54 protein-coding genes and 2 tRNA genes (2 of these 56 only partly in view) are annotated in these 55809 nt (G+C 70.1%); 32 read left to right on the top strand and 24 right to left on the bottom strand.

The genetic code is table 11. The features are described from left to right. From BUB75_RS10745 to BUB75_RS10735, 3 genes are all read left to right on the top strand, one after another. Nucleotides 1-1061, top strand: the 3' portion of a protein-coding gene (locus BUB75_RS10745) for an ABC transporter permease (protein WP_073255017.1). It extends 535 nt beyond the left edge of the window; 1061 of the gene's 1596 nt are visible here — the last part of the coding sequence; the start codon falls outside the window, past its left edge; its stop codon occupies nt 1059-1061. Continuing rightward, nucleotides 1058-2044 (top strand): ABC transporter ATP-binding protein, encoded by a 987-nt coding sequence (locus BUB75_RS10740; protein ID WP_073255014.1) that lies wholly within the window; start codon nt 1058-1060, stop codon nt 2042-2044. Before BUB75_RS10745 ends, BUB75_RS10740 begins: the two co-directional genes overlap by 4 nt. Nucleotides 2045-2126: 82 nt before the next feature. Continuing rightward, the gene (locus BUB75_RS10735) at nt 2127-2486 is read left to right on the top strand and encodes a hypothetical protein (protein WP_073255011.1); all 360 of its coding nucleotides are present in this window, start codon (nt 2127-2129) and stop codon (nt 2484-2486) included. Between the two features lie 92 nt (nt 2487-2578). Here the strand turns inward: BUB75_RS10735 and BUB75_RS10730 are convergent, their stop codons facing one another. Beyond that, nucleotides 2579-4381, bottom strand: a complete 1803-nt coding sequence (locus tag BUB75_RS10730; protein ID WP_084740714.1) for an enoyl-CoA hydratase-related protein — start codon at nt 4379-4381, stop codon at nt 2579-2581. A 90-nt stretch (nt 4382-4471) separates the two neighbouring features. Then, complete coding sequence (locus BUB75_RS48460; RefSeq protein WP_073255008.1) at nt 4472-4729, bottom strand: UBP-type zinc finger domain-containing protein; 258 nt, start codon at nt 4727-4729, stop codon at nt 4472-4474. A 100-nt stretch (nt 4730-4829) separates the two neighbouring features. Between BUB75_RS48460 and BUB75_RS10720 the strand changes: the two genes are divergently transcribed. Beyond that, the gene (locus BUB75_RS10720; RefSeq protein ID WP_073255005.1) at nt 4830-6614 is read left to right on the top strand and encodes a Na+/H+ antiporter; all 1785 of its coding nucleotides are present in this window, start codon (nt 4830-4832) and stop codon (nt 6612-6614) included. A 9-nt stretch (nt 6615-6623) separates the two neighbouring features. Here BUB75_RS10720 and BUB75_RS47010 read toward each other — a convergent pair whose 3' ends face one another. Next, nucleotides 6624-7853, bottom strand: a complete 1230-nt coding sequence (locus BUB75_RS47010; protein WP_218617420.1) for an EcsC family protein — start codon at nt 7851-7853, stop codon at nt 6624-6626. Nucleotides 7854-7973: 120 nt separating this feature from the next. On the opposite strand from BUB75_RS47010, the gene BUB75_RS10710 reads away from it, so the two are divergent. The 7 genes from BUB75_RS10710 to BUB75_RS10685 all read left to right on the top strand — a co-directional run bounded on the left by BUB75_RS10710 (nt 7974) and on the right by BUB75_RS10685 (nt 13555). Next, nucleotides 7974-8064, top strand: a tRNA-Ser gene (locus BUB75_RS10710). Nucleotides 8065-8695: 631 nt separating this feature from the next. Then, complete coding sequence (locus BUB75_RS10705; protein ID WP_143175130.1) at nt 8696-9025, top strand: hypothetical protein; 330 nt, start codon at nt 8696-8698, stop codon at nt 9023-9025. A 43-nt stretch (nt 9026-9068) separates the two neighbouring features. Continuing rightward, the gene (locus BUB75_RS45005; RefSeq protein WP_143175129.1) at nt 9069-10169 is read left to right on the top strand and encodes a hypothetical protein; all 1101 of its coding nucleotides are present in this window, start codon (nt 9069-9071) and stop codon (nt 10167-10169) included. Continuing rightward, on the top strand, nt 10166-10474 hold the full coding sequence (locus BUB75_RS45000; protein ID WP_143175128.1) for a hypothetical protein: 309 nt from the start codon (nt 10166-10168) through the stop codon (nt 10472-10474). Before BUB75_RS45005 ends, BUB75_RS45000 begins: the two co-directional genes overlap by 4 nt. Before the next feature lie 122 nt (nt 10475-10596). Then, on the top strand, nt 10597-11820 hold the full coding sequence (locus BUB75_RS10695) for a hypothetical protein (protein ID WP_143175127.1): 1224 nt from the start codon (nt 10597-10599) through the stop codon (nt 11818-11820). Between the two features lie 141 nt (nt 11821-11961). Next, nucleotides 11962-12438 carry an NUDIX domain-containing protein gene (locus tag BUB75_RS10690; protein ID WP_073254993.1) on the top strand — a complete coding sequence of 159 codons (477 nt, stop codon included), beginning with the start codon at nt 11962-11964 and terminating at the stop codon, nt 12436-12438. Nucleotides 12439-12493: 55 nt separating this feature from the next. Next, nucleotides 12494-13555 (top strand): PLP-dependent cysteine synthase family protein, encoded by a 1062-nt coding sequence (locus BUB75_RS10685; protein WP_073254990.1) that lies wholly within the window; start codon nt 12494-12496, stop codon nt 13553-13555. On the opposite strand, the gene BUB75_RS10680 is transcribed toward BUB75_RS10685, so the two are convergent. After that, the gene (locus BUB75_RS10680) at nt 13493-14707 is read right to left on the bottom strand and encodes an MFS transporter (protein WP_073254987.1); all 1215 of its coding nucleotides are present in this window, start codon (nt 14705-14707) and stop codon (nt 13493-13495) included. The genes BUB75_RS10685 and BUB75_RS10680 overlap by 63 nt on opposite strands. A gap of 39 nt (nt 14708-14746) precedes the next feature. On the opposite strand from BUB75_RS10680, the gene BUB75_RS10675 reads away from it, so the two are divergent. Beyond that, on the top strand, nt 14747-15379 hold the full coding sequence (locus tag BUB75_RS10675) for a CGNR zinc finger domain-containing protein (protein WP_084740707.1): 633 nt from the start codon (nt 14747-14749) through the stop codon (nt 15377-15379). 17 nt (nt 15380-15396) lie between these two features. Here BUB75_RS10675 and BUB75_RS10670 read toward each other — a convergent pair whose 3' ends face one another. Then, the gene (locus BUB75_RS10670; RefSeq protein WP_073254981.1) at nt 15397-16029 is read right to left on the bottom strand and encodes a LysE family translocator; all 633 of its coding nucleotides are present in this window, start codon (nt 16027-16029) and stop codon (nt 15397-15399) included. A gap of 125 nt (nt 16030-16154) precedes the next feature. Between BUB75_RS10670 and BUB75_RS10665 the strand changes: the two genes are divergently transcribed. Together BUB75_RS10665 and BUB75_RS10660 are read left to right on the top strand one after the other, a co-directional pair. Continuing rightward, nucleotides 16155-16227, top strand: a tRNA-Arg gene (locus BUB75_RS10665). Between the two features lie 218 nt (nt 16228-16445). Further along, nucleotides 16446-17723: an ATP-binding protein gene (locus tag BUB75_RS10660; RefSeq protein WP_073254979.1), complete on the top strand. Its 1278-nt coding sequence runs from the start codon at nt 16446-16448 to the stop codon at nt 17721-17723. 103 nt (nt 17724-17826) lie between these two features. Here the strand turns inward: BUB75_RS10660 and BUB75_RS10655 are convergent, their stop codons facing one another. Together BUB75_RS10655 and BUB75_RS10650 are read right to left on the bottom strand one after the other, a co-directional pair. After that, nucleotides 17827-18390 (bottom strand): hypothetical protein, encoded by a 564-nt coding sequence (locus BUB75_RS10655; RefSeq protein WP_143175126.1) that lies wholly within the window; start codon nt 18388-18390, stop codon nt 17827-17829. Nucleotides 18391-18500: 110 nt separating this feature from the next. Then, nucleotides 18501-18869, bottom strand: coding sequence for a MerR family transcriptional regulator (locus tag BUB75_RS10650; protein ID WP_073254973.1), 369 nt, complete (start codon nt 18867-18869; stop codon nt 18501-18503). A gap of 64 nt (nt 18870-18933) precedes the next feature. On the opposite strand from BUB75_RS10650, the gene BUB75_RS10645 reads away from it, so the two are divergent. Then, a complete protein-coding gene (locus BUB75_RS10645) occupies nt 18934-19257 on the top strand; it encodes a putative quinol monooxygenase (RefSeq protein ID WP_073254970.1) in 324 nt (107 codons plus the stop codon). Here BUB75_RS10645 and BUB75_RS10640 read toward each other — a convergent pair. Continuing rightward, a complete protein-coding gene (locus BUB75_RS10640; RefSeq protein ID WP_073254967.1) occupies nt 19208-20365 on the bottom strand; it encodes an ROK family transcriptional regulator in 1158 nt (385 codons plus the stop codon). The two genes, BUB75_RS10645 and BUB75_RS10640, sit on opposite strands and share 50 nt — an antisense overlap. A 55-nt stretch (nt 20366-20420) precedes the next feature. Between BUB75_RS10640 and BUB75_RS10635 the strand changes: the two genes are divergently transcribed. After that, nucleotides 20421-21005, top strand: a complete 585-nt coding sequence (locus tag BUB75_RS10635) for an HAD-IA family hydrolase (protein ID WP_073254963.1) — start codon at nt 20421-20423, stop codon at nt 21003-21005. Next, nucleotides 21002-22081 carry an epoxide hydrolase family protein gene (locus BUB75_RS10630; RefSeq protein ID WP_073254960.1) on the top strand — a complete coding sequence of 360 codons (1080 nt, stop codon included), beginning with the start codon at nt 21002-21004 and terminating at the stop codon, nt 22079-22081. Before BUB75_RS10635 ends, BUB75_RS10630 begins: the two co-directional genes overlap by 4 nt. A gap of 26 nt (nt 22082-22107) precedes the next feature. Here BUB75_RS10630 and BUB75_RS10625 read toward each other — a convergent pair whose 3' ends face one another. The 4 genes from BUB75_RS10625 to BUB75_RS10610 all read right to left on the bottom strand — a co-directional run bounded on the left by BUB75_RS10625 (nt 22108) and on the right by BUB75_RS10610 (nt 25246). Then, entirely contained in the window at nt 22108-22302 is a 195-nt protein-coding gene (locus BUB75_RS10625) for a hypothetical protein (protein WP_143175125.1), read from the bottom strand. Nucleotides 22303-22393: 91 nt separating this feature from the next. Then, entirely contained in the window at nt 22394-23074 is a 681-nt protein-coding gene (mug, locus tag BUB75_RS10620) for a G/U mismatch-specific DNA glycosylase (RefSeq protein ID WP_084740705.1), read from the bottom strand. Next, nucleotides 23071-23922 carry an NAD(P)-dependent oxidoreductase gene (locus BUB75_RS10615; protein WP_073254954.1) on the bottom strand — a complete coding sequence of 284 codons (852 nt, stop codon included), beginning with the start codon at nt 23920-23922 and terminating at the stop codon, nt 23071-23073. Before BUB75_RS10615 ends, mug begins: the two co-directional genes overlap by 4 nt. Before the next feature lie 67 nt (nt 23923-23989). After that, nucleotides 23990-25246, bottom strand: a complete 1257-nt coding sequence (locus BUB75_RS10610) for a serine hydrolase (RefSeq protein ID WP_245806238.1) — start codon at nt 25244-25246, stop codon at nt 23990-23992. Between the two features lie 226 nt (nt 25247-25472). Here BUB75_RS10610 and hrpA point away from each other — a divergent pair, with 226 nt between their 5' ends. The 3 genes from hrpA to trxA all read left to right on the top strand — a co-directional run bounded on the left by hrpA (nt 25473) and on the right by trxA (nt 30441). Continuing rightward, complete coding sequence (gene hrpA / locus BUB75_RS10605; RefSeq protein ID WP_073254948.1) at nt 25473-29612, top strand: ATP-dependent RNA helicase HrpA; 4140 nt, start codon at nt 25473-25475, stop codon at nt 29610-29612. A gap of 69 nt (nt 29613-29681) precedes the next feature. Next, nucleotides 29682-30080 (top strand): MerR family transcriptional regulator, encoded by a 399-nt coding sequence (locus BUB75_RS10600; protein ID WP_073254946.1) that lies wholly within the window; start codon nt 29682-29684, stop codon nt 30078-30080. Between the two features lie 25 nt (nt 30081-30105). Further along, nucleotides 30106-30441 (top strand): thioredoxin, encoded by a 336-nt coding sequence (gene trxA, locus BUB75_RS10595; RefSeq protein ID WP_073254944.1) that lies wholly within the window; start codon nt 30106-30108, stop codon nt 30439-30441. Nucleotides 30442-30506: 65 nt separating this feature from the next. Here the strand turns inward: trxA and BUB75_RS10590 are convergent, their stop codons facing one another. Together BUB75_RS10590 and BUB75_RS10585 are read right to left on the bottom strand one after the other, a co-directional pair. Next, entirely contained in the window at nt 30507-30710 is a 204-nt protein-coding gene (locus tag BUB75_RS10590; protein WP_073254941.1) for a DUF397 domain-containing protein, read from the bottom strand. Nucleotides 30711-30873: 163 nt separating this feature from the next. Continuing rightward, a complete protein-coding gene (locus BUB75_RS10585) occupies nt 30874-31740 on the bottom strand; it encodes a helix-turn-helix domain-containing protein (RefSeq protein ID WP_073254938.1) in 867 nt (288 codons plus the stop codon). A gap of 655 nt (nt 31741-32395) precedes the next feature. Between BUB75_RS10585 and BUB75_RS10580 the strand changes: the two genes are divergently transcribed. From BUB75_RS10580 to BUB75_RS48105, 3 genes are all read left to right on the top strand, one after another. Then, complete coding sequence (locus tag BUB75_RS10580; protein ID WP_073254935.1) at nt 32396-33064, top strand: hypothetical protein; 669 nt, start codon at nt 32396-32398, stop codon at nt 33062-33064. 867 nt (nt 33065-33931) lie between these two features. Then, complete coding sequence (locus BUB75_RS44995) at nt 33932-34642, top strand: bifunctional DNA primase/polymerase (protein ID WP_073254932.1); 711 nt, start codon at nt 33932-33934, stop codon at nt 34640-34642. After that, entirely contained in the window at nt 34639-36474 is a 1836-nt protein-coding gene (locus tag BUB75_RS48105) for a globin domain-containing protein (protein WP_073254929.1), read from the top strand. Before BUB75_RS44995 ends, BUB75_RS48105 begins: the two co-directional genes overlap by 4 nt. 163 nt (nt 36475-36637) lie before the next feature. Here the strand turns inward: BUB75_RS48105 and BUB75_RS10565 are convergent, their stop codons facing one another. From BUB75_RS10565 to BUB75_RS10550, 4 genes are all read right to left on the bottom strand, one after another. Continuing rightward, nucleotides 36638-37996 (bottom strand): DUF1501 domain-containing protein, encoded by a 1359-nt coding sequence (locus BUB75_RS10565; RefSeq protein ID WP_218617419.1) that lies wholly within the window; start codon nt 37994-37996, stop codon nt 36638-36640. 8 nt (nt 37997-38004) lie between these two features. Further along, on the bottom strand, nt 38005-39864 hold the full coding sequence (locus BUB75_RS10560; protein WP_178379818.1) for a DUF1800 domain-containing protein: 1860 nt from the start codon (nt 39862-39864) through the stop codon (nt 38005-38007). A 233-nt stretch (nt 39865-40097) separates the two neighbouring features. Continuing rightward, nucleotides 40098-41621: a multicopper oxidase family protein gene (locus BUB75_RS10555; RefSeq protein ID WP_073254921.1), complete on the bottom strand. Its 1524-nt coding sequence runs from the start codon at nt 41619-41621 to the stop codon at nt 40098-40100. Next, nucleotides 41618-42088, bottom strand: a complete 471-nt coding sequence (locus tag BUB75_RS10550) for a hypothetical protein (protein ID WP_073254918.1) — start codon at nt 42086-42088, stop codon at nt 41618-41620. Before BUB75_RS10550 ends, BUB75_RS10555 begins: the two co-directional genes overlap by 4 nt. 213 nt (nt 42089-42301) lie before the next feature. Here BUB75_RS10550 and BUB75_RS10545 point away from each other — a divergent pair, with 213 nt between their 5' ends. Together BUB75_RS10545 and BUB75_RS10540 are read left to right on the top strand one after the other, a co-directional pair. Continuing rightward, nucleotides 42302-42589, top strand: a complete 288-nt coding sequence (locus tag BUB75_RS10545; protein WP_073254915.1) for a PadR family transcriptional regulator — start codon at nt 42302-42304, stop codon at nt 42587-42589. Next, on the top strand, nt 42586-43287 hold the full coding sequence (locus tag BUB75_RS10540; RefSeq protein ID WP_073254912.1) for a permease prefix domain 1-containing protein: 702 nt from the start codon (nt 42586-42588) through the stop codon (nt 43285-43287). The genes BUB75_RS10545 and BUB75_RS10540 overlap by 4 nt, the downstream gene beginning before the upstream one ends. Here the strand turns inward: BUB75_RS10540 and BUB75_RS48100 are convergent. Both BUB75_RS48100 and BUB75_RS10530 read right to left on the bottom strand, forming a co-directional pair. Continuing rightward, entirely contained in the window at nt 43253-43750 is a 498-nt protein-coding gene (locus BUB75_RS48100) for an adenylyltransferase/cytidyltransferase family protein (protein ID WP_073254909.1), read from the bottom strand. The two genes, BUB75_RS10540 and BUB75_RS48100, sit on opposite strands and share 35 nt — an antisense overlap. A 305-nt stretch (nt 43751-44055) precedes the next feature. Further along, complete coding sequence (locus BUB75_RS10530; RefSeq protein WP_073254906.1) at nt 44056-44394, bottom strand: STAS domain-containing protein; 339 nt, start codon at nt 44392-44394, stop codon at nt 44056-44058. Nucleotides 44395-44605: 211 nt separating this feature from the next. Between BUB75_RS10530 and BUB75_RS10525 the strand changes: the two genes are divergently transcribed. Together BUB75_RS10525 and BUB75_RS10520 are read left to right on the top strand one after the other, a co-directional pair. Further along, nucleotides 44606-45955, top strand: a complete 1350-nt coding sequence (locus BUB75_RS10525; RefSeq protein WP_084740691.1) for a PP2C family protein-serine/threonine phosphatase — start codon at nt 44606-44608, stop codon at nt 45953-45955. Nucleotides 45956-45974: 19 nt separating this feature from the next. Then, nucleotides 45975-46976, top strand: coding sequence for a cobalamin B12-binding domain-containing protein (locus BUB75_RS10520; protein WP_178379817.1), 1002 nt, complete (start codon nt 45975-45977; stop codon nt 46974-46976). A 270-nt stretch (nt 46977-47246) separates the two neighbouring features. On the opposite strand, the gene BUB75_RS10515 is transcribed toward BUB75_RS10520, so the two are convergent. Further along, the gene (locus tag BUB75_RS10515; RefSeq protein ID WP_084740685.1) at nt 47247-47822 is read right to left on the bottom strand and encodes a GNAT family N-acetyltransferase; all 576 of its coding nucleotides are present in this window, start codon (nt 47820-47822) and stop codon (nt 47247-47249) included. Nucleotides 47823-47990: 168 nt separating this feature from the next. Continuing rightward, nucleotides 47991-49307, bottom strand: a complete 1317-nt coding sequence (locus tag BUB75_RS10510) for a helix-turn-helix domain-containing protein (RefSeq protein ID WP_073254900.1) — start codon at nt 49305-49307, stop codon at nt 47991-47993. Between the two features lie 836 nt (nt 49308-50143). On the opposite strand from BUB75_RS10510, the gene BUB75_RS10505 reads away from it, so the two are divergent. The 3 genes from BUB75_RS10505 (at nt 50144) to pdhA (ending at nt 52586) form a co-directional block, all read left to right on the top strand. Next, entirely contained in the window at nt 50144-50407 is a 264-nt protein-coding gene (locus BUB75_RS10505; RefSeq protein WP_073254897.1) for a hypothetical protein, read from the top strand. Nucleotides 50408-50637: 230 nt separating this feature from the next. Further along, complete coding sequence (gene mtnA / locus BUB75_RS10500; RefSeq protein ID WP_073255293.1) at nt 50638-51615, top strand: S-methyl-5-thioribose-1-phosphate isomerase; 978 nt, start codon at nt 50638-50640, stop codon at nt 51613-51615. Continuing rightward, a complete protein-coding gene (pdhA, locus tag BUB75_RS10495) occupies nt 51612-52586 on the top strand; it encodes a pyruvate dehydrogenase (acetyl-transferring) E1 component subunit alpha (protein WP_073254893.1) in 975 nt (324 codons plus the stop codon). The genes mtnA and pdhA overlap by 4 nt, the downstream gene beginning before the upstream one ends. A 32-nt stretch (nt 52587-52618) precedes the next feature. Here the strand turns inward: pdhA and BUB75_RS10490 are convergent, their stop codons facing one another. Continuing rightward, nucleotides 52619-53617, bottom strand: a complete 999-nt coding sequence (locus BUB75_RS10490) for a prephenate dehydrogenase (RefSeq protein ID WP_218617417.1) — start codon at nt 53615-53617, stop codon at nt 52619-52621. Nucleotides 53618-53981: 364 nt separating this feature from the next. Between BUB75_RS10490 and BUB75_RS10485 the strand changes: the two genes are divergently transcribed. After that, nucleotides 53982-55190 (top strand): hypothetical protein, encoded by a 1209-nt coding sequence (locus BUB75_RS10485; protein WP_143175119.1) that lies wholly within the window; start codon nt 53982-53984, stop codon nt 55188-55190. Here the strand turns inward: BUB75_RS10485 and BUB75_RS10480 are convergent. Next, nucleotides 55092-55679 (bottom strand): hypothetical protein, encoded by a 588-nt coding sequence (locus BUB75_RS10480; protein WP_073254883.1) that lies wholly within the window; start codon nt 55677-55679, stop codon nt 55092-55094. The two genes, BUB75_RS10485 and BUB75_RS10480, sit on opposite strands and share 99 nt — an antisense overlap. 60 nt (nt 55680-55739) lie before the next feature. On the opposite strand from BUB75_RS10480, the gene BUB75_RS10475 reads away from it, so the two are divergent. Beyond that, a protein-coding gene (locus tag BUB75_RS10475) for a hypothetical protein (protein WP_143175118.1) crosses the window boundary here: on the top strand, nt 55740-55809 show its 5' end (the start). The gene runs 368 nt beyond the window's last position; the window shows 70 of its 438 coding nt (coding positions 1-70); the start codon lies at nt 55740-55742; its stop codon lies off the right edge, out of view.

Below are 55809 nucleotides of genomic sequence, written 5' to 3'. Positions count from 1 at the left end.
CGATCGCCGCGGCGTCGTCGGTGGTGTTCCTGTTCACGTTCACGTCGTTCGGCATCGTGCAGATCCTCGGCGGCCCGGAGTACGCGACGCTCGAGGTCGAGATCTACCGCCGGACGGTCTACCAGCTCGACCTCTCCGGCGCGGCGGTGCTCTCGCTGGTGCAGTTCGCGGCGGTGGCCGTGCTGCTGCTCGTGGACGGGCTGCTCACCGGGCGGCAGCGGGCCGCGCGGCTGGCCGAACCGACGCCCAGGCGCCCGCGCGGCCCGGCCGAGTGGGCGTTCGTCGGCGTCAACCTCGTGGCGCTGGTCGGTCTCCTGATGACGCCGCTGGCCGTGCTGGTCGAGCGGTCGTTCGCGACCGCGGACGGCTACGGCCTCACGTACTGGCGGGCGCTGGCGCACTCGGACACGTCGAGCACGCTGCCGGTACCGGCCTGGGAGACCGTGCTGACCTCGCTGCGGTACGGGATCGCCGCGACCGCGATCGCGGTGCTGGTCGGCGTCTGTGCCGCGGTCGTGCTGGTGCGTCCGGGGCGGCTGAGCGGAGGGTTCGGGCTGCTGCTGATGCTGCCGCTCGGCACATCCGCGGTGACGGTCGGTTTCGGGTTCCTGATCGCGCTCGACGAGCCACCGCTCGACCTGCGGGACTCGGCTCTGCTGGTGCCGTGCGCGCAGGCGCTGGTGGCGGTGCCGTTCGTGGTCCGTGCGGTGTTGCCGGTACTGCGGGCGATCGACAACCGGCTCCGTGAGGCCGGTGCGGTGCTCGGCGCGACACCGCTGCGGGTCTGGTGGCGCGTCGACGCTCCGTTGGTCTGGCGTCCGCTGGCCGCCGCCGCGGGGTTCGCGTTTGCGATCTCGCTCGGCGAGTTCGGCGCGACCGTGTTCATCGCCCGCGCCGACAGCCCGACGATCCCGGTGGCGATCGCTCAGCTGCTGGGTCGGCCGGGAGCGGTCAACAGCGGTCAGGCGATGGCGTTGGCCACGATATTGATGGTCGTCTGCGCGACGACGCTGATCGTGCTCGACCGGCTGCGGCCGAGTAATGCCGGAGGAGAGCTGTGAGCCTGTCGGTCGCTGGCGTGTCGGTCCGTTTCGGCAACAAGAATGCACTTTTGGACGTTGATCTCGAGGTCGCCGACCATGAGGTCGTCGCCGTCCTCGGTCCGAGCGGGAGCGGGAAGAGCACGCTGCTGCGCGTCGTGGCCGGACTGCAGGAGCCGTCCTCCGGAACCGTCCGCCTGGACGACGTCAACGTCACGCGCGTCCCGCCGCACCGCCGTGGCGTCGGGCTGATGTTCCAGGACCACGTGCTGTTCCCGCACCGGGACGTGGCGGGCAACATCCGCTTCGGTAATTCGCGGGCCGACATCGGCTCGCTGCTGGGGCTCGTCGGCCTCCCGGACGCGGGTCGGCGGCGGGTCGACACGCTCTCCGGTGGTGAGCAGCAGCGGGTGGCGCTGGCCCGCGCGCTGGCGCCGTCGCCGAAACTACTGATGCTCGACGAGCCGCTGGGCCAGCTCGACCGGGAACTGCGCGAACGGCTGGTGGTGGAGCTCCGCCGTCTGTTCGTCCGCCTCGGCACCACCGTCCTGGCGGTCACCCACGACCAGCGCGAGGCGTTCGCGCTCGCCGACCGAGTCGTCGTGATGACCGAAGGGCGGATCGCCCAGATCGGGACGCCGCGCGAGATCTGGGAGCAACCCGCGTCCGAGTTCGTCGCCCGCTTCCTGGGGTTCACGAACATCGTGGACGTCGACGGTGGCGCGTCGACGCCGTGGGGTGCGGTCCCGCCGGCTTTCGCCGGCGAACGGATCCTGGTCCGGCCCGCCGGGGTACTGCTCACTCCCACTTCCGGGGACGCCATGGGCAAGGTCGAAGTGGCGACTTTCGCGGGGGAGCGAGTCGACATCCTGCTGGCGATACCGGGCGCACCACCGCTGAAAGCGCACTGCCCACCGGCCACCGCGCCGGAGCCCGGCGACGAGGTTTCGGTACGCCTCGACCCGGCGCAGATCGTCGTTCTTCCCCGCGAGTCGCCCGAGTGAGGCGTTCCGGGTACAGACGGCACTGACGGGTGCGCGTCAGTTCCGACGACATAATCCAGCAACGTTTGTACGGTCCCTGGCCATGGGACCTTTCGCTGAACAGAACGTGAACGACATCGACGACGCTCCATCCGATCACGCCGGCGGGCCGAGCACGGCCGACCTGCTGGAGTCGGGTGCGCCAGCGGAGGCGACGATCGTGGCCAGCGGCTCGCTCGGTATGCGCACCCCCTACGGCGTCAGCCTGTACGAGTTCGTGCTGAACGTCGCTCGCCCGGACGCCGACGCGTACGAGGTGCGCATCGGCAACCCGGTGCCGTCGGCTGCGGTACCGCTGATCTTCCCCGGGGCGCGCGTGGCCGTCCGGGTGCTTCCGAGTGACGCCAACGCCGTCGCAATCGACTGGGAAGCAACGCTGGCCGCCGTCCAGCGTCCCGCGTGACCCGCGCGTCGTAGCGCGAAAGGTTCCCCCTCCCTGCGCGAAGACCTACCGCCGTTTTCTCACGGCGGTAGGTCTTCGCGCAGGGGTGTGTCTCAGTGCCGGACGAAGCCCGGAGCGCGGTGCAGCGCCAGCCGGGCCGGTGTGCGGGTCGGTGGCTCCTTGCGGACGAACGCCCGCCGCGCGGCGTCGAAACCGTGCCGGTCGTCGAACATGTCCTGTGCCATCTCGCCCAGCTCGCGCGCCTCGTAGGCGTCCAGCGGCCGGACGCTGAGATCCCGGTCCAGGACGTTGGCCTTCCGCCGCAGCGTCCGCTCCCGCAGGGCCTCGTCGCGGTACCGCAGCGCCACCTCGTGCAGCCAGTTGCCGAACGGGCCCGGATCCCGCGGGCCGACCTCGTCGACCATCCCCAGACGCTCGGCCTCGGCCACGCCGACCGGCAGCTTCTCGCTGAGCAGCCGCTTGGCCGCATCCGGGCCGACCCGGCGGGGCAGCGTGTAGGTGTGCAACTCAGAGCCGGTGAGGCCCATCTCGTAAAACGGGTTGAGCACAACGCCGTCGCGGGCGACGACCAGGTCCGCACCGAGCGGCAGCATCACACCGCCGGCACCGGCGCTGCCGCTGTACGCGGCGATCGTCACCTGGCTGCGGCACATGATGAGCTCGCGGCAGACGTCGTTGATCGCGGTGATGTTCGCCCAGGCCTCGGCGGCCGGGTTGGCCGGCGACACAGTGGCTTCGATCCTGTTCAGATCGATGCCGTTGCAGAACGGTCCGGAGCCGCCGCGCAGCACGATCGCCAGCGTGTCCTGCCGGATCGCGTGGCGGAGCACGTGCAGGGCCTGGTTGCAGCCTTCGGTGGAGAGCGCGCCGTTGTAGCAGTCGAGGATGACGTACCCGACCTCGCCGCGGCGTACGTAGTGGATTCGGCCGGGTCCGCAGTGCTCGACGGTTGCTGCCGCCGGGGTCGGCGCGGTCAGCCCTTCCGGCAGGTGGTCGCCGAGTACCAGGGCGGCGGGCAGTTTGACGCCGTTGGTGGCGCGCTCGGCGTCGTCCGGAATGCTCTTTAGGTGGCCCAGCCACACGCTGCCGGTTCCGGCAGCGACCAGCACGGCTCCGTCGCGGCACGCGACGACCGTGCCGGGCGGGTCCGACTGACGCGGGCCGATGTGCGCGTCGAAAGCCCAGACCCCTACCCCGGCGATCTCCGTGCGGACGCCCGGCGCACCGTCCGCGGCGCGGATCTTCCGGACGATGGCCTCGGCGGGGTCGTCCCAGGAGAACGCCCGGTCGGTCTGGCGCATCGTGGGGCGGACGTGCGTCTTCGCCAACCGTTCGAGAGGTGTGGGGCGGAAGTCGGGGTCGGAGATCTTGGCGAGGACCTCTTCGATGCAGCTCATCGCGGCGTCGGTGACCGGACCGTTGTAGAGGCTCGATTTTGTCGGTGGATCGATCGGGATCGAGAACGTGCGGGTGGCCCACACCGGGCCGGCATCCATCTCCTCGACGGCTTGGAGCGCGGTGACGCCCCATTCGCTCCGGCCTTCGGTGATCGCCCAGTCGAGGCTGGACGGGCCGCGGTCGCCCACGGGACCTGGGTGGATGATCACTGTCGTCCACTTCTGCCATACTTCCGTGGGGACGCGCTCCTTGAGGAACGGGCAGAGGATCAGCTCGGGGTCGGCGCGTCGGGCCGCGTCGGCTATCGATTCCGCGTCGCGGGCGAATTCCACGGCCACCGTGTGGCCCTGGTCCCGGAGCGCGCACCAGACGCGCTGGGTCAGCCCGTTGAACGACGAGACGAGCAGCAGGATCCGTAACGAACGCGGGCTTTGCTTGGGTTGTGTTTTGGGGCGGCTGTTGCTTCTTCTACGGAAAGTAAGCAGAAGACTACGCATGCGGGTTAGTGTGCCCTGTTGTCTGGTGCTGTGGGGGGCGCTGCCCTGACCTGCGACAACGCCCCCAACATGTCCGTTAACGGGGCTTTCTTACGGAGCCAGTGCCTCGTCCACGTAGCACCATTTCCAGCTCTCGCCCGGCTCGGCGGACTGCACCACGGGGTGCTTCTCCTCGTGGAAATGTGCGGTCGCGTGCTTACCACGGGATGAGTCGCAACACCCCACATGTCCACACTCCAGGCAGGTGCGGAGATGTACCCAGCGCCAGCCGATTTCTAGACATTCTTTGCAGCCATTACCCTGCGGCGGCGTTTCCTTCGCTTCGGCGAGATGTGTGCAGATTGCCAACGTGCCTCCTTGATCGCTCCACCCATTGTTCCCGGTGGTCGGAGCGGTGGCTGGCACGATGGGGGCGGCGACCGGCAGGTCGGTTCACGAGGGGGGTCAGGTGCATTTCGAGACCGCAGATCTGGTGGCGGTGTTCGGGCTGATCATCGGGGCGGCATTCGTTGCCGGTCTAGCCCGGAAACTGCGGATTTCGCCCCCGATTCTGCTCGTGCTCGTCGGGTTGGGCGTGTCGTATCTGCCGGGCATCCCGGACTACACGCTGAACCCCGAGCTCGTTCTGGCGCTGTTCCTCCCGCCGCTGCTCTACTCAGCGGCCTGGCGGAGTTCGGCTCGCGGCTTCCGGTTGAACAAACGGCCGATCCTGCTGATGTCGGTCGGCTACACGCTGTTCAGCACGGTGTTGGTCGCCGTGGCAGCGTGGGCGCTAATCCCGGACATGCCGCTGGCGGCCGCGTTCGCGCTCGGGGCGATCGTTGCGCCGCCGGACGCGGTGGCGGCCACCGCGGTCGGCCGCGAGCTCGGCATGCCCCGGCGCTACCTGCAGGTGCTGCAGGGCGAGAGCCTGGTGAACGACGCGACCGCGCTGACCGCGTACCGCGCGGCGGTGGCCGCTGCCGCCGGTGGCATCACGCTGCTGGAGGGCGGCGGGATGTTCCTGCTGGCCGCCGGCGGGGGCGTCGTCATCGGTGGGCTGCTCGGCTACCTGCTGCGACAGGTGCGCAGGCGGATCGAATCGCCGGTGCTGGAGAACGCGCTGAACTTGGTGGTGCCGTTCGCGGTCTACCTCGCGGCCGAGAGCGTCCACGCGTCCGGGGTGCTGGCGGTGGTGATCACCGGGCTCTACCTCGGCAACACCGCGACCGACACGACGCCGCAGGCCCGCCTCCAGGCCGACGCGAACTGGGAGGTGATCGACTTCGTCCTGGAGTCGATCGTGTTCGCGTTGATCGGTCTGCAGCTGCCCGCCGTGATCGCCGAGTTGGAGGGGCAGGACACCGGGTCGGTCATCTGGTGGTCGGCGGCGATCCTGGGCGTGACGATCGTGGGCCGGTTCCTCTGGGTGTTCCCGTCGTCGTATCTGGTTCGCTGGATATCACCCGCTGTGCGGGCGCGAACACCATCGCCCTACTGGCCGACACCCACGGTCAACTCGTGGGCCGGGATGCGCGGTGTCGTCTCGCTCGCGGCGGCGTTCGCGCTGGCGCACGACTTCCCGCAGCGAGGCTTGATTCTCTGGCTGACGTTCGTGGTCGTGTTCGGCACGCTGGTGATCCAGGGATTGACGCTGCCCGCGTTGATCCGGCGGCTGGGTGTCAGCGGTGGCGACGACATGAACGACCGGCTGGCCGAGGCGAACGCGCAGCACCAGGCCGCGCGGGCGGCGACCGGGCGGCTGGAGGAGCTGGTGGTGCGGGCGCCGCACCCGCCGCCTTCGGAGGTCGTGGGGCTCCTGAAGCACTACTCGGAGTACCGGGCGAACAGTGCGTGGGAACGACTCGGCGGCGGGCTGTCGCACGGCGGAAAGGAGACGCCTGGTGCGGCGTTCCGTCGGCTGCGGCAGGAGATGCTGCAGGCCCAGCGGTCGACGTTCACCCGGCTGCGGAACCTCGGGGAGCTGGATGACGAGGTGATGCGGGAGATGGTGCGGGAGCTCGACCTCGAGGAGACGATGCTCGGACGGCACGAGGACCCGGCGCCGCACGCGCCGTCGCGTCCTGCTGCGTCCGCGGAACCGTCGCCGTCCGGGTCGGGTGCGTCGTCCGGGTCGGGTGCGTCCTCCGGGTCGGCACCGTCCGGTTCGGGGCCGTCCGGGTCGGCACCGTCCGTCGAGGGGGCATCGCCCGCCGCCTCCGACCGGCAGTCGGAGGCGGACTCCAAGCCGTGAGCTGGAGGGCTACTGCGCCGGCGGCGGCGCCGGCGGCAGGGCCCTCGGCGGGTGATGCGTCGTGTAGTACTTGAGCGCGTCGTCGGCGAGCTTCTTCGTCGCGCTGGAGTTGGCCATCGCCCCCAGCGGCACACCCGCGAACGGCACGAACTTCATCGCCATCTTCTTGACCGCGGCCAGCCCCGCCATGCGCGCCAGCTGCCAAGCCAGCTCGCTGTAGGCACGGCCCGCCCCGGAGCCGAAGTTACGGATGCGGTCCGGAAGGTGCTTGGTGAGCGCCGTCGGGTCCTGCTGCCGACGCGCGACGTCGATCGCCGTGCGGGCGGCGTCCACCGCGGGCTGCAACCCGCGGATGACGAGCAACTCGGCCGCCCGGTCCGGGTGCGTCGGGTCGTAACCGAGCGCTGCGGCGATGTGCAGCACCATCCGAGCCTGGTTCCAGGCCAGAACGCCCACATCCACGACCGCGCCGATCGCACCGGCAGCGCCTGCGGCTGCGCCGGAGTACTTGCTCAGCCGGACGAACCGGGTCTTGATGACGGGGACCCAGACCCGGTCGGCGACGTACGGGTGCGCGGCACGGGTCCGAGCCATCCACAGCGCGGCCTCGGGGCCGAACCGCTCAACCGCGGCGAGCGCGAGAAACTCGGGCGCGTGGGTAGGGTCTGCTTTCATCCGGGCGAGCAGACTCGCCGGGATGGCGTTCGGGATCTCGCCGGTGCCGGCGGTGGCTTGGGCAGCGTCCGGGCTCATACCCGCGGGCGGCACCATCATGATGACGTCGGTGCCGGGGTCCTGCGGCGCGTTGGACCCCCAGACGGGAGCAGCCGCCTCCCACGCCGGGGCGCTCGGAATCTCGGAGCCGCTCGAGTCCTGATCGTGCGACCCGTTCGGGCTACCGTGGGCGCGCTCGCCGTCCGGCGCGTTCCGCGTGTCCGCGGCCCGCTGACCGTCAGCAGCGGGTCGGCCGTCCTGGGCGCCTCGATCGTTCTGGCCGTTCTGGCCGTCCGTCGTAGGTGATGCGCCCTCGGCCGAGCTCCGATCGGTCGTCGCGACCGAACCCCAGGCAGGCGCCGAGGGCGCCTGAGCTTCGTTCCCCGGGGCGGCCGGTGACGGGGCCTGGGGTGGCGCGGGAGGCGTGCGGTCGACGGGGGTGACCACGGTCGGCACCTCGTCGGCAGGCAAGACTCGAGTGGGGTTCGGGGTAGCGGACTCAGGGCGGCGCGTGGTGTCGTCCATAGCACCTCCGAGCGTACGTACCCCCGTCGAGCCCGCCGCCGCGCGGACCCGCCTACTGCTTTGCTCCCGGCGAACCGGTCCCTGTATCCTCGGACGCCAGGTGGCCTGGCACAGGCCCCGGGAGGCTTCGCCTAGTCCGGTCTATGGCGCCGCACTGCTAATGCGGTTTGGGGTTTACCCCCCATCGAGGGTTCAAATCCCTCAGCCTCCGCTCCCACCAGCTCGTATGCACTTCGGCGCATACGAGCTGTCGTGCGTCTGGGACTCAGAGTTATTCCCGCAGCACGTGGCCCATTAGCTTGGCGGCGTCGTGTGTGTACCGCTCGGTCACGGTGTTGCGGGAGTGCCCGCGGTCGGCGCTCTGGCGTTGGCTTCCTCCTGTCCCGACGCAAGCATCGACGGAGAGGGCCACGCCGGGGAAGCGCGCCGAGCGCAGGCGGCGAAGGTCAGCACATGGGCCGCGGTCAAGCGCGCGCGACGGCTCACCGGACCTGCTGTTCTTCGTCCACAAACGCCAGCGACATGCCCATCTACGAGACCGCGCCCCTTACCCGCGCGGCCTGGCGAAGAGGTGGAGTCGGAGTTCATCGGCCTCGTGCCACCTCTTGCGTAACTCCGAACGCATGAGCCCGGGGAGTGCCGCGAACGGTGACAGCAAATAGGTGGGCTCATCACCGAAATCCCTATTAGTGACGCTCTACGTGGTATGGCGACGGCGTTCTTGCGCCCCAGGTATGGCTGAACCATGTGACCCTGTCCGTACGTGACTCATCTGAACGTCGGCGATGACGCGCTGTACCGAAGTGTTCCGGACAGATGTGAGCGCACAGGGGGAGAGTTCCATGGAGCGTCGGCCGTTGCGGGACGTGATGCAGGAGCACCTGAGCCCGATCACCGAAAGCTCGTCGATCACGGCTCTCCGCCGTAGCATCTCGTCCCTGTCTATCGGCTTGGGGATCCTCGGCGTCGTAGCCGCGATCTCGATCGTCACAGGGGTGACGTCGTGGGCGTACGCACCAGGCGTGCTCCTGCTCATTATCGGCGGTGTGCTCGGCGGGATCTCTTTCTACACGGTGTTCGACATCTACAAGTCTCGCCAATTCGGCCTGTGGGCGGCGATAGCAACTGCGTCCGGTGCTGTGGCATACGGACTGGCGGTCGCATTTTCCTGAGCGAGGTTGATCGCTTGGTGTAGCGAGTATTTGCGGGGGTCCCGTGTCCTTCTCCGTTCACCCGGCCGCGCTCAATGCGTACGCTGATCAGTTGCGGCGCGCCAGAGACGATGCCGGACTGACGAAAAGCTATCTCGATCGCTATCGGGTCCAGGGCAAGGCTGACGATGGCCTGTATCTCAAGCTTCTCGGTAATTCGCACGAGCAGGCAATGGGCGCCGCGCTGACGACGATCGGTACCCTGGTCGAGGTTCTCAATGGAAGCCAGTACAACATGGCGGCGGCGTCGTCCTATTATCGTGCGGCCGACGCGCATTCGGCGGCAAGGATAGACGCCACTCTGCCGGGGGTTCGGCCTACGCGCCCTACGTCGATCGAACGCGACTGGCGCAATGATCCCTGCGCGCCGAGCTTTCGTGAGAACCGTGAGCCGGCAGACCGTTTGGTCCCTGTCGAAGCGCCGGACTACGATCATCCATTCTCATTTCTCGACTACCTGAGCGTCTCAGAGTGGACGCTCAAAGCATTTGAAGTCGCGATAGGTCTGAATCCATTGGATTATCTTACCGAGAAACTTGCCGGCGACTGGGAGGCGTTTGGGAAGGCCGGCAAGGCGCTGGGAAACAGTGCGAACGCTGTTCATGACGTGGCGCACAACGTCCAAGGCGGCGACATCGCGCTCCGGTCGTTCTGGACAGGTAATGCAGCGAGCGCGGCAGATCGCTACTTCACGATGCTCGCTACCAAGTCCGACGACATCGTGGACCCGCTTCGGGAAGCCTCCAAAGAATATGACAGTCTGGCGGTTGGGATCTGGAATGCCTCTCAGTACCTGTCCGGCACGGTCAAGAACATGGTCGATAACGCGATCATCGCGGGCATAGCGTTCGCGGCCGGCACCATCACGATCGAATCCGGTATCGGACCGATCATCGGATACAGCGGGGGCGCGTTCGCGCTTGCGATGATCATTATCGAGTGGAATGCGGCGCTGGAAGTCGTGACCGACATCTACAACCGCGTTCAACTCTGCATCGGAGTCATCCAGAGCGCGGGCGCGAAGCTCTACAATGCGCGGTTCCCGGACATCGGCACCGACGCCTACCACCATCCGCTTGCCGATCGTCCCGCGGAGGTTCGGTGACCATGCACGAGAGCGTCTACGAGATAGCAGGAGACGATCGACGACTGATACAGCTCTGCCGTGATGCGCTGAACAGGCTTGCTGAGGGGGCGAACGAGGCGCTCCGAGAGATGGCCACAGAAGTTCTCCGAGGAGATCTTGATCTTCGCGCAGCGGTCAACTCGGACTACTACGGGGCAGAACTCGGCCGTGCGGTCGAGAGTTTCCGCAAGTATTACCACGGCCTATCACCGGCCGACAGGAGCGAATTGATGGAAGAGGGGCGAAGCCTCGCGGCCCGTTTGATTACTTCAGACGCAACATAAGCTCGCATGTCATGGGGTAGCAAGGCACACACCGCCTGGCTGGATCGGTACGGATTGGTACCGCCTGTGCCGAGGTCCTACGCTGATCGGCACCCAGCAGTCCACACCGGACGAGGTGCGATGTGCGTCGGCGACTGGCTTGTGTCCTGATCGGCACCACAGTGCTGGCTCTGAGCGGGCCGGTTCCCGCGGCCTCGGCCGCGCGGCCGGCCGCTGAGCTGCCGTCGTGTTCCCCCACCGGCCTCGACGTCGGACGCAGCCCGACCGAGCCCAGCTGGATCCGTGACCTCAACGACCGAGGCGAGCTGGTCGGCACGGTGAACCGGTGGATCCCGACCAGCCACCGAGAGCAGCCGTTCGTCTGGCGGAAAGGCGTGCTCACGCTGCTGGACAAGGGCGGGTGGACCTACGGCGAGGCGGTCGCGATCAACAACCGCGGCCAGGTGCTCGGCACCGGCCGGACGGAGCCATTGCGGGTCGACAACGTCATCCTGTGGGACGCGCAGGGCAACCCGACCAAGCTCAACGCGACCGAGGACGGCGACTCGCGGGCCTACGACCTCAACGACCGGGGCGACGCGCTGGTGCGGCTGGAGAACTCGCTGGGCATCTGGCGCGCCGGCCGGTTCACGCCGATCCCGGAGCCGGAGGGGCGCCGCTTCACCGAGCCCGCGACGCTGAACGAGCGTGGCTGGGCGGTCGGCCGGTCGGACCTGGACGAGGGACACGGGCGGATCGACACCTGGGTGTGGGACGGCACGCGCCGCTGGGACATCACCTCGCCGTTGGGCGGCTCGCACGACTCGACGGTCGCGACCGCGCTGAACGTCCGCGGCCAGGTGGTCGGATACAGCGTGACCGTGGAGGGGAACCCGGGGGTCAGCTGGCTCTGGCAGCGCGGACGCCTGACGAAGCTCACCGCGCCGGGCGGGGACTTCAGCCCGGTCGACCTCGACGACCACGGCCGGATCCTCGGCACGGTCACGTCCGGCACCTCCCGGCACGTCGTGATCCGCGAGCCGTCCGGACGGTTCCGGAACCTCGGGACGTTCGGCGCGAACGGCCCCGACAGCGAAGTCACGCCGATCGCACTCAACAATCGGGGCCAGGTCCTCGTCTACGCCGGGCCGATCGGACAGCAGAAGGTCTGGCTCTGGCAGGCCGGCCGCGCGATCGAGCTACCTTCGCCGTCCGGGCACCAGCGGCTCTCGATTCCGCCGGGGACCAGCTACGTGTTGGCGATCCCGGACCCGCTGAACGAACGCGGCGAGGCCTACACGCAGGGCACCTTGACCAACTACCAGACCCACGGAGTGTTCTGGCCGCGTTGCGCGAACCCTAGGTAGCCCACGAGCACGTCCTGCCACGTGGGCGCCTCGCGGCTCCGGCGTCGCCCGACGGGCAGCGCCGTTGCGGCGTTTCTGGGAAGCTTCACGCCGTTCGATCCGGGCCGAACAACACCGAACGGGAGCGGAGAGGCGGCCCACGTGGGCGCTCGGATTGACTACTACGACGACCCGGACGCGCCCGCCGCGACCACGCTCGTGCCCTCGGCGAACGTCGTCGTGGCCAACAGCGTCGGCGAGGTTCTGCTGATTCGTCGGACCGACAACGGCAACTGGGCCCTGCCGGGCGGCGCGATGGATCTGAGCGAGTCGCTGCCGGCGTGCGGTGTGCGCGAGACGCGCGAAGAGACTGGCATCGATTGTGAGATCACGGGGCTGGTGGGCATTTATACCGACCCGAAGCACGTGATCCTCTACCGCAGCAACGGAGAGGTGCGGCAGGAGTTCTCCGTCGTCTACACGGCAAGTTACCTGGGCGGCGAGGCCACCGTGAGCACGGAATCCCGCGACGTGCGGTGGATCGCCCCTGGCGCTCTCGGCTCGTTGCCGATGGACCGATCCATGCGCCTGCGCCTCGACCACTACCTCCAGCGGCGCCCGACGCCGTACCTCGGCTAGCGGCAAGAGCCTGGCCTGACCGTCGCCGCGTCGCCGGCCTGCTTGGATGACTCGCATGGGCGCGACCGAACCTCCCGGACGCTGGGCAGGCGCGGCGATCGCGCGGCTGACTGCCGAAGCCGCGGAGATCCCGCCCACCCCGCTGCGCAGCTTTCCCCTCCCCGCCGACTGGGGCGTCACGCTCTGGCTGAAGGACGAATCGGCGCTCCCGACCGCGAGCCTCAAGCATCGCGCGGCCCGCGCGATCTTCCGGCATGCGATCGCGTCCGGGCGTATCACCGAGGGGACGACCGTCGTCGAGGCGACCGGGGGCAACGCCGCGGTGAGCCAGGCCTACTTCGCCCAGTTGCTCGGCCTGCCGTACGTCGCGGTGATGCCGGGCACGCCGAGCCCGGCCAAGGCCAGAGCCGTCGAAATGTACGGCGGGCGCTGCGAGTTCGTCACCCCGCCGCTGGCGATTTACGACGCAGCCCAGCGGTTGGCCGACGCGGTCGGCGGCCACTACCTTGACCAGTTTTCTGCCGCCGAACGCGCGCTCGACTGGCGCGGGGACGACGTAGCCGGCGAGATCTTCGCCGAAGTCCATCAGGAACCGGAGTGGATAGTCGTGGGGGCAGGCACCGGCGCCACGTCCGCGTCGATCGGGCGGTACATCCGGTACTACGGCTCGGAGACTCGCCTGGCCCTCGTCGACCCCGAGAACTCGGCGTACTTCCCGGGCTGGGCGTCCGGCGCGGCCGACTATGCCACCGGCATGCCGTCGCGAATCGAAGGTATCGGCCGTCCCCGCATGGAGCCCGGCTTCGTCCCGGAGCTGATCGACCTGGTCATGCCGGTCCCGGACGCGGCAAGTATCGCCGCAGCCCGCGCCGTTCGCACCGCGACCGGCCTGGCCGTCGGTGGCTCGACCGGTGCGAATCTCTGGGGAGCACTGCACTTGGTAGCGGGCATGCGTGACCGCGGCGAGGAGGGCACGGTCGTCTCGCTGATCTGTGACGCCGCCGACCGGCACCTGAGCACTGTCCACGACGACGTGTGGGTGTTCGGGATCGGGCTAGACCCCGGTCCGTACGCCGGTGCGATCCAGACCTTCCTCGACGGCGGTTCCTGGAGCTGACCCCCGACGTCGGGCCGTCGCCAGCAGCGGCTCCGCCAGCACCACGGCCAGCGCCACCAGGGACATCAACCCGCCGGCCAGCACCGTGCTCCGCACCCCGAACGCCGGCAGCAGTACCCCGCCGACCAGCGCCCCCGCCGTGATGCCGACGTTGAACGCCGTGGAGGTCGCCGCCGAAGCCATGTCGATGCCGCGCGGCGCGAGGTGCAGGATCCGCGCGCCTAGGACGGCGGCCAGACCGGCGAGTGCCGCGCCGGCGAGCGCGATCGACACGATGGCCACGCCTTGAGCGTCCCCAGAGTAGTAATGAAGGGTGAGGGCGACCACCTGCAGCACCACCACCCCCACCATCGTCGCCCACGCATTACGGTCGACCAGCAGTCCGACCAGCACCACCCCCACGACCCCCGCGATGCCGCGCACGAACAGCAGCGGCCCGATGGCGTCGGACGCGAAGCCGTTCACATCGGTGAGGTACGTGCTGATGTAGGTGAAGGCCGAAAACGCTCCGGTGGCCGCGAGGGTCAGCGCCACCATTAGCGCCCAGAAACGACCGGCGTCGGGCGACGTCGCGCGGGCGGCCGACGCGGCACCGGTGGGCGCCGACGGCACCAGGGCCGCCACGCTCGCCAGCAGCACCAGGCTCAGCACGCTCGCGGCCAGGAACGCTGCCTGCCAACCTGCCTGCTGGCCCAGCCAGGTCCCGACCGGCACTCCCAACACCGCGGCAAGCGAACTGCCGCCGGAGAGCACGGCCATCGCCCGCCCCTGCATCCGCGCCGGGAACAGGGGGGCGGCGATCGGCGTCACGATCGACCAGAACAGCGCCTGGCTCAACGCGGTGAGCAGCCGCGCCGCGAGCAGCACCCAGTAGACCCCGGCCAGCGCCGATGCGAGCGTGGTCACGACCAAGATGACCAGCAGGCCGATCAGGACCGCCTTCCGCGGCCAGCGCCGGGTCAGCGCGGTCAGCGGGATCGACGCCGCGACCACCACCAGCCCGTACCCGGTGACCAGCATCCCGACCGCGGATGGCGATACCCCCAGGTCGTCCGCGATGAGTGGTAGCAACCCGATCGGCAGGGTTTCCACCGTCACATACGTGAACGTCGAGAGGGACAACGCGATCAGCGCACCGAGTGCCTTGGCCATGCTTCCGGTGTAACACCTTTTGGTGGTAGCGTAAACCTCATGGCGCCGAGTGATCTGCGTATTGTTGGCGGTCACCTCGCGCTCGATTTGGTGAACACCGTCGAGCCACGGGTGCCCGGTGCTACCGACTTCCGCGAGCATCTGCACACGCCGGAGGACCTGCTGGACTGGGGTCTGCGCGCCGGGTTGCTCGACGCGGGTGAGGCGGAGTCGGTCCGTGCGGCCTGGGCGGCGTCGCCGGCCGCCGGCGATCAGGCACTGCGCGCTACGCACGAGGTGCGTGAGGCGACGTACGGCGCCCTCCTCTCCGTGCTCGGCCATTCGGCGGACGCCGCTCCGCAGCTGGAAATCCTCTCGCTGCGGTGGGCAGCGGCAACAGCGCGCTCGGCCCTGGTGCCGGGCGGGCGGGGTCAGCCGGTACGCGTCGTGGTCGGCACGACCCCCGCAGCGCTGGTGCCCGACCGGTTGGTCACCGAGGCGATCAACCTGCTCCGGACCGTCGACGTCCGGCACCTCCGGGCGTGTCCGCTGGAGCAGGGCGGGTGCGGCTGGCTGTTCCTGGACCACAGCCGCAACGGCTCGCGACGGTGGTGCGCGATGGAGGACTGTGGCGCGCAGGCGAAGGCCCGGCGTCTGACGGAACGTCGCCGAGCGGCTCGCGCTACCACCTAAGCCGACGACGAAGGTAGCTACTCCTTCGCGCCGGTGAGCGCGAGCGTGGCGCCGAGGCCGATCATCATGACGCCGCCGGTCGCACCCAGGCGGGCCACCCGGTCCTTGGAACGCGCGAACCACCGCCGGGCGGTGGCCGCCGCCATCGCCCACAGGCTGTCGTGCACGAGGCCGATCGTCGTCACGATCAGGCCGAGGATCGCGAGTTGCAGCGGCATGTTGCCCGAGGACGGATCGGCGAACTGCGGCAGCACTGCGACGAAGAACACGATCGACTTCGGGTTCGTGATCCCGACGACGAAGCCCTGCCAGATGAGCCGCCGCGCCGACTGCGACTCGGACGGCTCGGCGTTGGTCATCGCGTGCCGGTGCCGGATCGCCTGGATGCCGAGGTACACGAGGTAGGCGGCGCCGGCGAGCTTGAGCAGTTGGAAGAGCAGAATCGACTTCGCGACGACGGCGCCGACGCCCAGCGACACCGCGACGACCTGGGGCACCATCCCGAGTGTGTTTCCGGCCACGCTCATCAGCCCACCGCGGCGCCCGAGCGAGAGCGACCGGCCGATCACGAACAGCACGCTCGGCCCGGGGATGGCGATGATGATCAGCGCGGTGAGCGTGAAGGCCACCAGGTGCGACAGGGGCAGCATCCGCCCACGCTATGTCAGGCCGGGCGGTCGCCTCTAGCGCCTTTACCGGCAGATGTCGTGACCGCGACAGGGGCCCGTCCGCAGGCGGCGCCGACCCTGCGCTATGCTTTCAACCCGTACGGCCAGCGCTCGTAGCTCAACGGATAGAGCACTTGACTACGGATCAAGAGGTTGGGGGTTCGAGTCCCTCCGAGCGCGCGTCTGGTTGAGACAGGTCAGAGGCCCCGCAGCCCTACTCCGGCGCGGGGCCTCTGTCTTGCCCGAGTGACTAAGCCGCTGCGTCCTGCTCGGTCGGGAAGATTCGGTCCATCGCTGTGGTGCCCTGTTCCGTTGTTAGCGGCCCAAGTGCGGAAGAAGATGCGTGCGATTGCGGAAAATTTCTCCTGCGATCGCGGAAAATATGACACCCTGTAGCGGTGGGTGGTGCACTTACCGGTCTCGCGCAGCGGCGCCTTGCTGACGTCCTCGGCGCCAGGCTGTCGGAGGAGCCGGCGATTGTGCTCAATGGCCCGCGAACGGTCGGTAAGAGCACGCTGCTGAGTGCGCTCGCGGAACGCTACGGTCGAACTGTCATCGATTGCGATGACCCTGCCACCCGGACCGCAGTGCGGAACGATCCGGGTCGATTCGTTGCCGGACCTGGGCCGATTCTGATCGACGAGTATCAGCACGTGCCCGAAGTTCTCGATGCGATCAAGGCCGAGCTCAACCGGGAGTTGAGCCCGGGGCGGTTCGTTCTTGCCGGGTCCACTAGGTACACGACGTTGCCGCAGGCCGGTCAGGCCCTGACCGGTCGTATCGACATCCTGGATGTCCTCCCGCTGGCTCAGATGGAGATCGATGGATCGTCCGGCGATCCCGTGGTACATCGACTTCTGGACGATGCGGAGCTGCCGGCCATCGCCGAACCGTCAGCGACCAGCCGGGAGGAGTACGCCCGGCGGGTCACCGCTGGCGGCATGCCGGTCGCGCTGCGGCGCCCTCCGGGACGGTCGCGGTCGCGATGGTTTGCCAACTACGTCGACCTCGTCATCGATCGTGACGTAGTGGAACTGAGCCGCGTGCGCCAGCGGGAGATGCTTCCAAGGCTGCTGAGCGTGCTAGCCGCCCGGTCGGGGCAGGTGCTCAACATCGCCGCCGCAGCTCAAGCCATCGGCATGGAGAAGACCAGCGCGGAGAACTATCTCCGCTTGCTCGAAGCGGTCTTCCTCGTCCAGCGGCTGCCCGCCTGGGGAACCACACTCGGTTCTCGCATCGCGCGGATGCCCAAGCTCCACCTGGTCGACGCGGGCGTCATGGCATGGCTTCTGGGGCTCACGCCGGAGAAGCTCGCAAGGAACGATCCAGCGGCGCTGACCGAATACGGGCATCTGGTGGAGACGTTCGCCGTTGAGGAGATCCTCAAGCAGGTCAGTTGGTGGGACGGGCCGGTGTCGGTCGGACACTTTCGTACCAACGCCGGTGACGAGGTCGATCTGATCCTCGAACGGGACGATGGCGGAGTCGTCGCGTTCGAAGTCAAGGCCGGTACCCGCATCGACGGTGCGGATCTCGCCGGGATCCGCGCCCTTCGTACGCGGATCGGCCGCAATCTGGTCGCGGCAGTCGTCCTGTACACAGGGCAGCTGGCTTACACGTTCGAAGACGGAACGATGGTCCTGCCGCTTGACGTTTTGTGGACGAGAACGCGGTAGCCCATCTCGAACCAGCAGCCGCAGCTGCTGCGGATCAAGAGGCTGGGGGTTCGAGTCCCTCCGAGCGCGCGTCTGGTTGAGACAGGTCACAGGCCCCGCAGCTCTACTCCGGCGCGGGGCCTTTGTTCTGTCCGGAATCGTCCAGGATTTCGTCCAAGATCCACGCGGCTTCCCGGTCGCCGCCAGCAGCCTTGTTCTGCAGATGCGTTCGCAGCTCCCCGAGCGGGTCGAGCACGAACGGGTCGGCGTCCAGCCACGGCTGCTCGTATCGGGAGAGATCGGTAGGAACAGCGGGCAGCGCAGGCAGGGGGCCGAGTCGGCCCTTGTCCGCCGCGATCTGCAGGGCATTGCCCAGGTCCTCGGTCACGAATCGCCCCATGGCGGCCTGCTCCGCCCCGGCGAGCCGGTCGTAGTCGGCCCGGTACTCGACCGCGAAGTACTTGCGGGTGCGGATGAAGGACTTCCCGCTCGCGTCGTAAAAGTTGAGGCCCACCTCGAGACGCTCGCGGTGGGCCGGCGCCCACCAGGCTCGCCAGTCTGGCGCTGCGCCGATCAGCTCTTCGAGCGCCTGGAGTGCGCAGTAGTACGGGACGGGATGCGTCTGACCGAGCGACATGTCGATGGCCGCGTTGGTCGAAAGCCAGCTAGGGGTGTAGGCGGTATCCACGCGACCCAGTCTGGCCTGATGCCGTGCTGAACCAGCTAGCAGCCAGCTCTGCCCGAGTGCCACGGGACGCTAGCTCGGCGGCGAGTTCCTCGAACAGCGGGCGGATGTCGTCAGCCGAAAGGGGGGGCCACTTCGTGGCGCTCCGAGGCATCGAGGAGATCTGCCAGGGATGTTCTCGCCCGCTGCAGTTCGGCGATCCGAGAGTCGAATGACACCAGTTGCTCCCGCAGCAGGTCCAGCACGCAGGCGTCGACCTCCGGACCGTCCCCGACGAAGCACGGCGTCAGGTCGCGGATCACTCGGGTCGGGAGTCCGGCGGCCAACAACGTCCGGATGCGCGTGACGGCAGCCGGCGCGTCGTCGTCGTACTGGCGGTGCCCGCCGCCGGAACGGGAAGCGACCAGCAGGCCTTGCTCCTCGTAATACCGCAGCAGGCGGATGCTCACGCCGGTCGCCGCAGCGAGCTCACCGATCTTCATGTGACCCACCTCATGGCAGCGACTCTTGAAGCTCACATCCGTGTGAGATCTTACCGTCGACCACATGATCACCCTGTACGGATTCCTCCGCCCGAAGCCCGACCGCGCCGACGACGTGCGGCAGATCCTCACCGCGCTGGTCGAACCGACTCGCCAGGAGGACGGCAACCTCGAGTACCACGTGCACGAACAGTCGGACGGGCGGTTCTTCCTCTACGAAGTCTGGCGCTCCGAAGAGGACCTCGAGCTGCACAACACCTACCCGCCGCTCCGCGAGTTCCTGGAGCACGTCTCCGACTACCTCGTCGAGCCGCCGGAGGCGTACCTGGACACGATGATCAGCCCTTGGCCCGATCGGCCCAGTCGGCAAGCGCTTCCGGTCCGGTGACGCGGTCCCATCCCACCGCGGCTGCTCCGTGCAGCGCACCGTCGTCGCCGTGCACGGAGTCCGACACCGGCGGCGGCGCGCTCCGCCGGAACGCCATCAGACCGTCCAGGTAGGCGGTTTCGAAGGCGTCGGGCGCGGCCGCGCGCAGCGGTACGGCCAGGCCACCGAGCGTGACGACGTCCGGATCGTGTGCGTTGACCAACCCTGCCACGCCCCGGGCCAGCGCGGTGACGACGGTGGATACGGCCGCCGAAGCGGCGGACGAGGAAGACGCCGAGCGCAGGACGCGGTGAGCGTAGGAGCGCGCGTCGACCGGAGATGGATCCCCGAGGTGCCGCGCCAGCGCCCGGCCGTCGACCATCAAGTCCCAGCAGCCGGTGGCGCCGCACGGGCAGCGGAGCGACGGATCACCCAGCGGCAGGTGCCCGTACTCGCCGGCCGAGCCGTGGGCGCCGGTGAGCGGTGTCCCGTCGGCGGTCAGCGTGCCGCCGACGCCGACCTCGACGGTCAGGTGCAGCGCGGTGCGGGCCCCGGCGGCGGCTCCGGTGCGGGCCTCGGCCACGCCGGCGAGCGTCGCGTCGTTGCCGACGGTCAGCGGTAGCTCGGTGAGGCCGGAGACGTCGACCGAACCCCAGCCCAGGGTGCTCGCCTGGACGAGCCGTCCGTCCCGGACGGTGGCCGCCACCGCCAGCGATACCCCCACGAGCCGGTCGGTGTGCGCCCGCCGCATGCTCTGCCGCAGGTCGGCGAGCACCCGGTCGGGTTCCGCGCCGTCGTGGCGCCCGACGTGCATCGTCCCGAGTCGGCCGTCCACCTCGACCAGACACCACCGCCAGTCCTCGTGCCGGATCTCGGCGGCCAGCACCAGCGGGCCGGCGGCAGACGGCCGGAGCACGGTGGTCGGGCGCCCGCGTCCGGTCGTGGGAGACGGCACTTCGTCCAGCAGCCGGGACGCACGTAGCCGGACCAGGATCTCCGTGGTCGAACCGCTGCTCAGGCCCAGGGCGCGGCCGACCTCGGCGCGCGTCGCGCCGGGGTGGCGGCGGACGTAGTCGACGATTTCGGCGGCGCCGCGCCACCGCCCCGCACTCGCGCGACTGGTTGACACTCCGCCCCCTGAAGCAAATAAGCTCGCTGGGCGAGGATATTAGAGGAGGCCGGAGATGGACATCGCGGCGGTCTTGTTGGACATGGACGGAACGCTCGTTGATTCGACCGCAGCTGTCGAGCGCGCGTGGACGACGTGGGCGCTCGAGTACGGCGTCGATCCGGCCGATGCCCTGGCCATCGCCCACGGCGCACCGGCCGACCGGACCGTCCGCCGGCTCCTGCCGGGACTGGACGACGAGGCCGTCGCGGTTTCGGCGGGCCGCCAGCTGGCGTTGCAGTACGACGACCTGTCCGACGTCGTCGCGATGCCCGGCGCCGCCGAGCTCATCGCGGTACTCGCGCGGCGTGGGCTGCCCTGGGCGGTGGTGACGAGTGCGGACGTGCGGTTGGCGAAACTACGGCTGGACGCCGCAGGCATCGCACCACCGCTACTCGTCACGGTCGAGGACGTCCGGGTCGGTAAGCCGGACCCCGAGTGCTACCTCCTCGCCGCAAAAACCCTCGGCGTTCCGCCCGAGAAATGCCTGGTGGTGGAGGACGCCGAACCGGGTCTGGTCGCCGGACGCGCGGCAGGCATGCAGGTGTTGGCGGTCGGTGGAGACCTGTCCCTCCATGACGTGGCCGAGGCGGCAGCATGACGATCCACGTTCCCGACGCCGAGCTCGAAGACCTCCGGCAACGAATACGGGCGACGCGCTGGCCGGAGCCCTCCCCGGCCCCCGGCTGGACCCAGGGCTTCCCGCTCGACCAGCTGCGGGAGCTGTGCGACTACTGGGCCGACGAGTACGACTGGCGAGCCACTGAGTCGCGGCTGAACGCGGTTCCGCAATTCCGCACCACCGTCAAGGGGCTGGAAATCCATTTCCTGCACGCCCGCTCGCCGCACGAACACGCGTTCCCGCTGATCCTCACCCACGGCTGGCCCGGATCCGTGCTCGAGTACCTGGACCTGATCGGACCGCTGACCGACCACGGGTTCGACGTCGTCCTGCCTTCGCTGCCCGGGTACGGCTTCAGCGGAAAACCGACCGAGCCGGGCTGGGGCGTCGAGCGAACCGCCGAAGCGTGGGCGCAGCTGATGCGCGAGTTGGGCTATGACCGGTACGGCGCGGCGGGCAGTGACTGGGGCACGAGCGTCTCCAGCGCACTCGGCGTGCTGGATCCCGAGCACGTCGCCGGGATCCACCTCGTCCCGCCGCTGGCCGGCCCCGATCCGGACCAACAACTCACCGACGCCGAGCGAGTGGCACTGGCCGAGTTGAGCCAGGTGGGATCGGCCTACTCGGAGGTCCACCGCACCGTTCCGCAAACGATCGGGTACGCGCTGGTGGACTCACCCGTCGGACTCTGCGCCTGGATGGCCGAGAAGCTGCGGAGCTGGGCCGACGTGGCCCTGACCCACGACCAGATCCTCGACCAGGTCACGCTCTACTGGCTGACGCGGAGCGCGGCCTCTTCCGCGCGCCTCTACGCGGAGAGCATCGCGGTCGTGGCCGATCGGATCAGCGGAGCGCGAGCCGACCAAGTGACGGTACCGACCGGCGCCTCGATCTTTCCGGCAGAGGTGCCGCGCCCGTCCCGTCGATGGGCACAACGTCGCTACCCGGACCTGCGCTACTGGGCCGAGCACGACCGGGGTGGACACTTCGCCGCGCTGGAGGTGCCCGACCTCCTGGTCGGTGACCTCCGCGCGTTCTTCAGCCAGGTGCGCTGACACACCCAGATATCCGCTGAGACGTTTCAGCCCATCAGGCGATCGATCAGCCGCGCCGGTTCGTACACCCGACGCCCCTGCTTGTCTCGAGCTCCGGTGCGCCGGTACGGCGTCTCACCGGAAGCGGTTTGGATCGGCAGCAGTTCGGGCGCCTCGTCTACCGGCAGGTCGACGACCCGCTCCCGGACGGGGCCTCCCCGGAGCACGACTGAAACCGGCATCGGGATACCTCCCACGAACCAAGGGGACGAGACGAACGTACATGTCAGTGAACGGGCTTAACGGAAGTGGGTCACTCCTGTCTCAAAAACATCACCTGTTGTTTGCCGCGGCCTTGAGCTGGCCGAACGCCTCGGCGAGCGCCGGAAGGTCGTAGTGCGCGTTGAGGCCGCTCGGGTTCGGGAGCACCCAGACCCGCGCCGGGCCGAACAGCGGATCATCCGGCTGCGGACCGATCCGCGCCTCCTTCCGCCCGAACGCCGCCCGGTACGCGGTCACGCCGACCACCGCGAGCCACTCCGGCCGCCACTGCCGCACGGTCCGGACCAGCCGCTCCCCGCCGGCCAGCAACTCGTCCGGCGCCAGCTCGTCGGCGCGGGCGGTCGCCCGGTTGACCAGGTTCGTGATCCCCAGCCCGAGCGCGAGCATCGCGTCGGACTCCGATGGGTCGAGCTGACGCGGCGTGAACCCGGAACGGTGCAGCGCCGGCCAGAACCGGTTGCCCGGCCGCGCGAAGTGATGACCGCTCCAGCCCGACCAGAGGCTCGGGTTGATCCCGCAGAACAGCACCCGCAGGCCCGGCCCGACCGTGTCCGGGATCGCCCGGTCGTACGCGGCCTGCAGGTCCGCCTTGGTCGGCCGCCGAGGGCGGCCGACCGGTGTCGGTACGGCAGGGGCGTCCGGTCCCGTCGAACCACGTTCCGGACGCGTGCCCGCAGCGGATCGTGCGTCGGGCCGCCGATCACCACGGCCACCAGGGCGATCGGCACTCACTTAGCGCGATAGTTGAGGTAGGTGGCGGCCATGTCGAGGTCGGCGTGACCGGCGGCAACGCCGGTGGCGAAGCGCTCCGCGACCGCCCGCGCGACCGGTAGGTCCAGCCCGTTCTCGGACGCCGCGTCGACGATCAGCCGGGTGTCCTTGGCCGCGCCCTCCATCGTGAACGACGGTGCGTAGTTGTCGGCGAGCATCGCACCGCCCTTGAGGTGGACGTACGGCGCGTCCAGGGCGCCACCTTCCACCGCGCGGAAGAACAGCTGGGGGTCGAGCCCCAGGCTGCCCGCGAGCGCCAGCGCCTCGGCCACCCCGGTCGTGACGACGCCCACCCAGAGGTTCGCGACGAGCTTCAGCCGCGAGGCGTTCCCGGCGGGGCCGACCCAGAGCGTCTTGGAGCCGATCGCGTCGAACACCGGGGCGCAGCGGTCCTGCACGTCGTCCGGGCCGGACGCGAGCACCACGAGCGTCCCGTCCTCGGCCGGCTTGCGGGTGCCGAGCACGGGCGCGTCGACGTAGACCAGGCCGCGTGCGGCGGCCAGTTCGGCCAGGCGGGCGGTGCCGTCGACGCCGACGGTCGCCGACTGAATCCAGATCATGCCCGCGGAGGGGTTCGCGGCCTCGATCGCGGCGACCACGGAGTCCGCGTCGAATTGCATCGTCACCACGATCTCGGCGCCGTCCACGGCGGACGCGGCGGTCTCGGCCACGACCGCTCCGACGTCGGCGAGTGGCTCGGCCTTGGCTCTGGTCCGGTTCCAGACCCGTAGCGGCAGGCCTGCTGCCGCGATGTTCCGGGCCATCCCGGCGCCCATCACCCCAGTACCGAGCAATGCAACAGTTCCCATACCGCCACGCTAGCCCGCCCGAACGCGCCCGCCGGCGGCGTGCGTGGGGCCTTCGGCACCAGGCAGGTCAGGACGTCAGCAGCGTGAACGCTCCGGCGGCGCCGGCCAGCAGGGCGGCGCGAGTGGCGTCCAGGTCGAGCGGTCGGACGGGGTCGGGGTCGGTCACCATCAGTGACACCACGAACGTCCGCCCGCTCTGCGTCCCGGCGAGAAAGTTCTCGGTGACGACGCCCGGCTCGACGCCGTTCTTGCTCCAGCCGACCGGCCAGCGCCCCGCGTCCAGCCCGAGCGATGCCGTGCCCTGCTGACCCAGGACCGCACCGACGGCGGGCTGAGTCGCGGCCTGCCGGACGAGACCGGCGAACGCACGGGAGACGTCGGTGGGCGAGGCGAACCACTCCACCGAGTCGGTGAGACGCGGCTCGTCGGGAAACTCGGTGGGGCGGGGCAGGCGCGCGACGACGTCCCGCAGGTAGCCCAGCCGCTCTCGGGGACCGTCGGCCGCGATGTACTCCTCGCCCATCCGCGGATGCACCTTGAGCTGCGTGGTCTCGCGCGCGGTGAGGAACGGCAGGTTCGCGCCGACCTGCGCGTGACCGAACCGGACCTGCTGCGCCTCCACCGCACCACGACCGAGCCGCCCGAGCAGGTGGTCGATCGCGGAGGCGTCACCGGAGAAGATCGCGTCGTCGGCGTAGCGCCGCAGCGACAACATCGTGCCGTCCGGCACCGAGCCGACCGAGGACGTCAGGTCGGTCTTCCACGCGTCACGCACCGCCAACGGCTCGTCCCACCGCAGGCGCCCCTGGCCGACGGCGTGTGCGAGAGCGCCGAGCACGTACAGCGCCATCGCCGACCCGATCGGCCTGCGGGTGGTCGGCGCCACGCCGTACACCGGCCGGATCCGGCCGTCCCGATCGATCTCGGTCGCCAGGAACGACGCCCGGGGCGCCAGCCCTCGCACGAGATCGCCCAGCTCGGCCCACGTCCGGGGGATCGGGGTCCGGCGCAGCGCGCGGATGCGTCCGGCCGGGTCGGTCTCCAGCACCACGTGGTGGCGGTCGCCCTGGGCGTCGCGCAGCACCGCGTACGCCTGCCGCTCGGCCTGTCGCGGTTGCGCGCGGAACGACTCGACGCGCAGCCCTGCGGGCAGCGACAGCGAGGTCAGCGAGGTGTGGGCGTGCCGTTCGGCGTCCGGGACCGGCAGCCGGTCCGACGCTTCACACAACCACTGCAGTTGGCGCCCGACCGGAGTCGAGGGCAGCAGGGGCGACGGTCGCTCCGTGAACGCAGGCAGCGACGCCGCACCGGTGCGGCTAGACACGATCGGCAACGTCGCCTCCCTCCTCCGCTCGTTCAACACGCGGCGACAGTGCGCTACACCAACCATCTCCTGTCCCGCGGGCTCCGACATCGGGGGTGACCCGGATATCCAGCCACTAATTGGCAACGTGGCAGGTGGGTCGTCCTGTTCCAACTTGGGCCAGAAGATGCAGAGTGAGAAACGCAGTCGGCGGTTACGCCTCGCCCCGCCTACGCTGGATAGCGCAATGACGAACGAATCGGCCCCGGTGGCCATCGCAGCCCCGATCGACATCGCCGACCTTCGATCCCGCCTGCCCGAGCTGACGCTCCGCGATGAGCACCGGCTGCGACGGCAGCTGGACCGGGCCGGCAACCTCCGCGACCCCGAAGCGGCGAAGGCGGCCCTCGCTACCGCGGCCGAGGCGATCGAACAGGCCGCCGGAAAGCTGGCGGCCCGCCGGGAGAGCATCCCGGCGGTGAGTTACCCGCCCGCGCTCCCGGTCAGCCAGAAGAAGGACGAGATCGCCGCGGCGATCCGCGACAACCAGGTCGTGATCGTGGCCGGGGAGACCGGCTCCGGAAAGACGACGCAGCTCCCGAAGATCTGTCTGGAGCTGGGGCGCGGCGTCCGGGGCCTGATCGGCCACACCCAGCCCCGACGGCTGGCGGCCCGCACGGTCGCCGAACGCATCGCGGAGGAGCTGGGCACCGAGCTGGGTGACGCGGTCGGCTACACGGTCCGCTTCACCGACCAGGTCAGCGACGCGACCGTCGTGAAGCTGATGACCGACGGCATCCTGCTGGCCGAGATCCAGCGCGACCGTGACCTGCGGCGTTACGACACGATCATCATCGACGAGGCGCACGAGCGAAGCCTCAACATCGACTTCCTGCTCGGGTACCTCAAGCAGCTACTGCCCCGGCGTCCGGATCTGAAGCTGATCATCACGTCGGCGACGATCGACCCGGAGCGGTTCGCGAAGCACTTCGGCGACGCGCCGATCGTCGAGGTCTCGGGTCGCACGTATCCGGTCGAGGTCCGGTACCGCCCGGTCATCGACCCGGACGACGAGAACGCCGACAAGGACCGCGACGTCACGAGCGCGATCATCGACGCGGTCCACGAGCTGTCCGGCGAGGGCCCCGGCGACATCCTGGTGTTCCTCTCCGGCGAACGTGAGATCCGCGACACCGCTGACGCGCTCACCAAGGAGAACCTGCGCAACACCGAGATCGCGCCGCTCTACGCACGCCTGGCCGCGGCCGAGCAGCACAAGGTGTTCCAGCCGCACGGCGGTCGGCGGATCGTGCTGGCCACCAACGTTGCCGAGACGTCGCTGACCGTTCCCGGCATCAAGTACGTGATCGACCCCGGCACTGCCCGGATCTCCCGCTACAGCCTCCGCACCAAGGTGCAGCGGCTGCCGATCGAACCGGTCTCCCAGGCGAGCGCCAACCAGCGCAAGGGTCGCTGCGGCCGGCTCTCGGACGGCATCTGCATCCGCCTCTACACCGAGGCCGATTTTGAGTCCCGGCCGGAGTACACCGATCCGGAGATCCTCCGCACGAACCTCGCGTCGGTCATCCTGCAGATGGCCGCGCTGGGGCTGGGCGACATCGCCGCGTTCCCGTTCGTCGAGCCGCCGGACAAACGCAACATCACCGACGGTCTCCAGCTCCTGTCGGAGCTGGGTGCCCTCCAAACCAAGAGCAAGTCGGACGGTGTTCAGCTCACCGCCGTCGGTAAACAGCTGGCGCAGATTCCGATCGATCCGCGCCTGGCCCGGATGGTGCTGGAAGCGGACAAGAACGGCGTCGTACCCGAGGTGCTGGTGATCGCGGCCGCGCTCTCGATCCAGGACCCCCGCGAGCGTCCGACCGAGCACCAGCAGGCCGCGGACGAGAAGCACAAGCGGTTCGCCGACCAGCACTCGGACTTCTCGTCGTACCTCCTGCTCTGGAACTACCTGCGCGACCAGCAGCGCGAGCTGTCGGGCAGCGGGTTCCGCCGGCTGTGCAAGGCGGAGTTCCTGCACTACCTGCGGGTCCGCGAGTGGCAGGACCTGCACGGCCAGCTACGGCAGATCGTCCGCGGGCTCGGCATCACGGTCGACCGCAACGCCGACCCGGGCACCGACGGCCGGAACGTCCACGTCGCGCTGCTGGCCGGGCTGCTCTCCCACATCGGCATGCGCGACGAGAAGGCTGCGGCGAAGGATCAGCCGACCCGCGGACGGCGTCCGCTGACCGAGTACTTCGGCGCCCGCGGCGCCCGGTTCGCGATCTTCCCCGGATCGACGCTGGCCAAGCGCCCGCCGCGCTGGGTGGTGGCCGCCGAGCTGGTCGAGACGTCCCGGCTCTGGGGCCGGATCACCGCCCGGATCGAGCCGGAGTGGGTCGAGCCGCTGGCCGGTCATCTGGCCATCCGTACTTACAGCGAGCCGCACTGGGACGCCGAGCGCGGCGCGGTGATGGCCACCGAGAAGGTGACGCTCTACGGCATCCCGCTGATCGCCGGACGGCCGGTCACGTACGGGAAGGTCGACCCCGAGCTCTCCCGTGACCTGTTCATCCAGCACGCGCTGGTCGAGGGCGAGTGGCGCACCCACCACAAGTTCTTCGCCAGGAACCGCGAGCTGCTGAAGTCGGCCGCCGAACTCGAGCACCGCGCCCGCCGCCGCGACCTGGTCGTCGACGACCAGACGCTGTTCGACTTCTACGACGAGCGGGTCGGCGCCGAGGTCGTCTCGGCGAGGCACTTCGACAGCTGGTGGAAGAAGGTGTCGCGCGAGACGCCGGATCTGCTGGACTTCTCGGCGTCGATGCTGGTCAACCAGGCCGCCGGTGACCTCGACATCAAGACCGCGTATCCGGACCACTGGGACGCCGACGGTGTCCGGCTGCGGCTGACCTACCAGTTCGAGCCCGGCACCGCCGCCGACGGCGTCACCGTCCACATTCCGGTCGCGATCCTCAACCAGGTCACCCCGGACCAGTTCGGCTGGCAGGTGCCCGGCCTGCGACAGGACCTGGTCACCGCGATGATCCGGTCGCTGCCCAAGGAGCTGCGGCGGAACTTCGTCCCGGCGCCGGACGTCGCTCGGGCGGCGCTGGCCGGCATCTCGCCTGCCGACGGGCCGCTGCCGGTCGCGTTGGCCGCGGAGCTGCGTCGGCTGACCGGTATTTCCCTGCCGGTGGACGCCTGGCAGGACGACCGAATCCCGGACCACCTCGCGATGACGTTCCGGGTCGAGGACGACCGGGGCCGCCGGGTGGGCGAGGGCAAGGACCTGGTCGTGCTCCAGCGGCAGCTCGCGCCGTTGATCCGGGACGCGATCGCCACCGCGCTGACCGCCCCCGACGAGCCGCGTCGATCCCGGCGTGGGCGGGGTGGCCGGGGACGCGGTGCGGGGGCTGCTGCGCCTACCGCTGCCGGCCCTGACGTGACGGGCGCCGACGGTGCCCGTAGCTCAGCGTCGATATCTAAAGAGGGAAGCGAGACCGAGGGGCTCAGCCTGGAGCAGACCGGGCTGAAAGCCTGGTCTTTCGAGACGTTGCCGCAGGTGGTCGAGCGGCGGCGCGGCGGGTTCCTGGTGAAGGCGTATCCGGCGCTGGTCGACGAGGGTGAGAGCGTCGCCGTGCGACTGCTCGGGAGCCCGGCTGAGCAGCGGGCCGCGATGCTGACCGGGACGCGGCGGCTGGTGCTGCTCACGGTGCCGTCGCCGAACAAGGCAGTGGTCTCGTCGCTGTCGAACAGCGCGAAGCTCGCGCTCGGACGTAACCCGCACGGCAGTGTGGCTGCGCTGCTGGCCGACTGCATCGCCGCGGCGGCCGACGAGCTGATCGCGGCGGCCGGTGGTCCGGTGTGGGACGCGGCGGGGTTCGCGAAGCTGCGGGACGCGGTGCGCGGGTCGCTGGTGGAGACGACGCTCGACGTGCTGAAGACCGTGGAGAAGGTACTGGCGGCGACGCACGCGGTCGGAACGCTGCTGCCGACGGTGCCCGCAGGTGCGCGTGCCGACGTTCAGGCCCAGTTGGACGCTCTGGTCTACCCGGGTTTTGTGGCCGCCACCGGGCGTCGGCGGATGACCAACGTGCTGCGGTACGTGCAGGCGATCCAGCGGCGGTTGGAGAACGTGCGCCGTGACCCGGCCCGCGACCAGGGCTGGCAGGACCGGATCGCCGCCGTCACCGAGGTGTACCGGGACTGGCTGAACCGGCTGCCGCTGGAGCGCCGGTCGGACGACGCGGTGCGGGAGATCCGCTGGATGATCGAGGAACTGCGGGTCAGCTTGTTCGCGCAGTCGCTCGGAACCGCCTACGCGATCTCCGAACAGCGCATCTACCGGGCGATGGACGCGGCAGGCGGCGGGGTCACCGCTTAGGGTTGCCTTGACGTCAGCGTCAAGCTTTAGCGTCGGTGGTGAGGAGGTCGGCGATGCGGATCGGGACTCATGCTTATTAGTGCGTTGGCTAAGCGGGTCGGTACCAGCACGCGTGCGCTGCGGCACTACGAGGCGCTCGGGCTGCTGGCCGCGCGGCGGACGTCGAACGGCTATCGGGAGTACGACGAGGCGGACGTCGCGGTCGTGCGGGAGATCCGGACGCTCGTGGGGATCGGGTTCGCTCTGGAGGAGACCCGGCCGTTCGTGGAGTGCCTGCGCGCCGGGTACGCCAGCGGGGACTCGTGCCCGGCATCGGTCGCGGTCTACCGGCGGAAGATCGCCGAGATCGACGACTGCGTGGCGAGCCTGGCGGCGGTGCGGGCTCGTCTGACCGCGGCCGTCGACGGTGACGCGCTGGTGGGTGCCGACGCACCCGAGCCGCTCTGCGCGTTCACACCGCTGCGCTGACCCCCTCCTTACCGAGGGAGGAAGCTTGTCTGCTGTTACGCATTCATTCGACGCCGTGACCGACGCGACCTGGACCGACGAGGTTCTGAAGTCCGAGGTGCCGGTGCTGGTCGACTTCTGGGCGGACTGGTGCGGTCCGTGCCATCGGCTCCGCCCGACGCTCGAGGCGCTGGCCGAGGAGTGGACCGGGCGGGTGCGGGTGGTGGCGCTGGACATCGACGCCAACCCCAACACCGCCCGCGACTACGGGATCCTGAGCGCGCCGACGCTGATTCTGTTCCGCGGTGGTGAGCCGGTCCGGACCGTGGTCGGGGCTCAGCCCAAGGCGCGGCTCGCCGCACAGTTGGAGCCGGCGCTCTGACCGGTCGTGCGTCACGGAGCCGCCGGTGGGCGGCTCCGTGCGTGCGGCTCCGGGTTGTGCCCGACCTACGGGCGGTCGAACTCGCCGAGCTTCACGCCGCCCAGAAACGCTGCCCACCGACCCACCGGGTAGCGGAGAACGGGGCCGTGCGGGTCTTTCGAGTCGCGAACCCCGATGAGGCTCGGGGTCTCCGCCACTTCGACGCAGTGCATGCTGGCGCTGTGTCGTGACTTCCGCCAGATCGACGGGTTGAACGCGCTGCTGTCCATGATTGTCCGCCCTAATGGCTAGGTGACTGGTTGAGCATCGACGACGCGGCAAAGCGTCGCGGACGGCGGGCATACGGCCCCAAGGGTGGGGGCAGGCGGCAGCGACCGGCGATCGGTCGGCCGGTCGATCCAGGGTCGAGTCTTCAGCCGCGCTTGTGGGCGGTCAGTGAACCTCCGGTGTGCGGATCTGATCGCGCACCGCGGCGACGAACTCCAATGACTTGTTCGGCGAGAGAGCAATGGACCTGAGCTGGTCGAAGATCCGCCGATACCGCTTCAGATCCGCGGCACCCTCCAGGTAGAAGTCACCCTGGTGGCCTTCGACGAAAACGATGCCCGACGCCGCGCTGTCCTCGATCTCGACGATGCCGAAGTTGCCCGGGAGCGCTGGATGCGCGCCGGCTTCGTAGTCGATCACCTGGACACTGACGTTTGGTCGTTCCGCCACCGCGAGGACCGTGCCCAACTGTCGGACCATGACTTCGCGGCCACCGATGAGGCGGCGCGTGGCTGCCTCGTCGATGATGAAGGACAGGTAAGGCGGATCATCACGATCGAGGATCTGCTGGCGGGCCATCCGCAGCGACACCTGTTCTTCGATCTCCGGCTCGGTCCTCTTCTCGCCCATGCCGCGAAGGACGGCCCGTGCGTAGTCGGGCGTCTGGAGCAGGCCGGGCAAGGAGAACGGTTGGTAGTCGGAGATGGCGGTTGCCGCCGACTCCAGACCGATCAGAGTTCGATAGGTGGCGTCGATGTCGTACCCCTGCCACCAGGCGCGTTCCTTGCTCTCCCGCGCGAGCGCCATCAGTTGCTCCTGCTCGGCGGGTGAAACGTCGTACAAGCGGCAGAGATCGCGGACGTCGCGGAGGACCGCGCCGCGTCGACCGGTTTCGATCCGGCTGATTTTCGTCGGGGAGCAAAGTAACTCCCTGGCGACCTCCTCGATCGTCTTTCCGGACGCGTGCCGAAGTGCTCGCAGCCGCGCCGCGAGTTCGCGCCGACGCAGGGTCGGAGTGCGCTCTCCCGCCACAGCTAGGTGCTCCTCAGGGCCATGGCATACCGTTTCGACGACAGGGGTCGTTGCCGCCGAAATGGCACTTGCCATGGCCAGGCCGGGACGTTACCAGTCGGCAGATCACAGGGGTCACTCTGGTGCCGGTAAACCCAGTTGTGTCGAAAGAGGGATCTGTTTTGCTGGGATGGGAATCCCGTTTCAGCAGCTAGACGGGGCCTTTCTGGAAGTTTCTCGCTTCTGTTTCCAGAGCTGCCCGAGTGACTGAAAAGGGCCTCGTCGCGTGCGGTTTCTGTCGGCTCGACGACTGCCAATGGCACTTGCCCTCACCGTCCCGCGCGTGCCAGGATCTTACTAACTGTTAGGGAGGGTAAGCCAACGAGCAACCGGTGCGCACAGGCCCGGCCAGTCGGGGGGCGGGCCCTTTCGTATCGCGAGCTTATTGGGTGCGTAAGTTTCGCTCGATGCGGGTCGCCGTCGTGAGCGGCCGTTATCCAGTGGAAACCCACCAAGTCTCGACTGTCCCTGCTCCCGTGGCAGGCAGGTCTCCCGCAGCCGGCAGGGCTGCGGGAGTTCCCGTTTGTTTCGGAGGTACGGATCCGGCGCTGCTCGCCGGTCCGGTCCCGGCTTGGTGCTCGGCACAACCGGATACCACGGGCATGGAGGGTGCCAGATGAACACGGGGCCGCAAGGCTGGCATCAGGGTGGGGCAGATGAATTACGTCCGCCGACCGGGGTACTGCGTCGCGGCGCAGCGCCCGACTGGCCGGCGCGACCGGTAGTCGCACGTCCGTTACCGACGACCGTCCTCTGGCGCTGGCGGTACGAACTCGCGGCGCTTCTCGGTGCGCCGCTGCTGTGGTGGGCGAGCGTCCAGACCTTCGGCGGGCTGACCGGGCTGAGCATCGTCACCGGGGTGTTAGCCGTGGTGGCGCTGGTGCCGCCGCTTCGTCGGTGGGCGTTCGCGGTGCTGTGGACGGTTGTCACGCCGCACCGGATCCGGGTGGCCTGCGCGGAGGCGGGCGTGGTCTCGTCCCGGGGCAAGTTGCCCGCTGTGCTGTTCACCCGCCGCAAGTCCTACGGCGAGCGCGTCTACCTCTGGTGCCCGGACGGGGTCGGTTCGACCGACGTCGCCGCTGCGCGTCCGGCGATCGCCGCCGCGTGCTGGGCGCACGAGGTCCACTTCTACGAGACCAACGGGCAGTACCCCCACCTGGTGGCCGTGGAGGTCGTGCGCCACCGTGCGGAGGTCACCGAGGCAGAGGACGGGACGCTGTCGGCGCTCTGGGCGCGGTTCGCACGCCATGGGGGTCGGTTCGAGGGGTTCGCCCCCCGCGGCTGACCCGCTCTCCTAAGAAGGCCTACTCCGGCAACGGCGCCGGAGTAGGCCTTCTTACGTGTGGCCGCTGTCGGGTAGCGGACAGTTGTGTCTGAGTGGCGGCTGATAGCGTTCGGCAACTTCGCTAATGCAATTCCCGTTCGGCGTCTCTCCATTTCCGGATAGCGCCGGGACAATTGTCCTGCGGCCCCGGGAATTGTTCCCGATCGAACCGGTCCCGTTGGGAATTCTTCCCGCACTGTTTCCGCGATTTCCCTAGCTCGACAAACGGTCGCGAATTGGTCGCCCGATCCGTTCCTTGGTTACGAAAAGGCAACGATCCGCAGGCTTCCCTGAAAAGCGACTTTCCGGCATTGTTCCGGGCGTTCCGGCGGGCGGTGCCCGCACGTGAGCAGTCGGCTGGGATCGGCGCTGACCAGCGGATAGTGCTGGTCGCGGTGTCTCTGGTGTGGACGGTGTGACGCGCGTCGTCGATTTCCTCAGGGTTTGTTAAGTGAGCTGCCATCGGGGGTGATAAATCGTTCGATCGCGCCACTCCAGTCACACCGGTAACTAAGGATCTGTTAACGGCGAAATGAGTCCGGGCTACGAGGTGAATTGGCGGAGCGGTGTCATGATCGGATTATTCGCCGAGGCCGAATTCGACCGGGTGCGTCGTCGACTCCCGTGACGGTCTGCAGCGAATGGATAAGCGGTGTCCGTAGGCGAACCGGGCGCGCTGTGAGAGTAGAAGGACAGGGGTGCTGCCATGGCACGGAACATTTCCACCGACGAGAGCGGTCGCCGAGCGTTAGAGATCGTCCAGGTCGCGACCACCGTGCCACCGGCAACAGCACCACGCGCCGGAGCGTCCCACGTCGAGGCGACGCCGTGGGCGGTTTCCTGGTCGTCCCGGTCTTCCGGGCCTTCCTGGTCCGGTGCCGTGGCGGTGACTCGATGAGCGCTCGGCTCGAGCGGGCCGTCCTGGCGGCCGCTGCTCACGAGTTCCTCCGGGCCGGCTGGCCGGTCGCGCCGGGCGCGTGGTGGTCACCGCAGCTTCAGCGGTACCGCTGCGGGCGTCCGCGATGCCGGACGTCGAGCCCGCACGCGGTCGACCCCGGCGTCGGGCCGGCCGGCGATCGGTGTCGCGCCACCGTCGCCGAGTGCGTGGTGAAGACGCCCACCGAGGTCGACCGCTGGTGGACCGGCCACCCGTACGCGCTCCTGATGCCGACCAGCACCGGTCCCGGCGTCGTGGACGGCACCGAGGACGTGGTGACGGTCATCGACGAGCGACTGCGAGCCGCCGGGTACCTCGCGCCGATCTCCAGCTCGAAGGTCGGGCAGGCTCAGCTGTTCTGCCAGCAGCTGCGGCCCGGTCAGGAGCTGTGGCTCGCGGCAGCCGGTGCGGGGGTGTTGCTGCACGGGGAGGACTCGTGGGTCACGCTGCCACCGTCGACGGTTCGGACCGGCCAGGTGCGATGGCTCCGGTCCCCGCAGGAATGTGGGTGGAGGCTGCCACCGGCGGCCGTGGTCTGCGATGCGCTCCGGGTCGCGCTCACCTTTCGAGCCCGGCCCGTCATAACCGGACGGTCCGGATGAATCCGCGGCTGCCCCAGGAGATCCGCCGCCCGGACTCGGCCACGATGGCGATGCTCCGGGAGTCACGGGCGACGATCGCGGTGCGGCCGGTGGATCTTTCGGCGGCGGTGTACCGCCACCTGCCGACGTTCGCGCCGCGGACGAAGGAACTGATCGCGGCCGAGCTCCGGCGGCACGGGGAGCGGATCGTCGAGGAACTGCTGCGGGCGATCGATGTCCTCGACGCGATGGCGACGCTGGAGGACGACCTGCGCCGCCTCGGAGCCGAACACGCCACGCGTCACGGGGTGCCCGCGGAGCACTACCCGTACGTGGGGCAGGCGCTGGTGCGGGCCGTCCGGGAGCTGTTTCCGAACTCCGAGGGCGGGACGCTCGGCTCGGCCTGGATGGAGGTGTACGAGTGGCTCGCGGCCCAGATGTTGCAGGGGGCGGGCGGCTCGTCCGCGCCGCCGGCCCGCGAGCCCGAGACGTCGCCCGCGTACTGGCGGGCGTACGTCGAGCCCGCGGAACCACCGCAGCCGGTGGGCGTCGAGGAGCGGGTCGACCCGGCGCGTGACCGCACGATCTCGTTCGACCGCGGCGAGCTGTTCGAACGACTCGCCCGCGTTGAGGAGGTCACCTCCGCCGCGGCGGGGTCCGAGCCGACGCCGCTACGCCGCCCACCCGCCGGCGGCTCCGCACCACCCCCACATGGGCCGCCGCCCCCACATGGGCCGCCCCCACAGGGCGCGCCGCCGCAGGGTGCGCCGCCGCAGGGTGCGCCGCCGCAGGGTGCGCAGCCCTGGGGTGCGCTTCCGCAGGGTGCGCCTCCGCAAGGGCTGCCGGCGTCGGGGCCGCCTCCGCAGGGTGCGTCTCCACAGGGTGCGCAGCCCCGGGGTGCGCTTCCGCAGGGTGCGCTTCCGCAGGGTGCGCCTCCGCAAGGGCTGCCTCCGCAGGGGCTGCCGCCGCAGGGGCCGGCGGCGGCTGGGCAGGCGGCGGTGCGGCCGGTGTCGCCGGCTGCGGGCGGTGTGCCGCTTCCGGACGAGCGGCCGCAGGAGGAGTCGAGCGAGCGGCCGCGGGAGCCGGGTGAGCGGCCGCGGCGGTCGCGGAATCCGTGGAGCTGGGGAGCGCGGAGTCGGAAGGCTGCCGCGCAGCGTCCCGACCCACTGCCCCCGCAGCCGCAGCAGATCGACCCGGCGATGTACGACTCGCCGCCCCAGGTGGCGCCGCCGCAGAACCTCGACCTGCGCCGCTCAGCCGTTCCGGCGCAACGCGAACCCGTCGATCATCCGGATCCTCGGCGCGTGCCAGAGCCACGGCAGGCACCAGAGCCGGCGTCGGCGCCCGCCGTTCCGGCGCCTGGTGCGCCCGGCCCAGGGGGTCCGTGGCCAGAGGCTCCGGGGCCGAGTGCGCCCGGGCCTGGTGCGCCCGGGCCTGGTGCGCCCGGGCCTGGTGCGCCCGGGCCTGGTACGCCCGGGCCTGGTACGCCCGGGCCTGGTACGCCCGGGCCTGGTACGCCCGGGCCTGGTACGCCCGGAACAGGGGCGCCGGGGACAGGGGTTGCGGGGCCGGGGGTTCCGGGGCCGCGGCCGGCGGTGGCCGAGGATGCACCGACCGAGATTTTCCGGATCGAGCCGGGCGACCTGGACGCCGAGCCCACCGGACCCGCGGCCGTCGGGGAGTCGGCCGCACGTCCGGCGCCGGTGCCAGAGCCTGGCCGCGCCACACCGGGAGCCGCGCTCCGTGGAGTCGGCACCGGCTGGCCGGAAGCCACGACCACCCGACCGGTTCGGCCCGCGCCAAGTGGAGGGCCGAACCCGCCAGACCTGGGCGACGCCCCCGCCCAGGAATAGAGGAGGGGGCGTCGCGGAGTGACGCACCGCGACGCCCCCTCCTCCCCAGAAGGAGCGCCGCCCTTGAGCGGATTGCATTTGGAAGGGCTATACGCCTCGCAAATGCAATCTGCCCGGGCGGCGGCGGCCGCGCGGCCCGAGGCCGCGGGAGGCGGTGGGAGGCTCAGGCGAACATTGTCAGCGGCTTGAACGTCCGCTTCGGGAAGACCGCCGCCACCTCGGCCGACGACAGCCCGAACCGCGACTGCGCAACGGTGCCGAACACGTCGAACATGTTGTTGAACTCCGGCACATCGCCGTTGTCGAGCGTCCCGAGCCCGTCCCAGGTGCCGATCACCGAACTGGCGAGCTTCTTCCCGGACAGGATCGTGACGACGTTGCCGTGCCCGTGGTCGGTGCCGCCGCCGTTCTGCGCGACCCGGCGTCCGAACTCGGACGAGAGCACGACGGTCACGTCCTTCCGCGCGTCACCGAGGTCGTCGAAGAACGCCCGCAGCGCCTTCGCGATCTGGGTGAACTGGTTGAACAGGTGCCCGCCGTTCGTGCCCTGGTTGCTGTGGGTGTCGAACCCGCCCATCGAGACCGCGGCGGTGCGGACGTTCGCCCCGCCCTTGATCAGCTGCGCGAGCGTCTTGAAGCCGTCGCCGAGGCCGGCCGGGTACGCAGCCCCGTTCGCGGGCGCGTAGTTGACCGAGCTGATCTTGCGAGCGGTCTCCAGCGCGCCGACGGCCGCCTCGACCGACTCCGCCGCCGGGTGGTCGAGCCCGGTGAACATCGTCTTGACCGCGTCGGCCGTCGGCTGCCGGAACTTCTCGTCACCGTTGATCGCCAGCGCACCGAGGTTCCGCAGTGCCAGCGCGCCCTGCGTCCCGACCAGCGAGCGGCGCAGCGTGCTACCGACGCCGACCGACCGGAACGCGGTGCCGGTGCCGAGCTTCTCGGTGAGCACGTCCAGCCAACCGCGGCCCTGGGTCTCGCTGGGCAACCCGCCGAGCTCGCACGCGTCCTGGCACTGGAAGTGGCTCCGGGACAGCCGAGGATCGGACACCCCCGGGACGAAGCCCAGCTCCCCGGCGTCCAAATACTTTTTGAGGGGTTCGAACGCGCGGTTCAGCGCGAAGCCGCGCGCAAGCGCGATCGACGAGTCCGGAAGGGCGAATGACGGTCGGACCTTCGTCAGCACCGGGTCGTTCGCCGGAGCCACCAGGCTCAGCCCGTCGAGGCCACCGAACAGGAAGACGTGGATCAGCGTCCCGGTGCCGGTCGCGCCGAACGAGGCGCGGACGTTGAGGAACTGGCTGGTCAGCAGCGTGGTGGCGGTCAGGCCGGCGCCGGCGAGCACGGTCCGGCGGGTGACGCCGCGGCCTTCCTCGGCGGCTTCTTCGGCCTCGGTCAGCTGGGTCCACTCGTCGCGAACCGCGGCGTTCTCGGCTTCGACGGCGGCGGCCTCCGCACGGAGAACGGCGTCACCGAGAGTCGGGCCCAGCGCGCGAAGATCCGGGCAGTCGGGGTGTAACAGCACGGGGGGCCTCACTTGAAGGAGTGGTAGGGGGAGGCGAGGATCGTGCGGGCCACCGCGGTGACCGCGCCGTTGAACGTCGCGTCGACGGTTGCGTCGGCGGTCAGCCCGCTGACCGACAGGACCGCGGCCCGGTCCTTCGCCGGGAGCTTCTGCCCGACGAGGCGGACGCTCAGCGCGTCCACGAACTCCCCTGCGGTTGCCGGCGGGTCCTCGACCAGCTCCTCGGGCTTGACGAACGTGAAGCCCTTGCGTCCGCCCGCGACCAGTGAACGTGCCTCATTCCACTCCTCGATCATGGTTCCTGCCGAAGCCCACGCGGTGAACACGCGCGGGTAGCCGTTCGGCGACGGCTGGCCCATCGGGTACTGCCCGAGCTCACGCATCCGGTTGTGCACGGCGGAGAGCCCGTCCGCCAACTCCGCGCCGGGCCGAACGCCGAGCGCACGGTGCGTCGCGACGACGTACTCCATCGGGCGCCGCACCTTGAGCCCGACCGAACCCCAGAACTCCGACGAGGAGAACAGCGTCAGCAGCACCGGGACGATCGACGACCGGTTGTCGAGGTACGACTTCTTCAGCCGCGCGACCAACGTGGCCGGCGGGGTGTCGGAGACGAAGTGCAGGCAGAGCTGGCGCGCGATCCGCTCCGCGGTCGACGGGTGCAGCGCCAGGTAGCTCAGGTACTCGTCGCCGGCGTCCAGGCCACCGTCGGCGCTGGAGTTCGGGTGGCTGAACCCCATGACCTTGATCGCGCCGACGTGGTGGGCGTTGGGGTCGTAGAAGAACTCGTCGTCCTTGATCAGGCGCCCGGTCTGCAGCAGCGCTGCCTGCCGGACGTCGACCTCGGTGTAACCACCGTCGACGCCGACCGAGTACAGCTCCATGTTCTCCCGGCCCAGGTTCTCGTTGACCCGGTCCTTGCGGGACTGGTCCTGGTTCAGGTAGCGGAGCAGGGCGGGGTGGCGGTTGCCGGCCAGGAACATGTCCTTGTACGAGCCGAGCGCGTGCTTGCGGATGACGTCCGCGTCGAACGAGGCGCGCACCATCTCCGAGCCGTCGAACGGGTTCGCGACGTGGAACAGGTCGTTCCAGAAGTCGACCATGACCTCGAACAGCTGTCGCTGCGACCAGATCTGCCTGGCGATCGTGAGCCGGACGTTCTCCTGGTCGGCGTACGGGCGCTGGTCGCCGAGCCGCTCCTTGTCCGCCCGGAGCTGCTTGATCGACTTGCCGTGCGTGCTGAACACGCTCTCGGCCTTCGCCACGTCCCCGGATTCGGTGACCGACTCCGGCTGGAGCTGCTGGCTGAGCCAGGCGTCGATGCCGGTCTTGCGTACCTCGGCGACGAGCTCGGGCGACGCGCCGAACGTCGTCCGGCGCACCAGGTGCAGCACCGGGTCGGCGGTGAACACCAGCGGAGAGGTGACCTTCGTGCCGGTCGCGGCGGCCGCAGGTCCGGAGTAGAGCTTCGCGGGGACGCTCGGCCTGCTCCGGAGCTGCCTGCCGGCCTTCGCCCCCATGTAGGACTCGTCGCGCTCGCTGTACGTGCGCACGGTCCGCGCCTGGCGTCCGGACGGGCGCCTCGATCCGGCGCCGGTGGACCGGTCGAGCGACTTCGTCGTGCTGTCGCCGCCGGTGGGCGAGGTGCCGGCCGTCTGGCTGCCTCCGGCGGTCTGGCTCGGGTCGGCGCCGTCGACCGGCGCGTCGGAGTTGCCGGCCGGAGCCGCGTCGACCTTGTCGCCGCTGACCTTCTTCGTCGGTTCGTCGTCCTTGCTGCAGGCCGCTACCGCGAGCCCCGCCGCGGCGAGCACGCCGGTGACCAGGCCGCGGCGTCCCCACCGGGACGTGCCAGTGGGTGGTCGGTCCACTTCGCGAGGTTTGACGTTTTCGGGCATGGATCGACCGGGCCGCTCGGGCATGCGGCAGGGCTCCTTTGTGCGTGGCGGTAAGCGCCGGTCCGTCCGATCTGCACGACGTCCGGCCGAAAAAAATTCTGTGATTCACGCCGGAAGGTAGTAACGCGAGGAGCTGGTGCCAACGTTCTTCGGGTGGTCTTAAGTAAGCATCGGAAGCATTTAAAGTGACTCCTGAGTACTCCTGGTCACTTTGTCTCGAATGTGGACATCATCGCTATGTCTTCGTGTTCGAGGTTGTGGCAGTGGAGCAGGAAGCGCCCGCGGTAACCGGTGAACCGGATCGCCACCTCCACCGCCTCGGCCGGACGCAGGTCGACGGTGTCCTTCCAGCCGCCGTCCAGATCGCCGGGCGAACGGCCGTTGCGCGACAGCACCTGGAACGGCGAGAGGTGGACGTGGATCGGGTGGTGGAGGTCGGTGAAGAACGTCCAGATCTCGATGTCGCCGAGCCGGGGTGTGGCGTCCACCCGCTCCGGGTCGAACGGCTTGCCGTTGATCACCCAGCCGGGCCGATCACCGACGACGCCACGGGTGAACGCGAACTCCCGGCGCGGCGCGTCCTCCGGCGGCACCAGCGGGGTCACCTCGGCCAAGCGTGCGGGCACCGCGGACTCGTCCCGCGCTCGGTCGGTGACCCGGAACCGCATGACCTGCCGGGTGTCGCCGGTGCCGAACGCGTTCCGCAGCGTCACCACCTGGCCCGGCCGGTAACTGCTGAAGTCGACGACGAGGTCGAACCGCTCCGCCGGTGCGATGTCGATGTTGCCGTGCTCGACGGGTGCGGCGAGCAGCCCGGCGTCCGATCCGATCTGGACGAACTGCGGGCCCTCCGGTGGTGGCGGGTCCAGCGTCAGCCGGTACCGCCGGGCGTTGGACGCGTTGAGCACACGGAAGCGGTACCGGGCGCCCACCACCTCGAGCTCCGGCCAGGGCGCGCCGTTGACCAGGATGACGTCCCCGAGGACTCCCTCGACCCAGTCGTGCATCGTGCCTGCCGTGTGCCCGGCGTGGTCGGCGGCGGGATACGAGAGCGAGCCGTCGGCGGCGAACGTGCGGTCGGCGATCATCAGCGGGATCTCGCGGTCGCCGGCGGGCAGCGGCAGCGCGTCCTCCACGGCGTCGCGCACGAGGTGGAATCCGGCCAGGCCGCGGTAGACCTGCGGGCCGGTGAAATCCATCCGGTGGTCGTGGTACCAGAGCGTCGCGGCCGGCTGGTCGAGCGGATAGACGTAGTCGCGTTTGCCCTGCGTGATCTTGCCGGGGTGGTGGCTCTGGTGCTGATGGGCGCCGCCGAGCGGCATGACCAGGTCGGTCGGCCAGCCGTCGTGGTCGGCCGGGGTGTGGCCGCCGTGCAGGTGCACGACCGTCGGGACATCGGTCCGGTTGTGGTGTCGGACGACCGTGCGGCGACCGCTGCGCGACTCGATCGTCGGCCCGGGGAACACGCCGTCGTAGCCGAGGATCTGGGTGCGGACGCCGGGCAGGATCTCGACCTCGGCGGGCCGCTGGACGATCTCGTACCAGTCGGTCGTGGCGTCCCGGCGCACCGGGCGTTTCACCGGTGGAACCGGGAGCGGTACCCGGAACGGTTCCGGGATCGGGACCTCGCTGCGCACCATCTCGCCGGTCTGGCCCGGGGTGTCACATCCGGCGAGCGCGACGGTTCCGGCCGCAGCGCCGAGCAGCCCGAGAAACTGTCGCCGCCTCATCGTCCGGCCTCCGCGGCTACGCGGTCGAGGGCAGCCCTCGCCGGTTCGCGCCGCATGCGCCACTGCCGTCCGCGGCGGGGACGGGCTGCCGCGGGCAGCCACGACCAGATCGTCAGACCGAGCGCGGCCACGACGATCGCGACGCCGAGCGGGATGTGGATCGCCAGCACCCGGGCGTACCCCGCGCCGATCTGAAACCCCTCGGCGAGCCAGAGAGCGGAGAACGCGAGCAGCGGCCACACCGCGCCGCCGGCGATCAGATACGCGAGCGCCACTGCTCCGACGAGCATGCCGGAGGCCGGGAGCACCGAGCCGTTCAGGCTGTGCGCGCTGATCGCGTCGTAGTCGCCGTCCAGGAATCGGCCGGCGAGTACCGGCTGCGCGACGACGCAGAGCGCGTGCACGGTGAGGCCGAGGCGCAGCAGCCAGAGCGTGACCCGCGGCCGTCGTATGGGAGGTGTCGACATCGGGGGCGTCCTTGACTAGAGGAGCGGGACGCCATCGACCGTATGAGTAGGCAGCCTACCTATGGATCCGGTGCGGTCCCGGAGATCCGCGGACCCCAACCCTGAGTTCACCCCGGGACCACCCGGATATCCGGTGCGGACCCACCCGGCGGCCGCTGATCATGAGTAGCCTGCCTACCTGTGAAGGACAGTGTGCGCGGTCATCTGGACGCCATGCTGCTGGCGGTTCTCGAGCCCGGTCCGCTCCACGGGTACGCGGTCATCGAGGCGCTCCGGCAGCGTTCCGGCGGCCGGTTCGACCTGCCCACCGGCACGGTCTACCCGGCGTTGCGCGCGCTCGAGCGGGCAGGCCACCTCTCCGGCGACTGGAGCACGGTGGGTGGCCGGAAGCGCCGGACGTACCAGCTGACCGGCTCCGGCCGGCGCGCGTTGGCGGCCGAGCGCACCGAGTGGCGGGCGTACAGCAGCGCGCTCGACGCGACCCTGGCGGAGGCCACATGACTACGGTCCTCGACGTCGATCCGGTTGCTGCGCTGCTCGGCGACCTACGCGCACGGTTGCGCGGACCGCATCGCGTCCGCCATGCGCTGTTGCAGGAAGTGGATGACGGCCTGCAGGACGCGGCAGCGGCCTATCGCGAGGCAGGCCTCGCGCCGGGCGAAGCGGCCCGACGGGCCGCGGCCGAGTTCGGCGATCCCGCCGACCTGGCTCCGCTCTACCAAGCCGAGTTGGACGCCAGTCAGGGGCGCCGTTCGGCGATGCTGATCGCCGTGGCCTACCCGGCGATGACGCTGAGCTGGGACGCGCTCTGGCGGTTCGCGGAAGTCGGGAGCAGCGACGCCCCGCCGAGCATCGCCTCGGTGGCGAGCCTGCTCGACCTGTTCAGCTACGGAGCCGCGATCACCGCGGCGATGTCGCTCCCGCTGTTCGCTCGTGCGTCGGCGAGGCTGGTTCGGCGGCTGGCGATCGGCGTCGGGCTGCTCGGGTGGCTGACGCTGGTGGTCAGCGTCGGGTCGTCCACCTGGATGTCGCTGACCGCCGGCGGACGCGGGGTGCAGGAGGTCGAGTCGAGTGCGGCCGGTGTCGCGGTTGTTGTGCTGACCGTCGTCGCGTCGCTGGCCGTCGCCAGATCGGCGACCGTCACCGTGTTCCGCGGCCTCCGGATCAGCCGGCCGTGGGCACCGACCGCCGCCCGTTGAGCAACGCGCTGGTCGAGCGCTCGGGCACCAGCGGCACCTCGACGGCCACCGCGTCCAGCAGGCCTGCCGAGCGGTGCTTCTCCTCGGCGAACGGGTCGCCCTGGGTGAACGCGAGGACGGCCGGGTCGAGCGGACGGAGCAGGTCGACGTAGGCCTCCGGGTCCTTCACGTCCGGATCGCCCTGCACCAGGAAGACGCCGTCCACCGTGCGCAGCGCGGCCAGCATCTCGGCGCGCTCCACCCCGGTGTTGACCGGTCGACCGGGGCCCTTCCACGCCGCGACCCGGTTGTCCGACTCGACGCCGACCAGCAGCAGGTCGCCGGTGGCGCGGGCGGACTGGAGGAAGCGCAGGTGGCCGACGTGCAGCACGTCGAACGCACCGGTGACGACCACCAGCCGGCCGGAGCCGGATGGGTGCGAGTACCAGCTCAGGTGGAGCCCCGCTCGTGGTGAGTCGGGCATCCGGTCACGTCCTTCCGGAATGGCGTGGAGTTCGTCCGTGGGCCTTCATCATCGTCGGTCCAGCACGCTCCGGGAGTGGCTCCAGGATTGCTGTGACCCGAAACATTGTCAGGTGGCGTTCCGTAACCGTCCCGACGCGGTTCATCCATAGCGTCGGTTATGCACGGTACTTCCCGGTGCGGCAGGCAGGGGAACCTCGGATGGTCGACTACGGCGAGGTCGGTCGCGATCAACGGCTCGCGCAGGTGGCGGCCGAGCGTCACCCGGAGGCGTACGCCGCCCAGCTGCCGGAGTCCTGGGCCGGCCTAAGCCTGGGCTGGTTCGTCGGCACGCTCGATCAGCGTGTCGATCCCGGTCGTCGAGAGGACGGACTGCGCGGCCCGTGACGGTGCCGCGATCGCAAAACCACCTGGCGTCTCACCGATCGTCCGCCAGAGCGTCACCAGCGCACCGATGCCGGACGAATCGACGAACGTGACGCGCGACAGATCAACGACGACCCGGTGCACTCCGCCGGTGTACGCGCGCTGCGCGCACCGAATCAGCGACGGTGAACTCTCCATGTCGAGGTCGCCCTGCGGGAGCAACCAGGCCGTGCCGCCGTTCACCGAGACGTCCAGCCGCCAGATGCCGTCCTCGACCACTCCGGCCCTCCTTCTGGCCCCGATCCGTATAAAAATTGTTCCACCGCTGCGGCGCTCCAACCGTCCTGAGGTCGGTGAGCCGACAGGCTCTCCAGTGCACGCGTCGATTCCGCGTCGCCCGATCGGTCCTGGGATGCTCGGTTCTGCCCGTCGCCGGTACCGGTGGGTACAGTCGGTGAAGTCCGCCTGTGCCCGATGAATAGGTTCGCTGATGTTCGAGCAGCCAGTGCGGTACGTCGCCCAGCCCCCGCCGGGGCAGCTGGACGACGCCACATTGTTGGCTACTGCCCGGGAGCGGGCAGCGCACCTGGCCGAGGCGAGCAAACAACTCGCCGGGTCGCTCAACCCCGACCGGACACTCCGTCGCGCCCTGCACGTGACCGTGCCCGCGCTGGCCGACTGGGCGCAGCTGATGATGCCTACCCGGACCGGCGTCCGATACACCGCCGTACGCACCGACGAGCCGGACCGCTTCGTGAGCGTGGACGGCACCCGTCCGGTGCTCGGCGAGATCTCCGGCCACGGGCGGATCCTCGCCACCGGCCGCGCCGAGCTGATGCACGTGCTGGCGGACGGCGTCGTTCCGGAGAGCGTCGCGGCCACCGTGCCCGCGGGCGAGCTGCGGGACGGCGTCCTCGGCCTGCGCCCCGCCGACCTGCTGGTCCTGCCGCTGACCGCTCGCGGGACGACGTTCGGCACGTTGACGCTCGCCCGGCGCGCCGGGCGTGGGTTCGAGCCCGAGGACGTCACGTTCGCCCAGGAGCTGACCGGCCGGATCGCGGTCGCGCTCGACACCGCCCGGGTATACGCCGAGCAGGCGCAGGTCGCCGAGGTGCTCGCGGCCAGCCTTCGGGCACCCCAGCTACCCGAGACGCCGGGGATCGCGATCGGCACCCGGATGCGGGCCGCCCTGCACGCTGCCGAGATCGGTGGCGACTTCTTCGACGTCTTCGGCGAGCCCGGGGACTGGTCGGTGCTGCTCGGTGACGTCGCGGGCAAGGGCGCCGAGGCCGCGATCCTCACCGGCCAGGCTCGGCACACCGCGCGGGGTGCGGCGTTCTACGACCGCCGTCCGGCCGAGCTGCTGCGGGTGCTCAACGCGTCGCTCTTCTCCGGTGCCAGCCGGGTCGAGCCGACCACCCGGTTCCTCACCGCGATCTGCGCGCGCGTGCGTACGGCTCCGGACGGGAGCCTGTCGGTCGTACTCGCGTCGGCGGGGCACCCGCACCCGTTGGTCGTCCGCCGATCCGGCACGGTCGAGGAGGTGCCGGTGAAGGGGCTGCTCTGCGGGGCGCTACCGATCGCGCAGTACGTCGAGGTCGGGGTGGAACTCGCGCCCGGCGACATGATGGTGCTGTTCACCGACGGTGTGCCGGACGCGATCGGCCCCGGAGGCCGGTTCGGGCTCGGCCGGTTGTCCCAGCTCGCCGCCGGTTACGCGGGTAGCGGCCCGCACGCGCTGGCGGAGGCCATCGATATCGCGGTGGCCGAGTACAGCGGTGTCGGCGTCGGCCCGACCGATGACGTCGCCGTGCTCGCGTTCGGCGGAGTGCGGCAGTAAGGCGGAGACAGTGACGACCGTGACCGACGAAGTCCGGGAGAACTACGCCAAGGCGCTCGACGCCGCCGACCGTCGCATGGCCGTGGAGGTGGTCGGCGACCTGCTCGACGGCGGCATGGACCCGGTCGACGTGTTGCTCGAGTTGATCACCCCGGCCCAGGAGGCGGTCGGCGACCGCTGGCAGAGCGGCGAGTACACGGTCGCCCAGGAGCACGCGGCGACCGTGATCAGCGAGGCCGCCGTCGGGACGGTCGGAGCCTGGATCCCGGAGCCGGTCGCGCCTCGCGGTTACGCAGTGGTCGCGTGCGCCGAGCGGGAGTGGCACGCGCTCGCCGCCCGGATCGTCGCCGAGTCGCTGCGGCACTTCGGCTGGCGGACGACGTTCCTCGGCGCCTCGACGCCTGCCCAACACTTGGCCGGCTACCTCCACCGCCTCGACCCGGACGTCGTCGCGGTGAGCTGTTCGATGTCGGCGGCGCTGCCCGCAGCCCGCCGCATCGTCGAAGCAGCCGCCGAGGCGGGGATTCCGACGCTGGCGGGCGGCCGTGCGTTCGGGACCGACTCGTCGCGGGCGCTGGCCCTGGGCGCCAGCGGTTGGGCCGCCTCACCGCGGGAGGCCGCCGACGTGCTCGCCCTGCTGCGTCCGGTCGCCGAGCCGGTGCCCGCGCTCGCCCACGCCGGCGCCGAGGAGCAGTCCGAGCTCCTGATCCGGAACCGGGAACTGGCCGTCCAGGTGCTGGACGCCTGGCTCGCCGCACTCGGGGAGATCGGCGCGGACCGCCTGGTCGGACTGGACGCCGAAGCCGAGTACGCGGTCGACCACGCGCTCCACGCGCTCGCCGCCGCCCTGCTCACCGACGACGTGACGATCCTGCGCGACGGGCGGGAGTGGCTGACGACCCTGCTCGCGGCGCGTGGGTGTCATCGGAACGCGGTGCCGGCCCTGTGGGACGTGCTCTCCCGGACCGCGGGCAGCCAGCTACCGATCGCTGCGCGCCTGCTCCGCGAGACGGTTCAGTGAACCTTCGCCGGGGCAGCGTCACGGCCGGTCGCACGCTCGACCGGCCGCGGACGGCTGCAATACAGCGCATGGGCCCGGTGTCGATCCCGCCGTCCGGACGGTGACACCGCCAGCACGTGTTCCCCGGGAGCGGGCCGCGACGTCGGCTGTTCGGGCCGCGGCCCTGACTTCCGGGAGCAGTACGAACGCGGAGTCAGCACGGTCTGGTCAACGAGACCCGTCCGCTCGGGTGACGGTCTTTCGGGAGTTGCGTCCGGATCTGAGGGAATTTCATCCCGCCGCTCGATGGCTCAGAGGCAGGTCGACGACGAGCGCGTCGTAGATCGGCGCGTCCGAGAACGGCTGGAGGTGGCCAAGCAGCTGCCAGCCCCAGGACAGGTACGCCGCCTTCGCCGCGGTGTTGGCCGGATCGACGAGCAGCGTCGCGCGACGTTCCGGACGATCGGCGAGCAAGGTGTCGTGAAGTGAGCGGGCGATCCCCCGCCGCCGCCAGCCCTCCTTCACCATGATCTCGTTCAGCGCGAACGTCCGGGAGCCGTCCTCGGCGACGACGTCCGGCGGCACTTCTTCCCGGAGGCCGTTCCACCACTGCGTGGCCGCTCCCAGCGGACCGCCGTACGCGTAGCCGATCAGTTCGTCGTCGATCCGCCCGGTGACCAGGAGGAACCCCGACCGGCCGGAGTGTCCGACGAAGCGGTCGGCGAACCGTTCCACCGAGTAGAAGGGATCACTCAGCTGATCGGCGTAGATCTCGGCGTACAGCGCGAACAGCTCGTCCTGGATCGCTCGTGCGCCACCGGTGTCGTAGGCGTGAGTGACGAGCCGGGTTGGGGTGATAGGGGTCATCGTCGGCCTTTCTGCTGACCGGACGGCGAACCCCCGTCCGGGCACGCGGACGTCCGGGCCGGAACCGGCCCGCCAAAGGGTGAGAACCACCGACTGTACGAGGATGTTCGCCCTGCGTGTTGGCCGCTAGGCGACATCGAATTCGGCCGCCGATACCGGCGGCCGAATTCACGCGACGACCGTCGAATCAAACCTCGCCATGAAACTGCGGGCGGCGGTCGACGTGCTGACCTGGGCCAGCTGACGCCGGAAGGCTCGCAGCTCGTTGAGGGTGCGGGTGCTGGTCACTTCGTTCACGACCATTCCCAGCGCCTCCTCACCGATTTCGATGGCGCGCGTCACGTCTCTACGAGCGAGCGTAGCGAAGGCGAGCCTGACGGTATAGAGGGATTTGTTCCTCACCATGCCCTCGCGCTGCTTTTCGCGAGCGAGTTCGAGGAAGGACGCCGCCTTGTTCGCCCGACCGGTGTCGAGCTCACACATGCCCTCGTTGCCTGCCAGCTCGACGTCGTCGAAGAACGCGATCCAGACCGGCTTCTCCTCGTCCTCGGTGCGCAGCTCGAACGCGTCGCGGGCGCGGACCATCGCGCGGCGGGCCGCAGGGCCGTCGTTGAGCTTCGCCCAGGCGCGCGCCTCCCGCATGGCCAGCAGCGCGTCCATCGTCGGCGTCGAGATCTGTTTCGCGACGCGCTGTGCCGCCTGCGCCATGTGCAAGCCTTCGCGCGGCCGGTCGAGGGCCACGGCCTGCATGCTCATGTTCGCCAGCGCGTGGACCTCGAGGTTGGGGTCGTTGGCCATCCGGGCCGCCGCGAGCGCCTCGGTGTAGCAGTAGCGAGCCTGGTCCTGGCGGCCGGCGTCGAACGCGAGCCACCCGGCGCAGATGCCCAGTTCGCCGGTGGCCACCTGGAGGCGGTGGCCGACTGCCTCGCTGTACTGGCCGCGGTTGAGGAGTTTGTTCGCTCGTCGCAACTGCGCCGCGGCTTGATCACATAGCGTGTCGCCGCCGTAACGGTAATCGAGGTTGTAGAGATGCTTCGGAGCGTCTTCCAACTGCGCGGCGTGCGCTTCGCCGACGCGGCCGAATTCGTCGTTCGCGAGGGCTTCTTCGTCCTCGTCGCCCGCCAGCGAGAACCCCACCAGTGCCGCGGCACCGGTCAGTCCTTTCAGCACACTTCTACGTCGCATGTTGTCTCCTACTTCATGCCCTGCATGAGTAGGGACGGTAGTTGGCAATTCGGGCGCCGTTGATCCGTCGAGGTATGGAGCGCCGATGGGGTCTACCAGGTGAGGGGGTATCCGCAGGCCCTGGACGAATCGCAGAACCGTGTCCAACCGAATCTCGCAGAGGCCCCGCTCGATACGCGAGATATGCGCCTGAGAGAAACCGACGAGCTCGGCGACCATGTGTTGCCGGCGGATCGGCGTCCGCGCGCGATAGAGCTGGGAAACGGTGCCCAGGTCGTGATCGGCGAGGGCCTGACGCATCTCCGGTTCGGCCCAGAAATCGAGCGGGAGAACCGGGGCCAGCAGTTCTACGGTGTGAGCACTCCGCTGACACGGGTCACACAGTGTGTTGGTGTTGTCGCGGCGAAGTCGCCCCCCACAGTGGGCGCACACCCGGTGAGCGGGGGAGTGCTCGGACGACTCACGGGCCATCGACGTGCTCCTGCCCTGCGCAGTGGACACTTCTCATACACCCGGATGAGGCTGATGATAGCCGCGCGGATGGTGTGCGCAAGACCACAAAGGTAGGGCTGACCCCCGGGTTCCGTGCGGTGTGACCGCAGGTCGGAGGGTTCTTCGTGGTCGTTGGGACGAGCCGGTTCGGCCGCTCGGGCGAACATGCCTGGCTCTTGGGCGGACACGGCATCGACCTCTGGTGCCGGTCTGGCCAATGGGGACAGTGTGCATACGTGGGCGGTTCGTGATCACCGCACCAGCGTTGACGAATGCCGACCCGGATTGCTCATACGCCCGGGTATCAGCGCCAGTCAGTGATGAGTTGTGTACTCATCGTTGAAAGTTCACTCTGTGGCCACAACAGAACGCTACGGCGGTCACGAGTTCTCATAATGCGGCACGGGAAGGGTGAACCCGATGGCGAAGGCGGGCGCGGAGAGGCGCGGTCATTACCCCAGATCGCTCCGGAACCGGGGGATCCTCTCGTGTGGACGGGACATCACGACGTCGTCCTCCGCTGGGGCCGGCGGCTTGCCGCCGGTGGGCGCACCGCCGCGCTTGTCGGCTGGGCGGTCGCGACTACGTTGCGCGCCGCAGTTCCGGTGCGACCGGTGAGTCGAGGGCACTCGACCAATGTCTGGGTGACGCTCCGGGACATCCGCGAACGAATCCGCAAGGCCGACGACGTCGCCCTGCTCGCGCACGCGCCCCTCGACCTCTACGACCTGCTCAGGGCCGTGGAGGCGGTGCTCGCGCTGCACGACGGCGTGCAGGTCCCCGGCGACCCCGAGGGCCGCTTCTACTGCACCGGCTGCCCGGAGACGCCGGGCGGACGCGTGCTGTGGCCCTGTACGACACGGACGGTGCTCGAACGAGCGCTGACCGGTAGCGAAGAACGGGTCTGAGAAGAGTTCTATAGACCCCCACGAACGTCGCCCGGATCGTCCACACGCGCCCCCGGACGGTCCTGGCGACCGGCGGAGCCGGTCGGTCGGCGTGGACATGGCAGGCTCGGTGTGTGAGCAGCACCGAACCGCTTCGGTCCACGTCGCCGACCGGCGACGTTCCGCCCTCTTTCTCCCTTGATCAGCGCACCGTCGACTGGGTCGAGCATCCGTCGCGGCCGGCCGTCGAGCTGATCGACCAGACCGCGCTGCCGGACGTCGAGCGGCTCCTGCGTCTGGAGACCGTCGAGGACGTCGTCGACGCGATCCAGCGGCTGGCCGTCCGAGGGGCGCCGGCGATCGGCGTCGCCGGTGGGCTCGGTGTGGCGCTGGCCGTCCGAACTCTGGCCGAGCCGGGCGCCGCGATCTCGGCGCTCCGAGACGCCCGGCCCACCGCGGTGAACCTGGCCCGCGCTGTCGACCGCGTTGCCGCGTTCGTCCACGCGGGGCCTGACGCCGTGCTCGCCGAGGCGTTGGCGATCCGGGACGAGGAGATCGCCAGCAGCGACTCGATGGCGGCGTACGGCGTCGACCTCTTCGCCGAGATCTGCGGGCCGCAGCCCCGGGTGCTGACCCACTGCAACACCGGCGGCCTCGCCACGGTGACCGGCGGCACCGCGCTGGGCGTGGTGTTCGCACTGCACCGGATCGGGCGGTTGGGCGGGGTCGTGGCGAGCGAGACGCGTCCGCTGCTGCAGGGAGCCCGGCTGACGACCTGGGAACTCGCCAGGGCCGGCGTTCCGTTCCGGCTCGCGGTCGACGGCGCCGGTCCGTATCTGATCGCCCGCGGCGAGATCGACGCGGTGATCATCGGCGCCGACCGGATCTGCGCCAACGGCGACGTCGTCAACAAGATCGGCAGTTACGCGCACGCGCTCGGCGCCGCGCGGGCCGGGATCCCGTTCATCGTGGTGGCCCCGGAGTCCACGGTGGATCTTGCGACGCTCTCCGGCGCCGATGTCGAGATCGAGGACCGCTCCGACGCCGAGGTGGTCGGGTTCAAGTCGGCCCGGTCGGCGCCCGACGGCGTGACCACCGCCAACCCGGCGTTCGACGTCACGCCGTCCGACCTGGTCACCGCCGTCGTGACCGACCGCAGGGTGGTACGGTTCGCCGCCGGCCAGACCTGGGACGACGTGCCGCTCGGACCGCTGCGGAGTTTCTCGTGATTCAGCTCTTGACCCCGGCGGGCGTGCGCCGGGACGACGATCGTTACCCGCTCGACGTCACGCCGGACGAGCTGCGCGGGATGTACCGGGAGATGGTCGCCACCCGGCGCGTGGACGCCGAGGCGACCGCGCTCCAGCGCCAGGGCGAGCTAGGACTCTGGGCGCCGAGCCTCGGCCAGGAAGCGGCGCAGGTGGCCTCGGCTCGCGCGTTCGCGCCCGCCGACATGCTGTTCCCGTCCTACCGGGAGCACGGGGTGGCGCTGGCCCGCGGTGTGCAGCCCGCCGAGCTGCTGGCGCTCTTCCGCGGGGCCTCGCACGGCGGCTGGAACCCGTTCGAGCGGCGGTTCAACACGTACACGATCGTGCTGGCGTCGCAGATGTTGCACGCGGTCGGATACGCGATGGGCGTCCAGCGCGACGGTGCGGAAGAGGTGGTCGGCGTCTACTTCGGCGACGGCTCGACCAGCCAGGGCGACGCGAGCGAGGCGATGAACTGGGCCGGGGTGGCCGATGCGCCGGTCGTGTTCTGCTGCCAGAACAACCAGTACGCGATCTCGGTGCCGGTCGCGCGGCAGTCGCCGGTGCCGCTGTACCGGCGTGCCGACGGGTTCGGGTTCCCCGGTGTCCGGGTTGACGGCAACGACGTGCTCGCGGTCCTCGCGGTGACGCGGTGGGCAGTCGAGCGGGCGCGAGCCGGGGAGGGACCCACGCTGATCGAGTCCTTCACGTATCGGATGGGGCCGCACACCACGTCCGACGACCCGCGCCGCTACCGCGACACGGACGAACTCGAGCACTGGCGTGCGCTCGACCCGATCGAGCGGCTGCGCCGCTACCTCGATGCGGAACAGCTCGCCGACGAAACGTTCTACGTCCAGGCCGAGGCGGACGCCGCTGAGGTCGCCGCCGCAGTGCGTGCCGCGTGCCTGTCGCTCGAGCCGTCCGGCCCGTTCCCGGTGTTCGCCAATTAGTTGGCCACTCATCGACGTGTCGCGCGGGGCTGTTACGTCGGTGGGTGGACAGATTTCGGCAGGACCGCGGTGGCCGCGTCGGCGTGGAGCTCGGTGAGCCAGCCGCCGGCGCGGCCCAGCGCGAGCAGGTCGTGCCGGGTGAGCGGCGTTCGGGTTTCGGCCCCGTGCGGTGGCCACTCGTGCCGGATCGCCCGCGCGGTTTCCAGCCACCCGGTGAGCGCGCTGACCGGGTCGGTGGTGGTCAGCAGTTCCCGGGCTTCTTCCAGCCGTTCCACGAGCGAATCCAACTCGGTGATCAGCGCAGCCGCGTTACCACCGCACATCGCCGCGGTGAGCGCCGCCCGCGTCGCGGCGACCCGGGTGGCGTCCCGGAACGAGCCGGCGGCCAACCCCAGCGCGGCCGGCCCGACCGGTTCGGCGGCGGCGCCGGTCGTGAGGGCCGCCGCCACCAGGTGCGGGAGGTGGCTGATCCGGGCGACCGCGGCGTCGTGCTCGATCGCGGTCAACGGCGTCACGCGCCCGCCGAGCCCGAGCACCCACCGCGCCACGTCCAGCCAGTCGGCCAGCGCGGTCCCGTTGTCCAGGCAGAGCGCCCACGCGCAACCCGCCAGCAGCTCGGGGTCCGCGACGTCGAACCCGGACGCTTCCTTGCCCGCCATCGGGTGCCCGCCCACCCAGCGGGCGTCCGGCAGCTCGGCCGTGACGATCGCGCGTACCGGTTCCTTCACCGACGTGACGTCGGTCAACAGGCCCCGGTAGCCGACGTCGCGCAGCGCGGCGACGACGATCGGTACGGCCGGTAGCGGGACGGCGAGCACGACCAGGTCGGCGCCGTCCACCGCGGCGGCCAGGTCGGGCGCGACCGCGGACGGCCCCAGCCGCTGGGCGACCGCAGCACGCGTTTCCGGGTCGGCGTCGTAACCGATGCTGCCGGGGCTGCCAGGGCTGCTGGCCTGGTCGGCTGCGAGCCGGAGCAGCAGCGAGCCGCCGATCAGGCCGAGCCCGAGGACGGCCACCCGATGTATCGCCACACCGGACAGCAAACCAGGGCCGCTGTTCCGGCGGCCAGCCCGGGGACCGAGTGCGGGCGCAAACCGCCCGGTGCTGCGACTTGCAGTGATCTGTCGTAATCAGCGAGGGTCAGGGTTGGAAAAGCCGGGAGGAATGGGCATGAAGCGAACAAAAGGTCGACGAGCTGGGCGACGGCCGATCGCACCCGGACCCGGCGGACCAGCGACGACGCAGGCCCCGGCCCCGGTCTCGGCCCAGGCTCCGGTCCCGACCGCGGCCCCGGCTCCGGCCCCGGGCACGCAGTCCGCTCCGCGGCCTGCACCGCCGGAACCGGAGCGGCTGCTGTGGGGCGTGGACGCCGACGCCGTTGCGACGCTCTGCAGCATGCGGCTGGAGGTGTCCGCCACCCTGCTCCGCCGCCCGGCCGACTCGGCAGCCGGACGCTTCACCGGGCACGACGCGGTCGCCGACGCCGCTCTCGTCCACCGGCTCACCGCGATCACGCCGGAGGTCGGTCTGGAGATCCCCGGTGATCGCGTCGGTGACCCCGCCGAGCTGGTGGCCCACGCGGCCGACGCGGGCGTCCGGATCGGCACGGTCCTACCCGACGTCTCCGCCCGGCGCGGCCGTCCGCTCCCGCTCTGCCATCCGGACGCCGAGCTGGCGCGCCGCGCGCTGGTCGCGCTGCACCGAGCGGCCGCCGTCGCGGTCGACGTGCGCGCGCGGCGACTGGTCCTGCGGCTTCGGGACAACGCGTCCTACCCGGGGCGCGACGAGGCCAGACGCCGGATCGATCAGCTTGCCGACGTTCTCGGCGGACTGCGGCGGCAACTCCCGGCCGACGTCACGCTCGTCGTCGACTACGCGGTGGACGATCCGTACCCGGTCCGCCGCACCCGTCCGGACTGGGAGACCGCGCTGTCGCTGGCCGCGGCCGCGGGACCCGGCACGAAGGTGCTGCTCGACCCGGCTCCGATCGTCGACGAGGACCCGGAGCTGAGCATCACGACGCTGCGCGCCGCGGATCGGCTGGCCGGTGTCCTGCTCGGGCGGGGCGTGCGGATCGACCGCCCGTTCGCGCTGTTCCTCGCGATGATCGACGCCTCCGAGGGCGGCGTGCTGGTCCGCGGGCGACGCTGTCCGGTGCCGTTCGTCGTCGCGCTCGCACCGGCCGAGGCGCCCGGGATCGAGGGGGCACTGCGGACCGTCGCGAGCGTGCAGGAGGCGGCGGCAAAAGCGATGCTCCTCGACCGGACGGCGTGGCGAGCCGCGCAGTCGGCCGGGGATCTCGCGGCCGCGACCGACGTGCTGCTCGCGGCCTACGAAACGGACGCGTCGCCGCTGCTCACCGCCGTGCGGGCGGCGCTCGGCGTGCCTGCGGACACGCTGGCGTCCTATCGGGAGCTCTGCCGGGACACGCACCGGGCGGTGGAGCGGCAGCGGTCGCTGCTACGGGCGGCGCTGCGCCTCGGGGAAGCGGGCCCGGCCGCGGGGTCAGTCGGCCGGGGCGACGCCGGGTCTGCGGTCGGACGAGTCGTCGCCGGCGTCGGACGATGGCCCCTCCGGGACGCCGGGTTGCGCGGGGTCGGGTGACGCGGGTTCCGGCGCGGGTTCGGGCGCAGCGGCCCCTGGGGCGGCGGCTCCGGGTGCGGTGGTGACGTCCGGGACGGTTGCCTGCCGGGCAAGTCCGGCGAGGAGGTCACCGGTGGTCTCCGGCTCGTCGAGGAGGTCCGGCGTTTCTGCGGTGGCCACCGGTGTGGCGTCCGCAACGTTGTGGTTGAGCTCGACCACGACGTTGCCGCTGATCTGCACCTGGACCGCCGGCGGGGCGACAGCCTCGCCGGCGACGGCGGGGAGGTCGGCCCCCGGAGCTGCGGGCGGCGCCGCGCTGAGCAGCGCACGGATGAAGTCGTCGACCTCGGAGCCGGCCAGGCGGAACGTCGCCCGGCACTCGCCCTGACGCCAAATGCTCAGCACGACCGTGGCTGCGCCACGGTGCCCGCTGACGCGCAACGATCGGCCTTCACCACGCGGGTCGAGAAACACGTCGCCCCGGTGTGGCAGCGGTAACACCTCGCCCATTGCTCCAGAATGCCTAACGTGTCCAGTCTTGGCCAGAGCGAACCGTCGTAGGCTCTGGCCATGACGATGCCCGGCCCCGCGAGCGCTCAGCCGCACGGCAACCCGGCGACCCGTCCGTGGGACCCGGCGC

The organism is Cryptosporangium aurantiacum (assembly GCF_900143005.1).
In the GTDB taxonomy this organism is placed as follows: Bacteria; Actinomycetota; Actinomycetes; order Mycobacteriales; family Cryptosporangiaceae; genus Cryptosporangium; species Cryptosporangium aurantiacum.
Note: the sequence above shows the minus strand (reverse complement) of the source record. Positions and strands in the feature narration are given on the sequence as shown.

Excerpts from the sequence above, each read along its gene's own strand:
- BUB75_RS48105 (WP_073254929.1), top strand. The coding sequence starts at position 34,639 with ATGAATCCGCGGCTGCCCCAGGAGATCCGCCGCCCGGACTCGGCCACG.
- BUB75_RS10625 (WP_143175125.1), bottom strand. The coding sequence starts at position 22,302 with ATGCCGGTTTCAGTCGTGCTCCGGGGAGGCCCCGTCCGGGAGCGGGTC.
- BUB75_RS48100 (WP_073254909.1), bottom strand. The coding sequence starts at position 43,750 with ATGCCCGACTCACCACGAGCGGGGCTCCACCTGAGCTGGTACTCGCAC.
- BUB75_RS10525 (WP_084740691.1), top strand. The coding sequence starts at position 44,606 with ATGTTCGAGCAGCCAGTGCGGTACGTCGCCCAGCCCCCGCCGGGGCAG.
- BUB75_RS10590 (WP_073254941.1), bottom strand. The coding sequence starts at position 30,710 with ATGGACAGCAGCGCGTTCAACCCGTCGATCTGGCGGAAGTCACGACAC.
- BUB75_RS10510 (WP_073254900.1), bottom strand. The coding sequence starts at position 49,307 with ATGCGTCAGGCCCTCGCCGATCACGACCTGGGCACCGTTTCCCAGCTC.
- BUB75_RS10670 (WP_073254981.1), bottom strand. The coding sequence starts at position 16,029 with ATGCTGCCCCTGTCGCACCTGGTGGCCTTCACGCTCACCGCGCTGATC.
- BUB75_RS10600 (WP_073254946.1), top strand. The coding sequence starts at position 29,682 with ATGCTTATTAGTGCGTTGGCTAAGCGGGTCGGTACCAGCACGCGTGCG.
- BUB75_RS47010 (WP_218617420.1), bottom strand. The coding sequence starts at position 7,853 with ATGGACGACACCACGCGCCGCCCTGAGTCCGCTACCCCGAACCCCACT.
- BUB75_RS10615 (WP_073254954.1), bottom strand. The coding sequence starts at position 23,922 with ATGGGAACTGTTGCATTGCTCGGTACTGGGGTGATGGGCGCCGGGATG.
- BUB75_RS10515 (WP_084740685.1), bottom strand. The coding sequence starts at position 47,822 with ATGACCCCTATCACCCCAACCCGGCTCGTCACTCACGCCTACGACACC.
- BUB75_RS10555 (WP_073254921.1), bottom strand. The coding sequence starts at position 41,621 with ATGAGGCGGCGACAGTTTCTCGGGCTGCTCGGCGCTGCGGCCGGAACC.
- BUB75_RS10705 (WP_143175130.1), top strand. The coding sequence starts at position 8,696 with ATGGAGCGTCGGCCGTTGCGGGACGTGATGCAGGAGCACCTGAGCCCG.
- BUB75_RS10550 (WP_073254918.1), bottom strand. The coding sequence starts at position 42,088 with ATGTCGACACCTCCCATACGACGGCCGCGGGTCACGCTCTGGCTGCTG.
- BUB75_RS10730 (WP_084740714.1), bottom strand. The coding sequence starts at position 4,381 with ATGCGTAGTCTTCTGCTTACTTTCCGTAGAAGAAGCAACAGCCGCCCC.
- BUB75_RS10685 (WP_073254990.1), top strand. The coding sequence starts at position 12,494 with ATGGGCGCGACCGAACCTCCCGGACGCTGGGCAGGCGCGGCGATCGCG.
- hrpA (WP_073254948.1), top strand. The coding sequence starts at position 25,473 with ATGACGAACGAATCGGCCCCGGTGGCCATCGCAGCCCCGATCGACATC.
- BUB75_RS10545 (WP_073254915.1), top strand. The coding sequence starts at position 42,302 with ATGCTGCTGGCGGTTCTCGAGCCCGGTCCGCTCCACGGGTACGCGGTC.
- BUB75_RS10650 (WP_073254973.1), bottom strand. The coding sequence starts at position 18,869 with ATGAAGATCGGTGAGCTCGCTGCGGCGACCGGCGTGAGCATCCGCCTG.
- BUB75_RS10735 (WP_073255011.1), top strand. The coding sequence starts at position 2,127 with ATGGGACCTTTCGCTGAACAGAACGTGAACGACATCGACGACGCTCCA.
- BUB75_RS10645 (WP_073254970.1), top strand. The coding sequence starts at position 18,934 with ATGATCACCCTGTACGGATTCCTCCGCCCGAAGCCCGACCGCGCCGAC.
- BUB75_RS10480 (WP_073254883.1), bottom strand. The coding sequence starts at position 55,679 with ATGGGCGAGGTGTTACCGCTGCCACACCGGGGCGACGTGTTTCTCGAC.
- BUB75_RS10680 (WP_073254987.1), bottom strand. The coding sequence starts at position 14,707 with ATGGCCAAGGCACTCGGTGCGCTGATCGCGTTGTCCCTCTCGACGTTC.
- BUB75_RS10630 (WP_073254960.1), top strand. The coding sequence starts at position 21,002 with ATGACGATCCACGTTCCCGACGCCGAGCTCGAAGACCTCCGGCAACGA.
- BUB75_RS10485 (WP_143175119.1), top strand. The coding sequence starts at position 53,982 with ATGCGGCTGGAGGTGTCCGCCACCCTGCTCCGCCGCCCGGCCGACTCG.
- BUB75_RS10540 (WP_073254912.1), top strand. The coding sequence starts at position 42,586 with ATGACTACGGTCCTCGACGTCGATCCGGTTGCTGCGCTGCTCGGCGAC.
- BUB75_RS10635 (WP_073254963.1), top strand. The coding sequence starts at position 20,421 with ATGGACATCGCGGCGGTCTTGTTGGACATGGACGGAACGCTCGTTGAT.
- BUB75_RS10580 (WP_073254935.1), top strand. The coding sequence starts at position 32,396 with ATGAACACGGGGCCGCAAGGCTGGCATCAGGGTGGGGCAGATGAATTA.
- BUB75_RS10675 (WP_084740707.1), top strand. The coding sequence starts at position 14,747 with ATGGCGCCGAGTGATCTGCGTATTGTTGGCGGTCACCTCGCGCTCGAT.